The 57,671-nt window shown below is 33.2% G+C and carries 45 protein-coding genes and 1 pseudogene (2 of these 46 running past the window's edge); 28 read left to right on the top strand and 18 right to left on the bottom strand.

What is annotated here, in order from left to right; genetic code table 11:
* Positions 1 to 596: the 5' portion of an alkene reductase gene (locus tag ACVBED_RS05720; protein ID WP_447119266.1), read on the bottom strand. Its footprint begins 490 nt before the window's first position; only the first 596 of its 1,086 coding nucleotides appear in the window; the start codon lies at positions 594 to 596; its stop codon lies off the left edge, out of view.
* A gap of 161 nt (positions 597 to 757) precedes the next feature.
* Between ACVBED_RS05720 and ACVBED_RS05715 the strand changes: the two genes are divergently transcribed.
* From ACVBED_RS05715 to ACVBED_RS05695, 5 genes are all read left to right on the top strand, one after another.
* The gene (locus ACVBED_RS05715; protein ID WP_447119264.1) at positions 758 to 1,186 is read left to right on the top strand and encodes a 3-hydroxyacyl-ACP dehydratase FabZ family protein; all 429 of its coding nucleotides are present in this window, start codon (positions 758 to 760) and stop codon (positions 1,184 to 1,186) included.
* A 4-nt stretch (positions 1,187 to 1,190) separates the two neighbouring features.
* Positions 1,191 to 2,459, top strand: coding sequence for a beta-ketoacyl-[acyl-carrier-protein] synthase family protein (locus ACVBED_RS05710; RefSeq protein WP_473094657.1), 1,269 nt, complete (start codon positions 1,191 to 1,193; stop codon positions 2,457 to 2,459).
* 20 nt (positions 2,460 to 2,479) lie between these two features.
* The gene (locus tag ACVBED_RS05705; protein ID WP_447119263.1) at positions 2,480 to 2,734 is read left to right on the top strand and encodes an acyl carrier protein; all 255 of its coding nucleotides are present in this window, start codon (positions 2,480 to 2,482) and stop codon (positions 2,732 to 2,734) included.
* A gap of 186 nt (positions 2,735 to 2,920) precedes the next feature.
* Complete coding sequence (locus tag ACVBED_RS05700; protein WP_447119262.1) at positions 2,921 to 3,352, top strand: hypothetical protein; 432 nt, start codon at positions 2,921 to 2,923, stop codon at positions 3,350 to 3,352.
* A gap of 135 nt (positions 3,353 to 3,487) precedes the next feature.
* Positions 3,488 to 4,015: a GNAT family N-acetyltransferase gene (locus ACVBED_RS05695; RefSeq protein WP_447119260.1), complete on the top strand. Its 528-nt coding sequence runs from the start codon at positions 3,488 to 3,490 to the stop codon at positions 4,013 to 4,015.
* 32 nt (positions 4,016 to 4,047) lie between these two features.
* Here ACVBED_RS05695 and ACVBED_RS05690 read toward each other — a convergent pair whose 3' ends face one another.
* The gene (locus ACVBED_RS05690) at positions 4,048 to 4,614 is read right to left on the bottom strand and encodes a hypothetical protein (protein ID WP_473094656.1); all 567 of its coding nucleotides are present in this window, start codon (positions 4,612 to 4,614) and stop codon (positions 4,048 to 4,050) included.
* Between the two features lie 261 nt (positions 4,615 to 4,875).
* On the opposite strand from ACVBED_RS05690, the gene katG reads away from it, so the two are divergent.
* Positions 4,876 to 7,158, top strand: coding sequence for a catalase/peroxidase HPI (katG, locus tag ACVBED_RS05685; protein ID WP_447119256.1), 2,283 nt, complete (start codon positions 4,876 to 4,878; stop codon positions 7,156 to 7,158).
* 1,568 nt (positions 7,159 to 8,726) lie between these two features.
* Here katG and ACVBED_RS05680 read toward each other — a convergent pair.
* Genes ACVBED_RS05680 through ACVBED_RS05670 form a run of 3 tightly spaced genes read right to left on the bottom strand, consistent with a single transcriptional unit; the run spans position 8,727 to position 10,542 of the window.
* Positions 8,727 to 9,527, bottom strand: a complete 801-nt coding sequence (locus ACVBED_RS05680) for a TPM domain-containing protein (RefSeq protein WP_447119254.1) — start codon at positions 9,525 to 9,527, stop codon at positions 8,727 to 8,729.
* The gene (locus tag ACVBED_RS05675; RefSeq protein ID WP_447119252.1) at positions 9,508 to 9,933 is read right to left on the bottom strand and encodes a TPM domain-containing protein; all 426 of its coding nucleotides are present in this window, start codon (positions 9,931 to 9,933) and stop codon (positions 9,508 to 9,510) included. Before ACVBED_RS05675 ends, ACVBED_RS05680 begins: the two co-directional genes overlap by 20 nt.
* Before the next feature lie 3 nt (positions 9,934 to 9,936).
* Positions 9,937 to 10,542, bottom strand: a complete 606-nt coding sequence (locus ACVBED_RS05670) for a LemA family protein (RefSeq protein ID WP_447119250.1) — start codon at positions 10,540 to 10,542, stop codon at positions 9,937 to 9,939.
* A gap of 78 nt (positions 10,543 to 10,620) precedes the next feature.
* On the opposite strand from ACVBED_RS05670, the gene ACVBED_RS05665 reads away from it, so the two are divergent.
* Complete coding sequence (locus ACVBED_RS05665; protein ID WP_447119248.1) at positions 10,621 to 11,112, top strand: dihydrofolate reductase; 492 nt, start codon at positions 10,621 to 10,623, stop codon at positions 11,110 to 11,112.
* A gap of 83 nt (positions 11,113 to 11,195) precedes the next feature.
* On the top strand, positions 11,196 to 11,759 hold the full coding sequence (locus ACVBED_RS05660; RefSeq protein WP_473094655.1) for a DUF2892 domain-containing protein: 564 nt from the start codon (positions 11,196 to 11,198) through the stop codon (positions 11,757 to 11,759).
* Positions 11,760 to 11,815: 56 nt separating this feature from the next.
* Here ACVBED_RS05660 and ACVBED_RS05655 read toward each other — a convergent pair whose 3' ends face one another.
* The 3 genes from ACVBED_RS05655 to ACVBED_RS05645 are packed head-to-tail and all read right to left on the bottom strand — an operon-like array spanning position 11,816 to position 13,962.
* Positions 11,816 to 12,451, bottom strand: a complete 636-nt coding sequence (locus tag ACVBED_RS05655) for a trimeric intracellular cation channel family protein (protein ID WP_447119246.1) — start codon at positions 12,449 to 12,451, stop codon at positions 11,816 to 11,818.
* Positions 12,452 to 12,492: 41 nt separating this feature from the next.
* Positions 12,493 to 12,954, bottom strand: a complete 462-nt coding sequence (gene coaD, locus ACVBED_RS05650; protein WP_447119244.1) for a pantetheine-phosphate adenylyltransferase — start codon at positions 12,952 to 12,954, stop codon at positions 12,493 to 12,495.
* 24 nt (positions 12,955 to 12,978) lie between these two features.
* Complete coding sequence (locus ACVBED_RS05645; RefSeq protein WP_473094654.1) at positions 12,979 to 13,962, bottom strand: D-alanine--D-alanine ligase; 984 nt, start codon at positions 13,960 to 13,962, stop codon at positions 12,979 to 12,981.
* A gap of 150 nt (positions 13,963 to 14,112) precedes the next feature.
* Here ACVBED_RS05645 and ACVBED_RS05640 point away from each other — a divergent pair, with 150 nt between their 5' ends.
* The 5 genes from ACVBED_RS05640 to murI all read left to right on the top strand — a co-directional run bounded on the left by ACVBED_RS05640 (position 14,113) and on the right by murI (position 19,524).
* On the top strand, positions 14,113 to 15,123 hold the full coding sequence (locus ACVBED_RS05640; protein WP_447119243.1) for a PASTA domain-containing protein: 1,011 nt from the start codon (positions 14,113 to 14,115) through the stop codon (positions 15,121 to 15,123).
* Positions 15,124 to 15,171: 48 nt separating this feature from the next.
* A complete protein-coding gene (locus ACVBED_RS05635; protein WP_473094653.1) occupies positions 15,172 to 16,233 on the top strand; it encodes an RluA family pseudouridine synthase in 1,062 nt (353 codons plus the stop codon).
* 47 nt (positions 16,234 to 16,280) lie between these two features.
* Positions 16,281 to 17,231 carry a PorP/SprF family type IX secretion system membrane protein gene (locus tag ACVBED_RS05630; protein ID WP_473094652.1) on the top strand — a complete coding sequence of 317 codons (951 nt, stop codon included), beginning with the start codon at positions 16,281 to 16,283 and terminating at the stop codon, positions 17,229 to 17,231.
* A gap of 211 nt (positions 17,232 to 17,442) precedes the next feature.
* Positions 17,443 to 18,552, top strand: a complete 1,110-nt coding sequence (gene hemW / locus ACVBED_RS05625; RefSeq protein ID WP_473094700.1) for a radical SAM family heme chaperone HemW — start codon at positions 17,443 to 17,445, stop codon at positions 18,550 to 18,552.
* A gap of 141 nt (positions 18,553 to 18,693) precedes the next feature.
* Complete coding sequence (murI, locus tag ACVBED_RS05620) at positions 18,694 to 19,524, top strand: glutamate racemase (RefSeq protein WP_447119239.1); 831 nt, start codon at positions 18,694 to 18,696, stop codon at positions 19,522 to 19,524.
* A gap of 111 nt (positions 19,525 to 19,635) precedes the next feature.
* On the opposite strand, the gene prmA is transcribed toward murI, so the two are convergent.
* Entirely contained in the window at positions 19,636 to 20,463 is an 828-nt protein-coding gene (prmA, locus tag ACVBED_RS05615) for a 50S ribosomal protein L11 methyltransferase (RefSeq protein WP_473094651.1), read from the bottom strand.
* Between the two features lie 93 nt (positions 20,464 to 20,556).
* On the opposite strand from prmA, the gene ACVBED_RS05610 reads away from it, so the two are divergent.
* The 3 genes from ACVBED_RS05610 to ACVBED_RS05600 all read left to right on the top strand — a co-directional run bounded on the left by ACVBED_RS05610 (position 20,557) and on the right by ACVBED_RS05600 (position 25,442).
* The gene (locus ACVBED_RS05610) at positions 20,557 to 20,868 is read left to right on the top strand and encodes a hypothetical protein (RefSeq protein WP_447119237.1); all 312 of its coding nucleotides are present in this window, start codon (positions 20,557 to 20,559) and stop codon (positions 20,866 to 20,868) included.
* Positions 20,869 to 20,973: 105 nt separating this feature from the next.
* Positions 20,974 to 23,841 (top strand): M16 family metallopeptidase, encoded by a 2,868-nt coding sequence (locus ACVBED_RS05605; protein WP_447119235.1) that lies wholly within the window; start codon positions 20,974 to 20,976, stop codon positions 23,839 to 23,841.
* Positions 23,842 to 23,996: 155 nt separating this feature from the next.
* Positions 23,997 to 25,442 (top strand): hypothetical protein, encoded by a 1,446-nt coding sequence (locus ACVBED_RS05600; protein WP_447119234.1) that lies wholly within the window; start codon positions 23,997 to 23,999, stop codon positions 25,440 to 25,442.
* Positions 25,443 to 25,514: 72 nt separating this feature from the next.
* On the opposite strand, the gene ACVBED_RS05595 is transcribed toward ACVBED_RS05600, so the two are convergent.
* From ACVBED_RS05595 to ligA, 4 genes are all read right to left on the bottom strand, one after another.
* A complete protein-coding gene (locus ACVBED_RS05595) occupies positions 25,515 to 27,650 on the bottom strand; it encodes a S46 family peptidase (protein WP_473094650.1) in 2,136 nt (711 codons plus the stop codon).
* 723 nt (positions 27,651 to 28,373) lie between these two features.
* A complete protein-coding gene (locus ACVBED_RS05590; protein ID WP_473094649.1) occupies positions 28,374 to 30,314 on the bottom strand; it encodes a heavy metal translocating P-type ATPase in 1,941 nt (646 codons plus the stop codon).
* A 42-nt stretch (positions 30,315 to 30,356) separates the two neighbouring features.
* The gene (locus tag ACVBED_RS05585; protein ID WP_447119232.1) at positions 30,357 to 30,782 is read right to left on the bottom strand and encodes a Fur family transcriptional regulator; all 426 of its coding nucleotides are present in this window, start codon (positions 30,780 to 30,782) and stop codon (positions 30,357 to 30,359) included.
* 148 nt (positions 30,783 to 30,930) lie between these two features.
* On the bottom strand, positions 30,931 to 32,934 hold the full coding sequence (gene ligA / locus ACVBED_RS05580) for an NAD-dependent DNA ligase LigA (RefSeq protein WP_473094648.1): 2,004 nt from the start codon (positions 32,932 to 32,934) through the stop codon (positions 30,931 to 30,933).
* A 241-nt stretch (positions 32,935 to 33,175) separates the two neighbouring features.
* On the opposite strand from ligA, the gene ACVBED_RS05575 reads away from it, so the two are divergent.
* Entirely contained in the window at positions 33,176 to 33,556 is a 381-nt protein-coding gene (locus tag ACVBED_RS05575; RefSeq protein WP_473094647.1) for a hypothetical protein, read from the top strand.
* A 113-nt stretch (positions 33,557 to 33,669) separates the two neighbouring features.
* A complete protein-coding gene (locus tag ACVBED_RS05570) occupies positions 33,670 to 33,882 on the top strand; it encodes a hypothetical protein (protein ID WP_473094646.1) in 213 nt (70 codons plus the stop codon).
* A 564-nt stretch (positions 33,883 to 34,446) separates the two neighbouring features.
* On the opposite strand, the gene ACVBED_RS05565 is transcribed toward ACVBED_RS05570, so the two are convergent.
* From ACVBED_RS05565 to ACVBED_RS05555, 3 genes are all read right to left on the bottom strand, one after another.
* Positions 34,447 to 34,848: a transketolase C-terminal domain-containing protein gene (locus ACVBED_RS05565; RefSeq protein ID WP_473094645.1), complete on the bottom strand. Its 402-nt coding sequence runs from the start codon at positions 34,846 to 34,848 to the stop codon at positions 34,447 to 34,449.
* A gap of 30 nt (positions 34,849 to 34,878) precedes the next feature.
* Complete coding sequence (locus tag ACVBED_RS05560; RefSeq protein ID WP_473094699.1) at positions 34,879 to 35,820, bottom strand: alpha-ketoacid dehydrogenase subunit beta; 942 nt, start codon at positions 35,818 to 35,820, stop codon at positions 34,879 to 34,881.
* A gap of 1,139 nt (positions 35,821 to 36,959) precedes the next feature.
* Positions 36,960 to 37,361 carry a hypothetical protein gene (locus ACVBED_RS05555; RefSeq protein ID WP_473094644.1) on the bottom strand — a complete coding sequence of 134 codons (402 nt, stop codon included), beginning with the start codon at positions 37,359 to 37,361 and terminating at the stop codon, positions 36,960 to 36,962.
* A gap of 248 nt (positions 37,362 to 37,609) precedes the next feature.
* On the opposite strand from ACVBED_RS05555, the pseudogene dnaE reads away from it, so the two are divergent.
* The 6 genes and pseudogenes from dnaE (at position 37,610) to ACVBED_RS05525 (ending at position 49,304) form a co-directional block, all read left to right on the top strand.
* Positions 37,610 to 42,208: pseudogene (dnaE, locus tag ACVBED_RS05550) on the top strand (DNA polymerase III subunit alpha).
* Positions 42,209 to 42,883: 675 nt separating this feature from the next.
* Positions 42,884 to 43,057, top strand: a complete 174-nt coding sequence (locus ACVBED_RS05545; RefSeq protein WP_473094698.1) for a TetR/AcrR family transcriptional regulator — start codon at positions 42,884 to 42,886, stop codon at positions 43,055 to 43,057.
* Positions 43,058 to 43,216: 159 nt separating this feature from the next.
* Entirely contained in the window at positions 43,217 to 43,408 is a 192-nt protein-coding gene (locus tag ACVBED_RS05540; protein WP_473094643.1) for a hypothetical protein, read from the top strand.
* Positions 43,409 to 43,530: 122 nt separating this feature from the next.
* Positions 43,531 to 44,877, top strand: a complete 1,347-nt coding sequence (locus ACVBED_RS05535; protein ID WP_473094642.1) for a TolC family protein — start codon at positions 43,531 to 43,533, stop codon at positions 44,875 to 44,877.
* 27 nt (positions 44,878 to 44,904) lie between these two features.
* Positions 44,905 to 45,981 (top strand): efflux RND transporter periplasmic adaptor subunit, encoded by a 1,077-nt coding sequence (locus ACVBED_RS05530; RefSeq protein WP_473094641.1) that lies wholly within the window; start codon positions 44,905 to 44,907, stop codon positions 45,979 to 45,981.
* 143 nt (positions 45,982 to 46,124) lie between these two features.
* Positions 46,125 to 49,304, top strand: a complete 3,180-nt coding sequence (locus tag ACVBED_RS05525) for an efflux RND transporter permease subunit (protein ID WP_473094640.1) — start codon at positions 46,125 to 46,127, stop codon at positions 49,302 to 49,304.
* A 472-nt stretch (positions 49,305 to 49,776) separates the two neighbouring features.
* Here the strand turns inward: ACVBED_RS05525 and ACVBED_RS05520 are convergent, their stop codons facing one another.
* Together ACVBED_RS05520 and aroB are read right to left on the bottom strand one after the other, a co-directional pair.
* The gene (locus tag ACVBED_RS05520) at positions 49,777 to 50,412 is read right to left on the bottom strand and encodes a porin family protein (RefSeq protein WP_473094639.1); all 636 of its coding nucleotides are present in this window, start codon (positions 50,410 to 50,412) and stop codon (positions 49,777 to 49,779) included.
* 236 nt (positions 50,413 to 50,648) lie between these two features.
* Complete coding sequence (gene aroB / locus ACVBED_RS05515) at positions 50,649 to 51,692, bottom strand: 3-dehydroquinate synthase (RefSeq protein ID WP_447119198.1); 1,044 nt, start codon at positions 51,690 to 51,692, stop codon at positions 50,649 to 50,651.
* 111 nt (positions 51,693 to 51,803) lie between these two features.
* Here aroB and ACVBED_RS05510 point away from each other — a divergent pair, with 111 nt between their 5' ends.
* The 4 genes from ACVBED_RS05510 to ACVBED_RS05495 all read left to right on the top strand — a co-directional run.
* Positions 51,804 to 52,976 (top strand): proline dehydrogenase family protein, encoded by a 1,173-nt coding sequence (locus tag ACVBED_RS05510; protein ID WP_473094638.1) that lies wholly within the window; start codon positions 51,804 to 51,806, stop codon positions 52,974 to 52,976.
* Between the two features lie 39 nt (positions 52,977 to 53,015).
* The gene (gene priA, locus ACVBED_RS05505) at positions 53,016 to 55,463 is read left to right on the top strand and encodes a replication restart helicase PriA (protein WP_473094697.1); all 2,448 of its coding nucleotides are present in this window, start codon (positions 53,016 to 53,018) and stop codon (positions 55,461 to 55,463) included.
* Between the two features lie 150 nt (positions 55,464 to 55,613).
* The gene (gene dacB / locus ACVBED_RS05500; RefSeq protein ID WP_473094637.1) at positions 55,614 to 57,071 is read left to right on the top strand and encodes a D-alanyl-D-alanine carboxypeptidase/D-alanyl-D-alanine endopeptidase; all 1,458 of its coding nucleotides are present in this window, start codon (positions 55,614 to 55,616) and stop codon (positions 57,069 to 57,071) included.
* Between the two features lie 79 nt (positions 57,072 to 57,150).
* Positions 57,151 to 57,671, top strand: the 5' portion of a protein-coding gene (locus tag ACVBED_RS05495) for a M1 family metallopeptidase (protein ID WP_473094636.1). Its footprint extends 1,414 nt past the window's final position; 521 of the gene's 1,935 nt are visible here — the first part of the coding sequence; it begins with the start codon at positions 57,151 to 57,153; its stop codon lies beyond the right edge, outside the window.

Genomic DNA, 57,671 nt, shown 5'->3' with positions numbered 1-57,671 from the left:
ATAGAACCGCCATATTTGTCTTCTCTTTTATTAGAAGTTAGGGCGAAAAACTGGTGAAATAAGTAGCCGTTTGCTGCATGAATTTCAACACCGTCAAAACCGGCTTGGATCGCATTTTCCGCTGCTTTTACAAAATCTTCAGTTGTTCTTTTGATGTCTTCTAAAGTCATTGATTTTGGTGCAACTGTATCTTTAAAACCATTGTAAGTATAAGCCTGAGAATTAGGATTTACAGCGGACGGCGCCAAAGGAAGTTTTCCGTCATGGAAATCAGGATGAGAAATTCTTCCAACGTGCCACAATTGTGCAAAAATTTTCCCACCAAGTGCGTGAACCGAAGTGGTTACTTTTTTCCAAGATTCTGTTTGTTTTTCAGTGTATATTCCGGGAACATTGATGTATCCGACAGATTCTTTGCTCACATTTACGCCTTCAGTTATTATTAAACCTGCAGTTGCTCTTTGTGAATAATAAGTTTGCATCAAATCATTAGCAAGATGTTCGGAATTGTCTGCGCGACTTCTCGTCAATGGCGCCATTACAACTTTGTTTTCTAATTTTAAATTTTTGGAAGTGTATTTTTCTAAAAGTTTCATTTATTTAATATTTTATTAAGTGCGTGTTTAACAAATTCTATGCTATTGAAGATTTTTAGTTTTAGTAAATATCTATTACTTGTATAGAATTTTAATTTTAAATCAAAAAATCGTTGGACTGAGATATTTTTTTCGCATCTTCACTTGTAATAAATTTTTAAATGAAATCCGAAGAAATATTAAAGAAATTACCTTATTCTCAGCCATTTTTGTTTGTAGATGAAATTATTTCTATTAACGAAAATGGAGTAGAAGGCAATTTTACATTTAATGAAAATCTAGATTTTTACAAAGGTCATTTCAAAAATAATCCGATAACGCCCGGTGTAATTTTAACTGAATGTATGGCTCAAATAGGTTTAGTTTGTTTGGGCATTTATTTAATTGAAAATGTAACGGAAAAAAGTTTAGTGGCTTTAACTTCAACGCAAATTGAATTTTTAAAACCAGTTTACCCCAATGAAAAAGTTACTGTGAGGTCAGAAAAAATATATTTCAGGTTTAATAAATTGAAATGTAAGGTTTTAATGAAAAATCAAGAAGATGAAATTGTATGTCAAGGTGTGATTTCCGGCTTTGTAACAGAATAAAATTATGGAAAGAAGAGTTGTTATTACCGGATTAGGCGTTGTCGCACCAAATGCAATTACGATTGATACTTTTTTGGAGGCTATAAGGAAGGGGAAATCCGGAATTAAATTTGACCAAAAATTAGCAGAATTAAATTTTTCTTGTCAAGTTTCTGGTACGCCAGAAATCTCAGAAGAAAAAAAACTTGATTATTTCACAGCTTTAGAACTGCGAAATTTCAATTCTACCGGAATACTCTATGGCGTCGTTGCCGGTTTAGACGCCTGGAAGGATGCAGGTTTAGAACCTTCCGGAATCGAAAATCCGGATTGGGACAGCGGAACAATTTTTGGCACGGGAACTTCTGGAATTGAAAAGTTTCGCGAAAGTATCTATAAAATTGATGATCTGCAAACGAGAAAATTAGGGAGTACTGCTGTTTCACAAACTATGAATAGCGGAATTTCTGCTTATTTAGGTGGAAAATTGGGCTTGGGAAATCAAGTTTCGACCAATTCTTCGGCTTGTACCACGGGAACAGAAAGTGTTTTGATGGCATATGATAGAATAAAATCTGGTAAAGCAAAACGAATTTTAGCCGGAAGTACTAGCGATTCTGGTCCTTATATTTGGGCAGGATTTGATGCTATAAAAGTTTGTAATTTTAAATCAAATGAAAATCCGGAAGCGGCTTCAAGACCAATGAGCGAAACAGCTTCTGGCTTTGTGCCAGGAAGTGGTGCGGGTGCTTTTGTGGTGGAAGATCTAGAATCCGCATTGGAAAGAAATGCAAAAATATATTGTGAAATTCTCGGTGGAAACGTCAATTCTGGCGGACAAAGAGGTGACGGAAGTATGACAGCGCCAAATTCTAAGGCAGTTCAGAAATGTGTAAAAGATGCTATTTTTGATTCAGGAATTAACAGTAAAGAAATAGATTACATCAACGGACATTTAACAGCCACTTCAAAAGACGCGCTGGAAATAGAAAATTTAAGCAGAGCATTAGAGAGAAAAGGTGACGATTTTCCTTATATTAATTCTTTAAAAAGTCTTGTGGGCCACTGTCTTTCTGGTTCTGGAAGCGTAGAGGCTGTAGCAACTATTTTACAATTGTACCATCAATTTGTAGCTCCAAATATTAATTGTGAGGATTTAAATCCAGAAATTGAAAATTTAATTTCAAAAAAATCAATTCCAACAGCATTAGTTTCTGTTCCTTTAAGTATCGTTGCAAAAGTGAGTTTTGGTTTTGGAGATGTAAATGGATGTGTTATCTTTAAAAAATATTAAAATAAACTTTTATAAAAATTATGGACAGGCGAGAAGCAATCGAAAAGTTAAAACAAATTGTGAAACCTTATGTCAAAAATGAGGAAACACTCAATAATTTGACTGAAAATACCAATTTCATAAATGATTTAAATATTAATTCAGCAAATTTAGTTGACGTAATTCTTGATGTGGAGGAGGTTTTCGATATAGAAATTGATAATGAATCGATGGAGAAAATGCGTGACGTGAAATCTGCCATAGAAGTAATAGAAGAAAAATTGGCGTTGAAATAAACCTGCTTTGACCAAAATGATCGTTATAATCGTTTAAACGTTTGTTTGCTTTAACTTTGATTGAGAGATTAATAATATAATATCTGATTTTTATCACATATTTGTTAATTGTGTCTAAATTTTTATTGTATTTATAATATTTGGTATTAATTTTGCGGTATTAAAAGCGAATAAAATATTAAGAAAATGAATACAATTATTATAGGATTGTTTCCTACACAAAAAGACGCAAAAAATTTAGCAGCAGATTTAGAAAACCTTGGTTTCGCAAATGAAGATTATATCATTTATCTAAACAAAGAAACTGAGCATGAGAAAAATATCTGGGAAAGATTATTTGGAGGCAGAACGCCGAAATTTATTCCAAACGAAACCGATTCATTAATTACCAGCGTTGAAATTAAAAACGAAGAACAATTGCGAATCGCCAAAGAAATTTTTGCCAACCACGACGCAATTCATATATATGAGTTAAATGACGTAAATATTAATGAGGCTGCATCCTTAGATTACTTAAAAAAAATCGTTAGTACACGTGCAAAAGCCGAAGTTTATACAATGCCCTCCGTTGCATCTGCAAAATTGGTTTCACTAAACCAAGGTATTTTGTTGAACTAAGTTTTTAACAAATGTTAAATTAGAACTTTCAAAATCATTATAAGCTGGGATTTGTCCCAGTTTTTTTGTGCTTATTTTTAAAAAGTACTTTACTTTTTAGTAAATTCGTTATTAATTAATATTGTAATTTAATTTATGAATTTTTCCATTCAACAAGAATTAGGTAATGAAAATGTAATTTTAAAACCTTTAAAAGAGGGAGACTTCGAAGATTTATTTTCACAGGCTTCAGATAAAGAAGTTTGGAACCAACATCCTAATAAAAACCGCTACAAAAGAGAAGTTTTTGAAAACTTTTTTACTGGCGCATTAGAAAGTAAAGGTGCTTTTAAAATCATTGACGCAGTTTCTCACAAAATTATTGGAAGTACTCGTTTTTATGATTTTAAAGAAAACGAAAACAGTATTTTCGTCGGTTATACGTTTTATGGAAAAGCTTTTTGGGGTAAAAATTATAATTCTCAGGTTAAAAAATTAATGCTCGATTATATTTTTCAGTTAGTAGATTTCGTCAATTTTCATGTAGGCAATGAAAATTTTCGTTCTCAAAAAGCGATGGAAAAATTAGGTGCAAAAAGTCTGGGTGAAATTGAAGTTGCTTATTTTGGGGAAGAAACCAGAACTAATATTTTGTACAGAATTAGGAAAGAAGATTGGGTTTAATAAAATTCAACCATAAAACTTATTATTTTTTATTAATTTATGAATAATTTAAATAATAAAATTTGGTTTTGTTTGGGGATTTGGGCAGCTATTAAATAATAATTATTTTCTTTGCTGATAATATTATAAAAATATTTATCACCCTCTCTGCTAAAACCTTTTCTATTTATGTTGGTGCTTTCAATAAATTCTAGTTCAAATTTACTATTGTTTTTCCAACGGAAAATATTTTTAGAATAAGTATCGTCAGGAAAGTTATCTGTCCAAAATCCCTTTTCTAAAAGAACTTTTGTTTTATTATCATTTCCTTCAAAATAATAAAAATTTTTGATTTTCTGGAATTCTTTTCTTTCAGATTCTGTTAATGTGCTTTTAGGTATTTCGCTCAATTCTTTGTAGTTTTTAAGCGGATCTACTCGGTCTAAAAATTTTCGGAAACTCTCACATTCTCGTTGAAATCTAAAATAAATTGAGGTTCCAACTGAGTCGACTTTAGAAGTGACTATTTTTTTTAAATAGGGATAAAGATATTTTGAATATGTATTTTCAACCCTTGCAGAATCTGACAAACTTTCAGTATTACTAAATTCTGAACACATATCTGTTATCAATTTATTTTCGAGATTAGAATTCTGTGAAAATGTAAATATTGGTATTATTAAAAAAAGTAATTTTTTGATTATCATATTTTATGTATTCTTATAATTTCAAATGTACACCACTATTTTAAAGTAGTGAAATTAATTTTAAAAAAATATGATCCAAACCTAACTTATAGTTTTTATCTATTAAAACTTAAATTTTGATAGAATTATTTTAATAACTTCGCTTTTATAAATTTAAATAAAATCTAACCTATTATGCAACAAGAAAATAATTCCTCCCAAGGCAAATGTCCATTTAATCATGAAGCTATTAAGCAAACTGCGGGCGGAGGAACAACAAATAGAGATTGGTGGCCAAACCAATTAAAAGTAAATATCCTACGTCAAAATTCTGACCTAACTAATCCAATGGAAAAGGATTTTAATTATGCTGAAGAATTTTTAAGTCTTGATTTACAAGCCGTAAAAAATGATTTATTTACTTTGATGACAGATTCACAAGATTGGTGGCCTGCAGATTACGGACATTACGGTCCATTTTTTATAAGAATGGCGTGGCACAGCGCAGGAACTTATAGAACTGGTGATGGTAGAGGTGGATCAGGTTCAGGAATGCAGCGTTTTGCTCCTTTAAATAGTTGGCCAGATAATGGCAATTTAGATAAAGCCCGTTTGTTACTTTGGCCGATAAAACAAAAATATGGAAAAAAAATATCTTGGGCAGATTTAATTATTCTTACGGGAAACTGCGCTTTAGAATCTATGGGATTAAAACCATTCGGTTTTGGTGGCGGTCGCGAAGATGTTTGGGAACCAGATTTAGAAACTTATTGGGGTTCAGAAAAAGAATGGTTAGGTGGCGATGTTCGTTACAAAAACGGTTCTGAAGGTGTTGTAGAAAACCATGGCGTTTTAGTTTCTGATGATGATGCCGATGGAAAAATTCATTCTCGTGATTTAGAAAATCCTTTGGCGGCTGTTCAAATGGGTTTAATTTACGTTAATCCAGAAGGTCCAGACGGAAATCCTGACCCATTATTGTCGGCAAAAGATATTCGTGATACTTTTGGACGTATGGCAATGAATGATTATGAAACAGTTGCTTTAATTGCAGGTGGACATACTTTTGGTAAAACACATGGTGCGGCTTCAACCGAACATGTTGGTGAAGCACCAGAAGCGGCAAGTATTGAAATGCAAGGTTTAGGTTGGAAAAATTCTTTTGGAAAAGGTTTCGGTGAGGACACTATTTCTAGTGGATTGGAAGGTGCTTGGACAACGACACCGACAGAATGGAGTAATAATTATTTTGAAAATTTATTTGGTTTTGAATGGGAATTAACAAAAAGTCCAGCGGGTGCACACCAATGGAAACCGATAAATAATGGCGGTGCAGGAACTGTTCCAGATGCACATAATCCTGCAAAAAGTCATGCGCCATTTATGTTGACTACTGATATTGCATTGAGAGTTGATCCTGCTTATGAAAAAGTTTCAAGACATTTTTATGAAAACCCTGTGGAATTTGCAGATGCTTTTTCAAGAGCATGGTTTAAATTAACGCACCGTGATATGGGACCTATTGAACGTTATTTAGGTTCAGACGTACCAATGGAAGAATTAATATGGCAAGATCCAGTTCCAGCAGTTGATCACGAATTAATTACCAATGAAGACGAAGAAATTTTAAAACACAAAATTTTAGAAACTGGATTGAGCGTTTCTCAATTAGTTTCCACCGCTTGGGCATCGGCTTCTACTTTTAGGGGTTCGGACAAACGTGGTGGTGCAAATGGCGCCAGAATTAGACTTGAACCACAAAAGAATTGGGCAGTTAATAATCCAACACAATTGGCTGAAATTTTAATAAAATTAGAAACATTAAAAAATGATTTTAATAATTTGCAATCTGAAAATAGGAAAATTTCTATGGCTGATTTAATTATTCTTGCAGGAAATGCTGGCGTTGAAAAAGCTATTACAAATGCGGGATATCATATCAAAGTTCCGTTTACGCCAGGCAGAACTGACGCTTCACAGGAGCAAACGGATGTGGAATCTTTCGAGGTAATGGAACCGCTTGCAGATGGTTTCAGAAATTTTCTAAAAGCCAGATACACCGTTTCGGCAGAAGAATTATTAATTGATAAAGCTAATTTGTTAACTTTAACAGTGCCGGAAATGGCAGTTCTGTTGGGTGGAATGCGTGTTTTAAATACTAATTTTGATCACTCGCAGAATGGAGTTTTTACAAATAGTCCAGAAACTCTCAACAATGATTTTTTCTTAAATTTACTGGATATGAAAACAACATGGAAGGCAACATCTCATGATCAGACAGTATTTGAAGGAAAAAACAGAAAGAGTGGTGAATTTAAATGGAACGGAAGCAGGGTAGATTTAATTTTTGGTTCTAATTCAGAGTTGCGTGCAACTGCAGAAGTTTATGCTTGCAGCGATTCTGAAGAAAAATTTGTGAATGATTTTGTAGCAGCCTGGACTAAAGTAATGAATCTTGGACGTTTTGATTTAAATTAATTAAATTAGAATTTTGTAGTAAAAAGGTGGTTCATAATGAGCCACCTTTTTTATTCTATCTATATACTTTAGAAAATTATTTTATTTAAATAGTAATTAGTTAGTAACTCTTTTGTGCACCGGCTATTCAGACTAAAAAAAATTTCTGACCATCACATTGATTTTTAATTATAAATATTAATTTAAAATTTTTATTATAATAACAAATATTATTTTTTTTTAATATAATTTTAATTATTTTATTAAAAAGTTAATATATATAAAATAGTTTACCTTTGTTGAGTAATAAATGTTTTGTTTTTTGTGAATTATTCAAAAATCCGGTGATAATAAAATCTACTTAAACTACTTCCTCATTACTGATTATCTTCTTTGATAAAATCTCAAATAGTTATCATTTTTGATTTGAGAGTGTCAATAACTATTCATTTAATATTACGTTATTTATCCTGATTAACTGGGTTACTCAGTTATCAATTTTGTAATCTTCTTCATTAGAAAGAAACTAAAATAATAAAAACTATGAAAACAATTACAAATTATTTTTTTAATCGCTTCTACACTGCTTTTTGCAAGCAATTTTTACAGTCAAGCAGGAATCGGTACGGAAAATCCTGATTCTTCTTTTGGTTTCGTACTTAAATAAAATAGTTAAGAACTTTCAACGAAACAATTAACCGGCGCTCAAGGTAACAACGTTACGTGGTCTGCAGCTGGTTTAATGAGTGATAATACTACTGTGGATCGATGACAAATCAAACCGGTATGCCATCCGATACAATCTGGACTCGTACAATGACTAAAGCTGTACCTAATTTCTAGTAAAGGAATATTTAATTAAATTCATAACATTTTATTATTAATGATTAAATTTTATAAAAGTTAAATGAGAGTCTTATTAAAACGAAACATCAACTAAAAAATTTAAATATTTTAAGACGAGTTTTGCTTTTTATTTATTGGTTTTTAAAAAAAGGTGGTCCGCAATGAATCACCTTTTTGAATTTGAATTTTAAAAATTAGTTGACAGCATTACAGTAAATTTTTTTGTGTAGTTTTATCCATTCTTTTTTATTTATAAACTGCACTTCTCTGAAATCGCTGTAAGTATTATTCCCAAAAGTATAAGTGTGTTTAATAATACTCCGTTGGTTTTCATTACTATCCTTTACATTTTCTTCAATGGCTATTTGCTAAATTTCTTTTGGAAGTCTACTTCTAATTTTCACCATTTCTTTGTTAATATACTTTTCTTTTTTGGAATGGGGATAGTGTCAATCGAATTTGCGTTTCTTTCGCAGGATATATATTAAAAAGTAAATTTTTTTGGATTAATTTATTTATTTTATCTCAATATTGCTGGCATTGCTAATAGTTTTCCAGTTGAGCACTCAAAATTAATTAAAAGACGTAACTTTATTTCTGTCAACTTTTCAAAGTCTTTTGTTATGTTTTTAAAATCACATTTTTCGTAAAATCGTAATGCAAACAAGCGGGTAAAGGTAAGCGTGTGTTAAAATTTTATTTTTTTCATATTAAATTTTCATATTAAATTTTTAGATAAAGGTTTACCAGCCGCCACTTGCGCCACCGCCGCCAAAACTTCCTCCGCCACCGAAGCCACCAAATCCTCCGCCACTTTCGGAACCACCACCAAATCCGCCACCGAAACCTCCACCCCCAATTGGAAAAGGGAAAAATCCGCCAGAATAATTATTTCTTCCTTTTCGGGAAAGCCCAACGTCATCATCATCATTATTATTTCCGCCGCCTCGATTTTTAAAAAAATTAAATAAGAAAATAATAACAAAAACAATCAGCATTATTTGAAAATAACTCAGTCCTTTTTCTTTTTGCGGTTTTTTTATAGGTTTAAATTTTCCTTGAACTGCTTCCATTATGGCATTAGTTCCGCGGTCAATTCCTGTAAAATATTGTTGTTTTTTAAAAGCAGGTGTTACCAAATAATCCATGATTTGCCCTGCAACTGAAGCTGTAAGAAAAGTTTCTACAGCACGACCTTGCTGTATAGACATTGTGTGATCGTTAGTTGCAATTAAAAAAACAATACCATTATCAATTCCCTTCTGACCTATTTTCCATTGTTCACCGTACATGGTCGCCAGAAAATTCACATCCTGCCCGCCAGTTGTAGGAATGATTATGACTTCAATTTCCGTAGAAGTGGAATCAGAAAATTTTATTAATTTTTGGTTTAAAGTTTCCTTTTCCTGCGCAGTTAAAATACCCGTTTGGTCGTAAACAGGATATAAAATCGCTGGTTTTTTTGGGATGTTTTGAGCTGAAATTGAAAGGTTAAAACCTATCAGCAAAAAAGTTAAGAAACGTTTAAGAGAAGGTGATCTCATCAGATAATTCATTTTCATTTTTCCCAATTACAGGAAAATATTTTTTCAGTTCAATACCGGTTTTAAGAATGGCGCTTTTAAGACCTCCGGAAAAATTATTTTTAGAAAATTCTGTAGTAATATCATCATGAAGATGATCCCAAAAACTTTGCTTCACAACTCTGTGAATACCGGTATCCCCAATAATCGTAAGGTATTTTTGTTCAAAATTAACATGAAATAATACGGCGTTTCTGTGCACCGTATTTTCCATGTTTAATGATTTAAAAATTTCGTAGGCTACTTTGGCATTTTTACTCTCTGTCGTAGAATCAATATGTACACGGATTTCTCCCGTAGATTCGTGTTCTGCAGTTTTAATCGCTTCCACCAACGAAGTCATGTCTTTACTAGATAAAAATTCCATTTTTTATTTAAAAACTTCTGGAGCTTTTGAAGCGCCTGCATCAGCTTTAAAGTAAGGTTTCTCTTTAAAGTTGGTGAAATTAGCCAGAATGTTATTTGGGAAAGTTTTAATTGATGTGTTATAATCTTGAGCTGCATCGTTAAAATAGACCGTTTCGGTTCTGACACTGTTCTCAATAGCTGTATATTCTCTTTGGAAATTTAAATATTGTTGATCCGCTTTTAAATTTGGATAACTTTCTACAACAGCCATTAATCTGCTTAAAGATCCGGTTAATGCACCTTGCGCCGCCTGAAATTTTGCCATATCTGCTTCAGTCATATTTGACGGGTCGATGTTTACAGCCGTCGCTTTAGATCTTGCTTCAATTACTTGTGTCAAAGTTGTTTTTTCAAAATTAGCATATGATTTTACTGTATTTTCCAACGCTGGGATTAAATTGGCTCTTTTTTGATAAACGGTTTCTACATTCGACCATTTTGTATTTACGTTTTGCTCTTTAGTGACAAAATTATTGTAGCCACTTTTACCCCAAAAGAAGGCGATTGCCGCGATTACTAAAAGAACGATTCCGATAGTTCCGGCGCTCATACAACCTCTGTTTTTCATATATCAATTTTTTATAATGTTAAATTTGAGATTCAAATATACAAATTATGTATTAAATTTGTCAAAAAAAATAATTGAATGGTTACCTTAATTGTGGCGATGGGCGAGAATAATGAAATTGGCTATAAAAACCAATTGCTATGGCATCTTCCTAAAGATTTAAAACATTTTAAAGAACTCACAACAGATCACCCAATAATAATGGGTCGCAAAACTTTTGAAAGTATTGGTAAAGCGTTGCCAAACCGTACTAATATTGTAATTAGCAATAAAGAAGATTGGTTTGAAGAAGGTATTTTAATTGTTGGAAGTATTAAAGAAGCAATAAAATTTGCTAAAAAAATTGATGACGATATTTTCGTGATAGGTGGCGGAAGCATTTACGGACAAACTTTAGAATTTGCAGATGTTTTAAAAGTCACCTTAGTAAAAACAGCTTTAAAAGCAGACGTTTTTTTTCCTAAAATTAAAGGAAAAGAATTTTTGAAAACTGAAGAAATCTGCTACGAAGCGGATGAAAATAATGAATTTGATTTTTGTTTTCAAACTTGGGAAAGGAAAAAAAACTAATCAACGCAGAATAAAAAAACAAAGTTCTTGAAACTTTGAAATATAAATTTCGAATTCTATCTTTGCATCTCTAAAATAATTTAATGAACAAGTATATAAAGTTTTTAATTGCCGCCGTAATGATTGCCGCCGGAATTTTCCTAATGTTTAACAGAAACATTGGTTGGGGAATTGTCGTTGTTATTTTGTCTGGAATTCCAATATTTTTATTTTTTAAAAATGAATTTATTTTGCTGGCGTTTTATCAGCTAAGAAAGCAAAAAATGGACAAAGCAGCGGATTGGCTTGAAAGTATTAAAGATTATGATAAACAACTACATAAATCTCAATATGGATATTATCATTATTTACAGGGTTTGACTTTAGCGCAGGATCAACCACAAAAAGTAGAGCCTTTAATGAAAAAAGCGTTGGATTTTGGTTTAAATATGAAACATGACCGAGCTATGGCGACGTTAAATATTGCTGCCGGAGCTTTGCAAAAGGGCAGAAGACAGGAAGGAGCAAGACTTTTGGAAGAAGCAAAAAAACTAGATAGCGCTGGAATGATGACGGATCAAATAAAGATGTTGAAAGATCAAATGAAATTGCCAACGATGCAAAAACATATTCATAATCCGAATATGAGAAACAGGGGAAAATTTTAAAAGATTTTATTTTAGAATATTGAAATCTCAAAATTAATTTTTGGGATTTTTTTTATTTACATTTCAGAATTATTCCTATCAGACCAATAAAATTTTGGTATTTCCCATTGAAATTTTACAGCTAAAGTTCTGACGATCACAATTGTAAGGATAGTAAAAATTTGGACGAAAGCATAAGAAAATGACAAATATTTTACTGCAACTAGAAATACAGCGCCACCAACTATACAAGCTGTCGCGTAAATTTCTTTTCTAAAAATTAATGGAATTCTATTCAGTAAAATATCTCTGATGATCCCGCCAAAACAGCCGGTTATTGTTCCTAAAGTCAAACATATAATTGGATGTAAATGTGCTGAAAGTCCTTTTTGTACGCCAATAATCGTAAAAAGTCCTAATCCGATGCTATCAAACAAAAACAAAGTGACGCGAAATTTTTTTTCCAAAGATTTAATAAACATGGCGACCATACACGAAATGAAGATAACAGCGCAAATAAATATATCGTGCATCCAAAAAACAGGCACGCCAATTAAAATATCGCGGACAGTTCCACCACCAACCGAGGTTACAAACGAAATAATGAGTACGCCAAAAGGATCAAATCGTTTCTGCATAGCAGCAAAAGCACCCGACATTGCAAAGGAAATAGTTCCCAAAATCTCAATGATAAAATTTAGCTGTTCGTGCATCTGTTAATAAGTAATACGAAATAATAAAATTTAAAAGCAAATTATACCCGAACTGAAATCGGGACTAAAAGTTCATAATTTCCTTTAAATGAAATTATTTCCCGTACAATACTGCTGCTGATAAAGGATTTACCGGCGGAAGTTAAAAGAAATATAGTTTCAATTTTATTGTCCTGCGTTAAAGTTCTGTTGGTTTGAGCAATTGCTTTTTCAAATTCAAAATCTGCCGGATTTCTCAGTCCACGAAGAATAAAATTAACATCTTTACTTCTACAATAATCAATGGTCAAACCTTCAAAATGATCAACTTCTACGTTTGCAAAATCTTTGAACGTCTTCTTAATAAAATCCATTCTTTGCTCGAGAGAAAACATATATTTTTTCTGTGAATTTTGACCAATTGCGATGATAATTTTGTCAAAAAGTGGCACTGCTCTTTCTACAATGTCGAAATGACCGAGAGTGATAGGATCAAATGAACCCGGAAAAACTGCAATTTTCATCAGTTATAATTTTAAATTAATTTTTTATTTTGCTAAAGCTTTTTCAACTTCATGTCCACATAGATCTTCCAAGGAAATTCCGTAAATTTTTGCCTGTTGCGGCAAAATACTTGCTGGTGAAAATCCGGGATTAGTATTCATTTCCAACATATAAGGAATTCCGTTCATGATAATAAATTCTGAGCGCGAAAAGCCGCTCATTCCTAAAGAATTATAGGCTTTGATGGCGATGTTTTCCACTTTTATTCGAGTGGCTTCGTTAATTCTTGCGGGAGTAATTTCCTGAGAAGCTCCTTCATATTTGGCTTCGTAGTCAAAAAATTCATTCTCTGAGACAATTTCTGTAATTCCTAAAACGATTGTTTCACCTTTATAATTGAGAACTCCAACGGAAACTTCCATACCGTCTAAAAAACTTTCTATCAAAATTTCATCATCTTCAGAAAAGGCAAAATCGATTGCTTTTTGCAAATTTTTAATGTCTTTTACTTTTGAAATTCCTAATGAAGAACCAGATTGATTGGGTTTCACAAAAACTGGTAAACCTAATTTTTCAACTACTTCATCTTCAGTTACAGTTTCTCCTTTTCTAAGATATATACTTTTAGCGGAAGGAATGTTATACTTTGAAAGAACCGCAAGGGTATCTTTTTTATTAAAAGTTAATGCACTTTGGTAAAATTCACAACCAGTATATTTTTGATTGACTGCGTCCCAGTAAGCTTGAAGAATACCGTTTTCACCAGGAGTTCCATGGATAATATTAAAACAAACGTCAAATTTTACTTGATAGCCACTTAGTAAATCTACACTAAAATCATTTTTATTAATTTTTAATCTATCACCATGGTCATCAATAAAAAACCAGCCTTCCTTTAAAATCTGAACATTGTAAACATTGTAAAGATCTTTATTAAGGGAGTCGTAAATGAGTTGACCGCTTTTCAGGGAAACTACATATTCATCAGAATAACCGCCCATAACTACGGCAATATTTTTCTTTATCATAGGAGAAAATTTCAAAAGGCAAATTTAGAGAAATGTTTTTTGGCAATTTAAGTATTTTCAAATCTATTTTCAGAATTAAAATTCTACACGTTCATTAATGCGAAAAAGAATTTTTATATATTTGCGTTATTATTTTAACAAATAAAAACTATGCTGAAATCACTTTTCCACTGGAAGGTATTGGTAAATTTACTTCTTGCTTTGGGTATCTTTACCGGACTTGTTTGGCTTACATTTCGGTGGTTAGAATTTCACACCAATCACGGTAAAGAAATTATTATACCTACACTTGTTAATAGATCTGTACAGGACGCTATCAAAATTTTAGATGAAACTGGTTTAGAATACGAGGTAGACAGTTTGGAATACAACCCAAAATACCGACCATTTCAAGTTTTAAAAATATATCCTTCTTCAGGTTCTCACGTGAAAGATGGCAGGATTGTAAGATTAGCGATAAATCCGCGCTTTTGGGCTGCAGTTTCAGTTCCAGACGTTTTAGATCGTTATAAAGGTTTGGCTTTTAGACAATTAGAACAAGTGGGCCTGAAGATTGGTGATACTATATACGAACCGAGCATACAAAGAGATGCTGTGATTAGAATGCAATTTAATGGTGCACTATTAAAGCCTGGAACGCTAATTCCTAAATTTTCAACAATAGATTTAATAATTGGTGCAGGACCGAAGAGAAATATTAGTATTCCAAATTTAGTAGGGCTAACTGTTCAACAGGCAAAAATTTTAGTTGCTCAAAATCTATTTGAGATCGGGTTAATAGAACATGAAGATGGCGGAAAAGATGAATCTGATATTATTTATTACCAAGATCCGGAAAGTAATTCGATCCGCGATCAGGGAATGCAGATTGATTTATGGTCCAGTAAGAAGACGCCGGCTGAAATGGTCGGAAAAATTAATCAACTTAACTCAATGTATAGGGTAAAGATTGATACTGCAAGACCAACTATCAGAGATTTTCAGCCACCAATTTATAAGGAACCTCTAAAAATTCCAGAAGAACCGCAGCAGCAAGTAAAACCCAAAACACAAGTTACTGCCAAACCAAAACCTGAAAAAACGATTGTTCCAGCAAATCCAAAAGACGTTCAAAAACAAATACCCGTAAAGCCGAAAGCGAAAAAAGTAGTAGTTGAATAAATAATTTGAAAGCTTTAATTTTTGTTAAAGCTTTTTATTTTGATAAATATGATGAATCAGGACCAATATACCGCCGAAGATTTTCAGGACAATAATGAAAATGACGAAGAAAATAGCGGTCTTTATGAGCATTTTAATATAAAAGTAGACGGAAACCAATCGCTATTAAGAATTGATAAATATCTTTTAATTTTCCGTCAAAATTCCACTCGGAATAAAGTATCGCAAGCTTGCCGTGCTGGAAATGTTTTAGTGAATGGCACCGTTGTTAAACAAAATTATCGCGTAAAACCCGGTGATGAAATTTCCGTTCTTTTGGCGCATCCACCTCGGGAAAATGTCATTATTCCGCAAGACATTCCTTTAGATATTATCTTTGAAGATAATGATGTTTTAGTTGTTAATAAAGCTGCAGGAATGGTTGTGCATCCGGGACACGGTAATTGGGACAATACCTTAATCAATGCTTTAGCCTTCCATTTTCAAAAAGATAAAAATTTTAAATCAGATTTAGATCGAGTGGGATTAGTGCATCGAATTGACAAAGATACTTCTGGTTTGCTCGTAATTGCTAAAAATGAATACGCCCTAAGTTATCTCGCCAAACAATTTTATGACCGGAAAACGAAACGACTTTATTGGGCTTTTGTCTGGGGAAATTTAGCGGAAGAAGAAGGTACAATCACAGGGAATATTGGCAGACATCCAAAAAATCGTATGCAAATGTACACTTACATAGATGGAAGCCAGGGAAAACATGCCGTAACACATTACAAAGTTTTAGAACGTTTTAAATATATGACTTGGGTAGAATGCAAACTTGAAACTGGTAGAACGCACCAGATTAGAGCACATTTTAAACATTTAGGACATACTTTATTTAATGACGAAAGATATGAAGGACATCATATTTTGAAAGGTGTCAATTTACCGAAATATAAAAAGTTTGTTCAAAATGTCTTTGAAATTCTACCAAGACATGCTTTGCACGCGCACAGTTTAGGGTTTGTACACCCTGTAACTAAAGAAGAAATGTACTTTGAAAGCCCGATGCCGCAGGATATGAAGGAAGCTATAGAAAAATGGCGAAATTATTTAGAAAACAATTAGTTTTTATATTTTTTACTTAAATTTGACGTTATAGATTTTAAAAAGTAGTGAAAAAATTTTATATATTTTTTGTAATTCAGGTTTTTGGTTTTTCTTTGGCGCAAGAAACTTTGCCTATTTACCAGCAATATTTGCTGGATGGTCAGTTTTTGATCAATCCTGCACATTATGGAGAAACGGACGATGTGGTAATTAATGGAAATTATCAAAAACAATTTTCTAAACTTTCAGAATCACCCAATGTGCAGTCAATAGGTATTCACGCTAATGTTTTTGACAGAGTTGGGGCTGGAATGTCTTTTTTCCGGGATCAAAATGGTCCAATTTCTTCCAATGGAATTTCCGTTGGCGCTTCCTATTTTATTCCATTGAGCGATGATGGTGACAGAAAAGACCAATTTTCTTTTGGCACAAACGTTAATCTTTACAATATGAGTTTTGATTATGGCGCACTGAATCCACAAGATCCAAACGATCCTTTACTTTATGGAGGCAACAACAATATCTTTATTGCGTACGCAAACTTAGGTATGCAAGCCACATATAAGAACTTTTTTGGTGGGGCTTCTGTTTTGGATATTCCTTTGTCGAACGATATTCCTGTCATAAACGGTATTGAACCTTCGCCTACAAAATATATTTTAAATCTTGGTTACGATTACGTTTTAACGGAAGGTATTTCTTTAGAACCTTCTATTTTAATGAATTTAAATACCAATTCTTCTAAATTAATTGATTACAATATTTTAGCAAAAGTTTACAACGATACCAATATGTTTGCCGCAGGCGTGAGTTTTCGAACAGCAAGTGACAATGTCGGAAGTCAGCAATTGAGTTTATCGCCAATCGTTAAAGCAAAAGTTAATAAATTTACATTTGGCGCGTCTTACAATATGGGTTTATCAGACATTCAAACTTATGGTGGAAGCAGCTTCATGTTGAGCATTGGTTACAATTTTGATAATTTTATCAATCCAAGAGGTTATCGATATAGATAATTTTTTGGGCAGCTTTATCCGCCTTCCGTTCCCAATCTTTTGTTCGTCGTTCCTCCTCACAAAAGGATTTCCACTCAAGTCGGGCTGCGTAATATTTTGTAAGAACACAATAATTTTATATTTTTTTTACTTGACTTTTGATATAGGCAAAATTCAGTTACTTTTGCTGACAACCGACAACCGAAATCGTAAACCATTGATCTACATCCACATTCCTTTCTGCAAACAAAAATGCAGTTATTGCAATTTCTATTTTTCCACGTCTTTAAATTTAAAAGACGAGATGATTTCTGCCATGGCAAAAGAAATAGACTTGCGCCAAAATGAACTCGAAAATAAAACCTTAAAATCTCTTTATTTTGGTGGCGGAACGCCGTCTTTATTAAAAGTAGATGATTTAAAATTTCTAATAGATGAGGTTTTAAAACACCATACTTTTGATGAAAATATCGAAATTACCTTAGAAGCAAATCCGGATGATCTAAGTCCAAGTTTTTTAAAAGAACTTTCAAAAACGGAGTTTAACCGACTTTCAATTGGGACGCAATCTTTCTATGAACCAGATTTAAAAATGATGAACCGCGCGCACAATTCTGTGGAAGCAGAAAGTTCCATAAAACGCGCCCAGGATTTTGGTTTTGAAAATTTAAGCATTGATTTAATTTATGGTTCACCGACTTCCAATATGGAAATCTGGAAACAAAATTTGCAAAAAACTATTGATCTGCAAGTGCCACATATTTCCTCTTATGCTTTAACGGTTGAACCGAAAACTGCACTTCATCAATGGGTTTTAAGCAATAAAATTTCCAAACCAAATGAGTCCGAGCAAAATGAAGAATTTTATTTTATGTCTGGGTTTTTAAAAGAAAATGGATTTGAACATTACGAAATTTCAAACTTTGCAAAACCGGGTTTTCATTCTAAACACAATTCCGCTTATTGGCAATATCGGGAATATCTCGGTATTGGTCCATCTGCACATTCTTATGACGGAAGAACGAAAAGAAGTTGGAATGTGGCAAATAATACAAAATACACGCAGGAAATTTCAGCAAATAAATTACCACTTGAAGTGGAAATTTTAAGTGAAAAAGAACAGTATAATGAAATGGTGATGATAGGTTTACGAACAATTTGGGGCGTAAATTATCCGAAATTAAGACAAAAAATATCGGAAGAATCATTTCAAAAAGCAGAAATTTCTATCAATCAAAAACTCGAGGACGGCTTTCTTGTTTTAGATAAAGACTTTTTAAAAATCCCAGAAAAACATTGGTTTCTCTCCGACGGAATCGCGAGTGATTTATTTATTGTTTAGATTCAAGATTTAAGAACCAACATTTCAGATTAATGTCATTTGTGTTTTTGAATTTAAAAATATTTGTGCTATTTGTGTTAAAAAATATCCACAAAAAAGTTTCCAAAAAATCATTAAATTTGTCTTAAGAATATCAAACTTTTGAAAACAACAAAACCCGATTTCACTCATCTTTCCGCCTCGCAACCCATCGGTATTTTTGATTCCGGCGTCGGCGGTTTAACCGTTGCCAAAGAGATAAAACGTTTAATGCCGCACGAAAATCTCATTTATTTCGGCGATACGAAACATTTGCCCTACGGCGATAAATCCAAAGATGCGATCATTGGCTATTCTGTCAAAATCGCTCAATTTTTACTAAATAAAAACTGCAAAGCAATCGTGATTGCGTGTAATTCTGCCACGGCAAATGCGCTGAAAGAAGTTTTAGAAATCGTTCAAAGTCAGGCTTTGGTATTTGATGTGATCAATCCCGTGGCAGAAAAAGTGGCTTTTGAAATTCACACAAATGTTGGCGTAATTGCGACTAAAGCAACCATCAATTCGGGCCTTTATCACAAAAGTATTCGTAAACACAATAAATTTATTAAGGTAGATGAACTGGCAACGCCGCTTCTCGTTCCCGCGATAGAAGAGGGTTTGAAGAATAACGCCATCACACATTCCATTATTTACCATTATCTGAGCAATCAGAAATTAAAAAATATTGAGACCCTCATTTTGGGTTGCACGCATTATCCGTTATTGATTGATGAAATTCGGCAATATTACGGAAACCGAGTGAGAGTGATAGATTCACCAAATATCGTGGCCAATCAAGTGCGTCATTTATTAGAAAAAAAACATCTTTTAAATGAGAAAAATCCAGAGCCTACCTATGATTTTTACCTTTCAGACATTACCAAAAACTTCGAAAAAATTTCGAAAAAATTCTTTGGCAAAAGTATAGAATTGAAGCTGCAGATTTTGTAGAATTTGGGCGCCTGTTTCCGCCTTCCGTTCCCACTTTTTTCTACCTTCGCTTTGCTGCTGTAGAAAAAGAGTTCCACTCAAGTCGGGGCGCAACTTATTGCAAATCAGAAATTATTTTTCCAATAACAAACTTACCCATTCTTCCCGCTGAATTTTCTTAGTTAACTTTAAATTTTCAGCATTACAAACTTCCAAAATATCATCAACATCAAAGAAACACAAACCGGAAAGCAACAATTGTCCGTTTTCATTTAGATTTTTAACGTAAACCGGAATATCAGAAATTAAAATATTGCGGTTAATATTTGCCAAAATAACATCAAATTTTTCTTTTCCTAAATTATCTGCAGTTCCTAATTCGATTTTAAATTCGACCTTATTTCGCGCCGCATTTTCGCCAGAATTTTCCACTGACCATTCATCAATATCGATTGCCAAAGTATCTGCCGCGCCACGCATTTTTGCAAAAATTGCTAAAACAGAAGTTCCGCAACCCATATCCAAAACTTTTTTTCCTGAAAGATCCATATCTAGCATTTGCTGGATCATTAAATAAGTCGTCGCATGATGTCCGGTTCCAAAAGACATTTTCGGCTGAATGATAATTTCAATCGGTAAATTTTGATTCTCGTGAAATTCTGCTCTTATCGACACTTTATCTTCAATATTGATCGGAGAAAAATTCTTTTCCCATTCTTCATTCCAATTGATATTTGGCATTTCTGAGGAAGTGTAATTAATTTCAATTTCGGGATTATTTAATAAATTGAGACTTTTTAATTCGTTCTCATTAAATAAATCTTTCTGAACATAAGCCAAAATTCCGTCGTATTCTTCGGTAAAACTATCAAAACCAATTTCGATCAATTCCGCCATCAGAATTTCGTTCCAAGGCTGAAGTGGTTTAATTTTAAAAGTGAATTCTAGATAATTTTGCATGGTGAATATTTTTGCAAAAATAAGGTTTTGAATTTGAAAGTTGTAAGTATATTAATTATCAGATTTTTTTTAACTTTATTAAAAATTATTTCAATGTTTAAAATTAGAATCTTTGTAGTTTATTTATTTGTTTCCTTGATCTCATTTGCTCAAATAAGTAAAATTGAAAAAAGTCCAGTAATTAAAATTGATTCAGTTGGAACGAAACTTAATTTTCCTCTTTCGAAGGATTTTACAATTACTAAATTATTAGATAATAACAAATCGACGAATCAATTTCTAATGCCAAATGCTAAACCGAAAAAAGATTCTCTTTACGCTGCATTAAAAGGAAAAAAAAGAGATGATTCCATTTATAATATGCCAAATGAATTTCAGAAAAAAATTGAGATAGCGAAAAAGTAATTCCTGTTTTCTTTTTTTAAAGTAAATTTTAAGTCCTACTAAATTCCGTATTTTTGCAATGCGGAATTTACTTTTAAAATTCCCTTATATTTTTAATTTACTTTAATGACAACTGACCAATTTCCAGAAATTTCTCTTACAGATAAAAATAATTTTACTTATAAAACTTTTGAAAACGATCCAAATAAAATAAGAATTTATACTTTAAAAAATGGCCTTCAAGTTTTTCTCGCACAAAATTTTGATGCTCCAAAAATTCAAACTTATATTCCTGTAAAAACGGGAAGTAATAACGATCCGAAAGATAATACCGGTTTGGCGCATTATCTTGAACACATGATGTTTAAAGGAACTTCAAAACTTGGAACCTTAAATTGGGCAGAAGAAAAAAAATATTTAGATCAACTTTCTGATTTATTCGAAGCACACAAAGCAGAAAATAATCCGGAAAAAAAGAAGGAACTTTATAAAAAAATAGATGAAGTTTCCCAAAAAGCAAGTGAATTAGCCATCGCAAATGAATATGATAAAGCGATTTCTTCCCTTGGCGCAACAGGAACAAATGCACACACTTGGCTTGACGAAACGGTTTATAAAAATAATATTCCAAATAACGAACTTGAAAAATGGCTTGAAATTGAAAAAGAGCGTTTTTCTGAACTGACTTTAAGATTGTTTCATACGGAACTGGAATCTGTTTACGAAGAATTTAATCGTGCGCAAGATAATGACGGCAGAATTTCAAATTATGCGTTGATGGAATTACTTTTCCCCACGCATCCCAATGGCCAGCAAACGACTTTGGGAAAAGCGGAACATTTGAAAAATCCTTCAATGAAAGTCATTCATCAATATTTTGACGATTTTTATGTGCCGAATAATTACGCCATGGTTTTGGTTGGGGATTTTGAATTTTATGAAACCATTAAATTAGTTGACCAATATTTTGGGACTTTAAAATCAAAGAAATTACCTTTAAAGGAAAAAATTATCGAAAAACCTTTAACCAAAATTTCCAAAAAAATCGTAAAATCACCAACAATTGCCCGTGCGCAAATTGCATGGCGAACGGAAAGCTACGGAACGCGGGAATCTCAGTTAGCAGATATTTGTGCTAATATTTTGAGTAACAGTGGTGAAGCCGGACTTTTAGATTTAAATATCAACCAAGCGCAAAAAGCACTTTACGCGCAGGCTTTTTCTACAGGTTTCAAAAACTACGGTTATTTTTCCGCGGTGATAGTGCCGAAGGAAGAGCAAAGTTTGGACGACGGAATTGCGATGCTTTTGGAACAAATTGATTTAATTAAAAAAGGAAATTTTCCCGATTGGTTGTTGGAAGCCGTTTTTAATGATTTTAAATTACAACGCTTGAAAGCATTAGAAACTGCAGATGGTTTAGCGAGCAATCTTTATGATACTTACATTAAAGGCAGAACTTGGCAGCAGGAGTTAGAGGAAATGTCCGAGTACGAAAGCATTACAAAAAAAGAAATTGTGACTTTTGCGAATGATTTTTTCAAAGAAAATTACGTTGTCGTTTACAAAGAAAAAGGTGAGAATGAAGATTTAATTCGCGTTGATAATCCAGGAATTACACCGATAAAAATTAACCGCGATGTGAAATCTGATTTTTTACAACAAATTTTAGAGCAAGAACCAGTTTCAATAAAACCACATTTCATTGATTATAAAAAAGAAATTGAGAGCACTTTTCTACGTGAAAAGAAAATCAGTTTTGTGAAAAACAAAGAAAATGATTTGGCACAAGTTCATTATATTTTTCCTTTTGGAAGTGATAATGATAAAGAATTAGGTTTAGCAACGCAGGTTTTACAATATCTTGGGACGCCAAAATTTACGGCTGATGAACTGAATCAGGAATTTTACAAACTGGGCATTTCTAATGATTTTAAAACTTCGCAAAATGAATTAAGAATTTCATTGGTTGGTTTAGAAGAAAATATTTCGAAAGGAATGGCGCTTTTACACCATTGGATGAGTACCGCAACACCCGAACAAGATGTCTATCTGAAATTTGTAAACACTATTTTAGAGAGCAGAGAAGCCTCTAAAAAAGATAAAACCAGGATTTTTTCTGCCTTAGTAAATTACTCCAAATTTGGAAAAACTTCCAGAACACGGGATTTAATTTCAGAAGAACGCCTGAAAAATATTGAGGTAAATGAATTAACCGATAAAATTAAAAAAATCTTCAGTTTTCCGTATCAAATCTTCTTTTATGGCAAAGATTTTTACACTTTTAAAAGTGTTGCTGAACCTTTTATAAAACCAGAATTATTTCCAATTCCAGTTGCCAAATTATTTCCAGAACCGGAAACTTCGGGCAAAGTTTATTTTGCTTCTTATGAAATGGTACAACTTGAAATGAGTAAAGTCGCAAAAGGAAATTCCGTAAATATCGAGAATTTTGGTAAAATAAATGTTTTTAATGAATATTTTGGCAGCGGGTTATCGTCCATTATTTTTCAGGAATTACGGGAAAGTAAAAGTCTCGCTTATTCTGCTTACGTTTCTTACGCCGCAAATGCAGAAGTTTCTCATCCAGATTATATTTCAACTTACATCGGAACGCAGCCGGATAAACTTAAAACCGCGGTGGATGCGATGGATGAATTAATGAAAGAATTACCGCAAGTTGATTTTCAGTTTATTAATTCTAAAAATTCTGCATTGAAAAAAATTGAAGCTGGAAGATTGACACGCACTACTATTTTCTTTAATGCTTTACGTTTACAGAAATTAGGCGTTGATTATGATTTACGTGAAAAAGTGTACCACGAAACAGAAAATTTAAGCCTGAAAGATCTGACCGATTTTTATAATTTTAATATAAAACCTTTGCAATTTAATACAGCAATTATCGGTAAAAAAGAAAATCTGGATATGGAAGCGGTGAAAAATTTAGGTGAATTTAAGGAATTAAGTTTGGAACAGATTTTTGGTTATTAAAAGAATTAAATTTTCAATTTCTGTCTTTTGTAATAGGTGACACTTATAGAATTTACAGCCTTCTTGTTATCTGAAAAAGTCAAATATTAATTTTAATTATTTTTTCAAAATCAAATATTTTTCTGCTATTTTTGTTATGATTAAAACAGTAAACTTTGTCATTAAAAAATAGTTGTCTTTTCATTTCGCTTTTTCTCTCAACTTTGGCTTTCGGACAGGAAAATCCAGCATTTAGCAATGATAAATTTAGTGGGATAAATTCGGCAGCTTTTTCACCGACACAGCCTTTTTTAAATTCTAATCCGTGGGATGTTAATCTATTTTCAGAAAGTATAAATTTTGAAAATGATTACGCTTATATTTCCGACGAAAGTTTTTTAAGTTTAAGAAATTCTAATATCCAAACTGCAAATATTAAGCAAAATATTACGGGCGGAAATACATCTGGCGTTTTAGATTTTTACAACAAAGATTTTGGGAATTTTTACTTTAATTCAGAACTGCTTGGGCCTTCATTCAGTTTGAAAACAAATATTAAAGGAAAACAATTTCAACTGGGAATTTATTCACGTCAAAGAACACAAGGATCAGCATTTCATTTTGATAATTATTTCAGATTTGGAAATCAAGGCTTTCAGGATCCGGATCTTTATAATTTTAAATCTTTTGACGTTATTGTGATGAATTGGGGTGAAATTGGATTTAATGCCTCGACGGAAATCTTTCCATATGCTGAACAAAAGTGGATTTTTGGTGCTAATCTTAAGTATGAAATGGGTTATGATGCAGCAAATGTTAAAAGCTCTGACAAAATAATTCTAAAAAAAAAAATTGAAAATGACAACGAATTTCAAAAACAAACAATCACTGCTGATAATTTTAATGTTGAAACAAATTTTGTTACAAACTACAATTTTGATTCAAAAAAATACGAATTAAAACAGAATGGAAAAGGTTTTGGGTTGGATCTTGGCATTTCAATGGTAGATGAAAATGATAATCTGGACGATTATAATCTGAAAGCCAGTTTCTCTGTCTTGGATTTGGGCAAAATTAATTTCCAGGGACGAAAAGATATTTTTAAAGGTAATAATTTTACAGTTTTTAATAACCCTGAACTTGATAATGTAACATTTGTCAGTCCGCAGCAATACCTTGGATTGTTAAGCAAACAAGTTTACGGCGACGAAAAAGCTTCTTTTCAGGGAACGGATTTTTCAATCGGTTTGCCTACAAGTATTCACTTTAATTTAAGTAAAAATATCAGAGAAAATCAATATCTAAATTTAGACTTGATTCAAAGAACACCTATATTTGAAAATTCTTTAAAAAGAAGCAACATTGTCAATGTTTCCTATACGGTTCAAAAAAATTATTTAGGTTATGGCGGTTCCGTTTCTTTATATGAGTATCAAAAATTACAGTTTGGCGGCTATCTAAGAATTGGACCTTTAATTTTAGGAAGTTCAAACTTTTTTCCTTTAATTTTTAAGCATAAAAAACTAAATTCTGGTGATTTTTTTATTGGTTTAAAAATTTATCCCTTCTGGGATAGCGAGTTTAAACGACATAGAAGAGCAGATTGTAATTGCGATCATTAGTGAGAAGTAGTGATAAAAAAACCATGTCAAGGTTTTAGATCTGGTCACGGTTTAATATATTTTATTTACATTTTATTTTACCAGTTTCATCTCATTTATCAGCCATTTTGCATCTGCATATTTGTCGATAATAAATAAAATATATTTGGTGTCTACCATAATGTTTCGGCTAAAACGCGGGTCGTAATTAATGTCGCTCATGGTTCCTTCCCATTGTCTGTCGAAGTTTAAACCAATAAGATTTCCATTTGCATCTAAAGTCGGACTACCGGAATTTCCACCAGTTGTGTGATTTGTTGCAGTAAAATTAACCGGAACATCACCGGTTGCATCTTTATAAATACCGTAATCTTTAGAATCAAAAAGACCGATCAGTTTTTTTGGTATATCAAACTCATAATCACCAGGAACATATTTTTCTATCACGCCCGTAAGATGCGTTTGATAGCCGTAGTGAACTGCATCTCGCGGATTTGAACCTTTCACCTGACCGTAAGTTACACGAAGAGTAGAATTGGCATCCGGGAAAAATTTTCGATCTTTATCCGTTGCCATCAATTGTGCCATATAAGTTTTTTGAAGCAAATTTATTTCGGTTTGATATTCATTAAATTTACCATCAACTTTCGTCATATAAGCGTCTTTTATCTCTTTTGCCAAATTATAAAAAGGGTCATTTTTAATGGTTTCAATAAATTTTGGATTTGCAATTAAAGCGGAAATATCTTTATCCGCAGTTTTTCCATTTAAATTTCCACGGCCAGAAATAAGTGAGTTTTTAGACCAGTTTTCTACAGTTGAATAGTTTTTATTAACATCAGAATACTGATTAAAGGTCGCGGGTAAAAATTCTTTGGGTGTTTTTTGTTGGTACAAAGCCAATAATTCTGCCGTCACTTTCGCATCTAAAGCGCCTTCATAATCTTTGTAAAAGTTGGTCATTGTTTCTGCAAAACGCGCTTCACTTTCTGGTGTTATTTTACCATTTTCTTTGCTATCGACATAATTAATATAATAATTGGCTAGCCTTAAAGTCTCCGCATTTCTTACAACTTCACCGTAATAGGCGTTGTTTAAAGCGTATAGCGCTTGTAAATTATACAAAGTATTAAACTTCGATATCGTCGTTTTAATTTCTGGATTTTTCTGTGCTAAGAGCGTTTCATAATCTTGCTTTTTCTGAACTGCATTTGATTTTTTTAAACCTTCAACTTCGCCAATCCATTTTTTCCAATAATTAGCAACAGAAGCGTATTTTGCGGCGTATTTTAATCTCGTCGCATCATCGGTGCGCATTTTATCATTTAAAGTTTTAAGCGCAATTTCTCTTACCTTAATTTTTGCCGGATCAATGTCTGTAATTAATTTTTCAATCGCGATTGAAGGTAAATATTCTGTTGTTCTCCCTGGAAATCCAAACACAAAAGTGAAATCATTTTCTTTCTTATCTTTTAAAGAAATAGGTAAAAAATATTTTGGTTTATATGGCACATTATCTGCGGAATATTCTGCTGGATTATTATTTTTATCCGCGTAAATCCTGAACATAGAAAAATCTCCAGTGTGTCTTGGCCAAACCCAATTGTCTGTATCAGAACCAAATTTACCGATGCTTTGCGGCGGTGCGCCAACTAATCTAATGTCTTTAAAAGTTTCAGTAACGAAAGCATAATATTTATTACCGTCATACATTGGTTTCACGATGACTTTTTGGTAGGAATTGATTTTAAAACCGGCAGTCGTTGCCGCAATGTTGGCTTTAATCATTGTCGCAGTTTCTTTCTCCCCTAAATTTTGAGTGTTTGCTAAAACCTGATTGGTCACTTCTTTAATGTCGGTGATAAAATCAACAGTCACGCCTGGATTAGACAATTCACCTTTCATGTTTTTTGCCCAGAAACCGTTTGTAAGTAGATCATTTTCTACCGTAGAATGTTCCTGAATTTGTCCAAAACCACAATGATGGTTAGTCAAAAGTAAACCTTGCCCGGAAATAATTTCAGCGGTGCAGCCTCCGTTAAACTGAACTACGGCATCTTTAATACTCGGTTTTTGGGTACTCCAGATATCTTTTGCTGTAATTTTCATACCCAAAGATTTCATTTCCTTTTCATTCACTTCGGTCGGAATCCACATTCCACCGTATTGTTGCGCGAATGTAAATGCGGAGTTTAGAAAAACCGCTGCTAAAATTATCTGTTTCTTCATATCAATTTTAAAAGTCCTAAAATAAGAAATTTAAAATGATTGTTAAAAAGTAAAAAATATTCTCGTTTCTAAAATGACATATAAAAATTTTGGGCGCCTTTTTCCGCCTTCCGTTCCCAATCTTTTTGTTCCGCTTTGCTACATAAAAAGGATTTCCACTCAAGTCGGGGCGCGATTTTCGCAAATATCACTTTAGTAGCATTTAATAAGGTACAGCGCTAAAATTTTAAATATAATTAGATACGAAAATCTGTAAATCTTATTATAATTTCCGAATGTCTTATTTTTCTAACACATAAATGTCTTATTAACTTACCAAATGAATTAAATGAGATAAAATCATGTAAAATTTATTGTATCTTTGATAGTAAGGCATTACGTTTTTAGTAATAAAGGCGAAATAAATTGTTAAGAGTAATGTATTGGATAAAAAATAAAAAAATGATAAAAAAATTAACGGTTAGAGTTTTAAGTTTTTTAGTTTATTTATTTATTTTTTCCATTGTTTATTTTATCTTTTACTCTATTTTTAAAGATTTGAAGAATCCCTACAGAGGTTTGATTAGCGTAATAATTGCCGCGATTTTTGCGCCAAAAGTGTCTGGATTTAAAACATTATCTGGAAAGAAAATGCAGTTAACGTGGATTTTTTTTAGGAAAGTAATCACACTTTAAATTATTTAAAAAATAGTATTAAGAGTGAAAAGAGATTTTTTAATAATTTTAAAACTTCATTTTCTGAATCCTCACCGCATTTAAAATCGCTAAAAGCGCAACACCTACATCAGCGAAAACCGCCTCCCACATCGTTGCCAAACCGCCTGCACCAAGTATTAAAACCATCGCTTTCACGCCAAAAGCCAATGTAATGTTTTGCCAAACGATTTTCTTTGTGGCTTTTCCGATCTTAATTGCCATCACAATTTTCGCAGGATTATCATCTTGAATCACCACATCTGCCGTTTCAATAGTTGCGTCACTTCCCAAACCGCCCATCGCGATTCCGACGTCAGAAAGCGCAACAACGGGCGCGTCATTTAAGCCATCACCCACAAAAGCAACGGTTTCATTCAGTGCTTTAATTTTATTTAATTCTACCACTTTATCTTCGGGCAAAAGACTTCCAAAATAATTTTGAATTCCTAATGTTTTCGCCACTTTTTCTACAACTGCGGTTTTATCGCCGCTTAACATGGTCACTTTTATGCCTAATTTTTTAAGAGCGTCAACGGCAGATTTTGCTTCTTTTTTAATTTCATCAGCAATCGTAATATAACCAACAAACTGATTATCAAAAGCCATTGCAACTAAGCTTTCTGGAATATTTTCTAGCGTTTTATCGTATTTAATATTGAATTTTTCTAATAATTTAAAATTCCCTGCTAAAAATTCTTTGCCATCAAAATTGGCTTTCAAACCAAAACCTGCAATTTCTTCAATATCAGAAATATTTTGAGAGTGATTTATTTCGGCTACATACTCGTGAATTGCCTTCGCAATCGGATGTGTGGATTTACTTTCTACTAAATTTAATTTTTGTAAAATATCTTTTTCATTAAAATCCCTTTCAATTTTTATATCCTGAACTTTGAAAACACCTTCCGTCATCGTTCCGGTTTTATCTATCACCACATTTTTAATTTTGGCTAAAGCATCTAAAAAATTTCCCCCTTTAAATAAGATCCCGTTTCTACTCGCTGCGCCAATTCCCCCAAAATAACCTAGCGGAATACTAATAACCAAAGCGCACGGACAGGAAATAACGAGAAAAACCAACGCGCGATAAAGCCAATCTCTAAATTCATAATTATCAACAAAAAAGTAGGGCAGGAAAGTAATTGCGATCGCAAGATAGACCACGATTGGCGTATAAATTTTTGCAAATTTCTTAATAAAAAGTTCCGTTGGTGCTTTTTGCGCAGACGCATTTTGAACCAATTCTAAAATCCTCGAAAGTTTACTATCATTGTATTTTTTAGTAATGACAACATCTGAAACAGAATTTAAATTGATCATCCCGGCAAAAACAGCATCGCCTTTTTTCTTAGAATTGGGTTTACTTTCGCCGGTTAAAGCCGCGGTGTTGAAACTTGCTCTTTCTGAAATTAATTCGCCATCTAAAGCTAGTTTTTCACCGGGTTTTAGCTGAACGAAATGACCGATTTCTACTTTTTCCGCTTTAATGGTTTTAGGAACATTATTTTCCAAAACCGTGACTTCATCTGGTCTTTGATCTAGTAAAGATTTGATATTTCCTTTTGCTCTGCGAACGGCGAGGATTTGGAAATTTTCACCCACACTGTAAAACAGCATTACCGCAACGCCTTCCGGATATTGCCCGATTGCAAAAGCGCCGATCGCAGCAATTGACATCAGGAAAAATTCTGAAAAAAACTGTCCTTTTTTAATACTTTCAAAGGCTTCTTTTAAAACTGGAAACCCAACAGGTAAATAGGTAAAAGTGTAAAGTGCAACTCTTATCCAACCTTGAAACCAATTAGGTTTGATGAAATAATCTAAACTCAAACCAATTGCTAAAAGTGCAAATGAAATAATCGCGGGTAGAAATAATTCGAAATAACTCTCGCTTACATTTCCGTGGGAATGATCGTGATCGTCGTGGTTATGTGAAGTTTCTTCCGTGCTACAGCAAGATTGTGACATTTAGTAATTTTTCACAAAACTAATGCAAAACCAAGTGCAACACTATTGCATTTTTGGCGTGCATTCTTTGCAAATGCCGTTTGCCACAAATTTCAGATCCTGAATTTTATAACCTTTTGGAAATTTTAACTGATCGAAATTAACATCTTCCAAGCATGTGGTTTTTTCACAATTTTTACAGTAAAAATGCAGGTGAAAATCGTAGTGATTTTCTGCGTCACAAGCATCATTGCAAAGTAAATATTGTGTTGTATTATTTTCCTGGATCCCATGAATAAGTCCTTTTTTTTCAAAAGTTTTTAAAGTGCGGTACAAAGTACTTCGGTCAGAATTGTTTAAAATTTCTTCTAAATCAGCCAAAGAAACCGCTTTTTTTTGATGCAGAAAAACATCCAAAACAAGTTTGCGCATCGCGGTTATAGCGATATTTTTTAGTTCTAATTTTTTTTCTACTAACTTGGAATTCATTGTTTTTGCATTCTGTTATTTAATCTAAAATTTATTTTTAATTTAATGGTCTTCGACAGGCTCAGACTGACAAATCTAACACTAAACGCGTCAATTGTTAAGTGTCAGTCTGAGCCTGTCGAAGACTTTTGTCTATTACAGTTTCAAATTAATTTATTAAATCCAAAAATTCCTGTTCATCCAAAATCGTAATAGTTCCCAGATCCTGCGCTTTTTTTAATTTGCTTCCGGCTTTTTCGCCAACCACCAGATAATCCAAATTTTTTGAAACCGCAGAAATATTTTTTCCCGCATTTTTCTCTACCATTTCTTCCGCCGCTTCTCTTGTGAAAAGTGATAATTTACCCGTAAAAAGAAAAGTTTTTCCTTCTAAAACATCGGATATAGTTTGGTTAAAATTCTCATCTTTTTCTAGTTTTACACCGTATTCTTTTAAACGTTCAACCATCAAAATATTTTCAGGATTTTGAAAGAATTCATGAATACTTTCGGCAATTTTAATTCCAATATCTTCAACTTGCACCAATTCCTCTAAACTCGCATTCCTCAATTCTTTAATCGTTGAAAAATTCTTCACCAATTTCTTTGCCACCGTTTCGCCGACGTGTTTTATGCCGATTCCAAAAAGCACTTTTTCGAACGGAATTTCTTTCGATTTCTCAATACTGTCAATAATATTTTGCGCCGATTTTTCTGCCATTCTTTCCAAAGGAAGTAATTGTTCTTTTGTTAAAACATAAAAATCAGCAGGATTTTCTACTAATTTTCCCCGGTATAATTGCTCAATCGTTTCACTCCCCAAATTTTCAATGTCAAGGGCTTTTCTGGAAACATAATGAATCATTCTTCCCACAACTTGCGGCGGACAATGCAATTCATTCGGGCAAAAATGATTCGCTTGATCTTCTAATCTCACGAGTTCTGTTCCACACTCCGGGCAATTTGTGATATATTCAATTGCTTTAGAATTTGGCAGTCTTTTTTCCAAATTAATACCCACAATTTTCGGAATAATTTCACCGCCTTTTTCCACAAAAACAAAATCATCTTCATGCAAATCGAGTTTTTTTATTTGATCTTCATTGTGTAAAGTCGCTCTTTTAACAGTTGTTCCAGCCAAAAGAATAGGTTTTAAATTAGCAACCGGTGTAATGGCGCCGGTTCTTCCAACCTGATAAACCACGCTTTCCAATTTTGTTTCAACTTTTTCTGCTTTAAATTTATAGGCCATCGCCCAACGCGGTGATTTTGCGGTATAACCTAAAGTTTGCTGTTGTTTAATGTTATTTATTTTCAAAACAATTCCGTCAATTTCGAAAGGTAAATCGTGTCGGTTTTTGTCCCAATAATTTATAAAATCTTTGACTTCTTCTAAATTTTTGCAGATTTTTGCCTGACTGGAAATATTAAATCCCCAAGTTTTTGCTTTTTGTAATAATTCCCAATGCGTTTCTGCCGGAATTTCGTCGGAAATAAACTGATACAAAACTGCAGATAATTTACGTTTTCTTACTTCCGCTGAATCCTGCATTTTTAAACTTCCACTTGCGGTATTTCGCGGATTCATAAAAAGATCTAAACCTTCTTCTTCGCGTTTTTTATTAATGTTGTCAAAGTTTTTTCGGGTTAAATAAATTTCACCACGCATAAAGAATCGTTTGGGGAAATCGCCATTTAAAGTCAAAGGAATATTTGAAATGGTTCGTACATTATTGCTGATTTCATCGCCTTGAAAACCGTCACCACGCGTAATTCCTTGAATTAATTTTCCATTTTCATAAAGAATTGAAATTGAAGCTCCGTCATATTTTAACTCAGCCACAAATTCTACCTCATCTTTTCCGAAGGTTTTTTCAATACGTTTTTCCCAATCTTCAAGATCCTCAAAATCATACGAATTGTCCAAAGAATACATTCTAAATTGATGCGGAATGGTGGGAAAATTTTTGGTAATTCCGCCACCAACGCGCAAAGAAGGGGAATTTGCATCAAAAAATTCAGGATTTTCAGCTTCTAATGTTATTAATTCCTGTAATTTTAAATCAAAATCAAAATCAGAAATTAAAGATTCATCATTTTGATAATAGGCATCGTTATACTGGTGAAGTTCTTTCCGTAAAATTTCTATTTTTTCTTTTATTTCTTGAGACATTTTTTCTTTCGCAGTTTGATACAAAAATAAGGATTTGCACTTTTTAAAACCAATTTTTATGTTATATTTTTCTTAAGTCTAAATAACGGCGAATCTTTTGCAGCCCGGCTTGAGTGAAGCTCTTTTTGTGAGGCGGAACGGCGAACAAAAAAGCGGGAACGGAAGACGGATATAGCTGCCCAAAAAACATGCTTTAATAATTATTTTATAAAAAATCTTAAATTTGAAACAGAGTAAAACTATGAATAAAAAAGATATTTTCTTGATTGCTGGTGCAATTGCAGTTGCCGCGATGACAGGATTTGCGACGTATTTTAAAATAAATTCAGTAGTACTTTTTGCACTTTCTGCAGTGGCTTTGGTTTTAGTAGCGATGATTGTAGGGAAAGCAACAGAACAATTAGGAAGTAGAATGGGGCCTGCCGCAACAGGCGTTTTGCAATCTGCGTTAGGAAATTTACCAGAACTTTTTGTGTGTATTTTTGCTTTAAGAGCAGGTTTAGATACGGTCGTAAAATCGGCGTTAATTGGTTCAATTTTAGGAAATTCTGTTTTGGTTTTTGGTATGGCAATTTTATTTGGTGGCCTAAATACACGGTCGCCAGTATTTTCGCATTCGTGAGTTGCGGAAAAATGATTTCCGTGTTGATGTGTTTGGCTTTGGAGTGATTATGATTGGTTTTCGACGTTAAAATATTAATAGCTGACTGACAGCGCCGGCAAAGTTACATCAATATGCTCGATATTTTGGTGGCAGTTGTTTTAATAATTTTGTTCGGTTGTAGTTTGATATTTTCAATAAAAGGCGACAAATCAATCGCTCCGGATGAGCCGGAAGAAGAAAGGGCAAATCATTCTGGTTGGTCATTAACATTGACTTTGATAGTTTTAGCAGGTTCTGGACTTGGAGCTGCTTTTGTCTTGAATTGGTTTGCTGGAATGCGCTAAAACCAGCGATGACTTCACTGGAGTTAACGATGTTTTTGCCGGATTTCATTGGGTGTGTGTGTGATTGCCGGAAATGTGTATTGAAAAGTTTGAGTGGGAATCAGTTGGCTTTGAAAAATAAAGCGGATTTATGCGGTAATGGATGACTCATGAATTCTTATCTACAAATAGGCTTTTCCTTCTATCCTTTGTTAATAATTTTATCTTTCTTTTGGGCGTGCGCGATCTGGATCCTGTCGATTTTGAACGACTGCTCCTCTTTCTGTCGGCTTTTGCACTCGCTGTTATTGTGAGCGATTTATTGTTTTTGATGGCGAAGAGTATTTGGCTGAAGGTGTCGGGCTGATTGGAGCTTTACAATTACAAATTGTGATGGCTGGTTTTCGGTGGGGATAGATTTTTTTTAGATATTATTGAAAAAATTTCCTTGTAGATTTTGCCGATTGAGTAGATTTTTGAACCAGAAGCAAAATAATGTGGAAAGATAATGAGATATAGAATTAAACTGAAATGGAGATCGATATGATAAAAAGAGTCTTTGATTTTAGAATTAAATCTCGTCGGTCATCCTTGAAACTCTGCAAGAAAAAAACAGTTAGTAAGAACATTGTATCGCGGAAAACCTCTTGAGACACTCTCTTCAGAGCATCTGGGAAGCATTTCATTTTCTAAAATTAAATTAATCGGAACTGCTGGTAAATTTAAGGAACCTAAAGTCTCAACGGGACCATCCAAATATTTAAAACATTCTTTAGAAATTCTTGATGCAAAGGCTTCTGCGAAAGAATTTTGAAGCGGTTCTTCTGTTAAAACCAAACATTTTCCATGCTTTTTTACACTTTCAAAAACCAGATTTTCATCCAAAGGAATTAACGTTCTTAAATCTATAAATTTCCAGGAGTTTTCTTGAGCATTGCTGCTGTGATTTTTAGCCGCCTGCTTCTTGCACCAAAAATAAACGCGCATCCCAGTAGAGTAATTATCACCATACTTTGTTTAGCTTTGAATTTCAGAATTTTCTGCTTCTAAAATTTTATTTGCTTTTCCAAAGGGTAGAATGTAATCTTCAGCAGGTTCGATGGTTTTTGCCTCTTCAGTTCCAGGAACTTTTGACCAGTACAAACCTTTATGTTCAAGCATGATTACAGGATTTGGATCGTAATAAGCCGCTTTTAAAAGTCCTTTAAAATCTGCTGCATTTGAGGGAAAAGCAATTTTAATTCCTTTAATACTACACAAAATACTTTCAACACATCCGCTGTGGTAAGGTCCGCCGCCGCCGTAAGCGCCCGTTGGAACCCGAATAATATTACTCACCGGAAATTTACCTTGACTTAAATAACAGGATTTTGAAATCTCGGTAACAAGTTGATTAAGTCCGGGATAAAGATAATCGGCAAACTGAACTTCAACAATTGGCTTTAAACCAACGGCGCTCATTCCGACCGTAGAACCGATAATATAAGCTTCCTGAATCGCAGTATTGAAAACGCGTTTATTTCCAAATTTCTTCCCTAAAGTTACGGTTTCACGGAAAACCCCGCCAATCCTTTCGCCCACATCTTGTCCGTAAAGCAAGGCTTCGGGATGTTTGTACATAATTTCCTGAATGGCGTGAATGGCCGCATCAACCATTACAATTTTCTCTTTTGTATCGGTGGGAACTCTCTTTCCAGTTTCTTCCGTTATTGGTGTAGGAACAAACACGAAATCTTCAACTGATTCTGCTTTTGGATCTTCCGCAGCAACTGCTTTTTCGAAATCTTTTTCTACTGTTTTTCTCGCTTCTGCTTCAATTTTCTGTAATTGATTTTCGTCAAAACCTTCATTAAGTAAATAATTTTTTAAGATCATTCCCGGATCTTCGCTTCGGTGTTTTTCAAGATCGGCTTCATCACGGTAAAATTCCCGACGAACACCGGATGTGTGATGGCCTATTAAAACAGTTCTGGCACAAACCGACAGGAAGGTTTTTGTCTAGGAATGTACGAAATCGATAGCCTGTTTTATTTGGGTAGAATTTCCACAAAATCAGTTCCGTTAAATTTCATTCTGTTGTAAACCTACAAAACCTGCGGCAAAATCGTACGTCATCAGAGTTTTCTGGCTTCTTCTTTTTTCGACGGAAATTCCCTATTCATTATCCTGAACTGAAGACATGATCGGAGTTGATGTAAAGCCTGCAAACTGAAAGGTGCTTCACGAAATCTTCACCTTTCGTCACAGAATCATCATCCTCAAACTTGCAAGTTGACGGGCTGGAGTTTTCATTCAAGCTGTTGTAAATTGAATCCTTTGTGTCAATATTTTAAACCTGTGACAACGCCGTCGTAGGAATTGCCTGCATTCCTGTGGTAGAGACTTTGGTGAATTATTTTAGGTAAATTTTCTTCTCGGAAACTTGACGGGTGGGAATAGTAAGAACGCCCACCAGAAAATTGGCTCTCTCGGCTCCAGCCGATAATAGCTGAAGTATTTTAATTGATAAGGTGTGAATCGCATTCGGAAAAAGTATCGCTTCATCGCGGTAATATGGACTTACCCAATCGTCTTTTTTTAACTGATAGGCAGTTGCTGGAATTGGAATGGCTTCATGGCCAAATTGTGTGGAATGTAGAATGCAACATATTTTGTGATTCGGTTTGTTTTCCGCGATAAATATCTGCAGTGGCTTTTGCGATCATCAATGTGATCTGAAAGGTTTTTGAGACAAAAACCCTGTCTTTAGAAATTAGTTTTCTTTCGTGAAATTTGATAGCGAAAAGAAAAGAAGATAAAAATTTTAAAGGAATTCAAAAACATTTGTAATACTTAAAACTTTATTTTAAAAATTTAACGAGAAATAAAATTAAGAAGAATTTTTTTAAATTAATGACTATGGCTTTGCATCCCATATCAATGAGAGGGAGCTGAGACCCTTCTTATATACACTCACTAGATACTGTGACTATTTAGATTATGATCAAATGTCATAACTTCCTGAGTTGAACACAATGTAGAAGAATATTTTGATCATCCATAGTAGGGTCAAAACAAAGTTGATGTCTAGACCATAACTTGTGAGATGTAAATGTGTTTCAACAACATCGGACAGTGTTTTGGGCAATACTAAATTTTAGAATGTTTCCATTTGGAACATTCCAAGTCATCGAGTCACATTTAAATTGCTTTTTATATTTGTTCCACATTTTATTAATTTTTTCTTTCGCTATATCTTCAGTATCTTTTGTAGGAGATGCACAAGACATCTGCCAAAGTCTTCTCTCGTAGTTATATTCATAAAACTCTGCTTCACTTGCTGGAGTTTTTGCCTTCGTTCCAATATCAGCACACAACGCTTTATATTCAATTGCCTTCGGCGCCGGACAAGTTCCTTCCTCAGATTTTTCTGTTTTAGAATTGTCACTTTTATTTTGAGAAAAAATGGAATTATTAAATAGTGATGATCCGAAGACTAGAAGAAAAATTATTTTTTTCATGGTTTGTATTTTAATACTAAATTAAATCTTTTTTCTCAAAAAATTATTTTTTTGTAATCTATCAAACTAGAAATAAAAAATTGAATTTAATCGTTTGACGCTTTTTAAACCTGCAAAATCTATTAAATATGCGATAATTATTATTTTAAAATTATAAGAGATAATTTGTTTTTCCCCGAAATTCAAATTAAATTCCAACTTTTTTTTCTGCTAATTTTAACCTAATTTTACAAAAATTCTTTCTAGAAATGTATTTAATTTTTGATACCGAAACCACCGGTTTACCTAAAAATTTCAACGCACCGCTCACAGATTCAGACAATTGGCCGCGAATGGTGCAGATTGCGTGGCAACTGCACGATGATGATGGAACCTTGCTAGAAAACCAAGATTATCTTATTAAACCTGAAGACTTTGACATTCCTTTTAACGCCAGTAGAATCCATGGGATTTCTACAAAAATGGCACAGGAAGAAGGAAGAGATTTGATTGAGGTCTTGGTCGAATTTTCGGAAGTTTTAAAAAAATCAAAAATTGGCATTGGACATAATATTATATTCGATTACAATATTGTTGGTGCAGAATTTCTACGAAAAAATTTAGAAAATCCTTTAGAAAAAGTGGCGTCTGTGGATACCATGATTTTAGGAACAGATTATTGCAAATTAGGAAGTGGTAGAAACGGTAAATGGAAGTCGCCGAAACTGACGGAATTGTTTCAGATCTTATTTAAAGAAAAGTTTGATGAAGCGCACAATGCCGCGGCAGACGTGAACGCAACAGCGCAGATCTTCTTTGAAATGATGCGTTTAAATATTATTTCTGCAGATGATTTAAAAGTAAGCGATGAAGTTTTTAAAAAATTTCACAACAAACATTCTTCGCCGATTAAGCCTTTTGATATTGTTATTCGCCGACAGGTTTCTGCTAATAAAAATCGTAAAAATAAAGTTGATTTTGGAGATACAGATGAAATTGAAATTGGCGATTATTTTAATTTCCATAATCACAGCATTTATTCGTCTTTGCAATCTTTTCAGTATTTCAGGATTCAATATCTGAAAAGCAACAAAAAATAGTTTTCGCTGTTGGTTTGGTTCATCTGGCGAATTCGATGCTGTCAAATTTGTTGCGGAAGTTCGTAGAAATAGCAAATAAAAGTTTAGAAGATAAATTAAACGAAGAAAATGCAGAAAATTCTGCTAAAAAATTAATTCCGATTTTAGGTTGTGAATTTTATATTTCAGACCGACCAGAACAAAAGCAATTTACCAAAGATGATCCCGATCGGCGGACAAATGTGGTGCTTTTAGCGAAGAACTTTAACGGTTATAAAAACTTAACAAAACTTTCAAGTATGGGTTTTGTGAATGGATTTTATTTTGGCGTGCCTAGAATTAGCCGTCAAATGATCTCTGAATACAAAGAAGATTTGATCGCGGTGACTTCCAGTTTAAATGGAGATATTCCTGATACGATTTTAAATTTTGGGGAACAAAAAGGCGAAGAACTTTTTAAATGGTGGAAAAATGAATTTGGTGAGGATTTTTATATTCAACTTCAAAACCACCATTTGCCGGAAGAAGATTATTTAAATCAAATTTTGCTGCAATTTGCGGATGATCATCAGGTTAAAATTTTAGCCCAAAATGAAACTTTTTATACTGAAAAAGAAGATTCTAAAATTCAGGATATTTTATACTGTATCAAAGATGGCGAAAAACTGACGACTGAAGTTGGCAATGGTTTTGGTAAAAGACGTGGTTTAAAAAGTGACAATTATTACATTAAAGATTCAGAGGATTTAAAAAAAGATTTTCAGGATTTCCCGGATGCATTCGAAGCCTATTCAGAATTATTAGAAAAATTTACGCCTTACACTTTAAAGCGCGATGTTTTATTGCCAAAGTTTGAAATTCCGGAACAGTTTTTAGATAAAGAAGATTTAGCAGACGCAGGAAAACGTGGTGAAATGGCGTATTTAACGCATCTCACTTATGAAGGTGCGAAAAAAAGATATGGCGAAATTACTGAAAAAATAAAAGAAAGAATCGATTTTGAATTGTCGGTTGTGGCAAATACTGGTTATCCTGGTTATTTTTTAATTGTACAGGATTTCTGTGAAGTGGCTCGTCAAATGGGCGTTTGGGTTGGTCCGGGTCGTGGTTCTGCCGCAGGTTCTGTTGTTGCTTATTGCACGGGAATTACCAATGTTGATCCCATAAAATACGATTTACTTTTTGAGCGTTTTTTGAATCCGGAAAGGATCTCAATGCCCGATATTGATATTGATTTTGACGATGAAGGTCGGGATAAAATTATAAAATGGGTGGTTGAAAAATATGGAAAAAATCAAGTCGCACAAATTATTACCTACTCGGTTTTAGGTGGAAAATCGGCCATAAAAGATGCGGGAAGAGTGATGGATGTTTCAATTTCTGAAACCAATAATATTGCAAAATTAATTCCGTCAACGCCCGGAATGAACATCGCAAAAGCCTTAGCAAAACCCGAAAAATTACGACCCGAAGACCGCGTTTTAGCCGCGGAAATGAAAACTATTTTAGAAAATTCTTCTGACAGCAGATTTGCCGTTTTAGATGCCGCCAGAAAAATGGAAGGTTGTATCCGAAATACTGGAATTCACGCATGTGGCGTCATTATTACGCCAGAAGATATTTCAAATTTAGTTCCGATCACGATTGCGTCAAAAGATGCGGATATTTTAGTTTCTCAGTTTGACAATTCTGTGGCGGAAGAAGCAGGTTTACTTAAAATGGACTTTTTAGGATTGCGAACCTTGACGATTTTAAAATACGCCATTGCTTTAATTAAACAAAAACACAATATCGAAATTGATTTAGATACTTTGTCATTAGAAGATCCAAAGACTTTTCAATTATTTAAAGAAGGAAAAACGGTTGGTATTTTTCAATACGAAAGTTTGGGAATGCAGAAGTATATGCGGGAATTAAAGCCCGATAAATTTGCCGATTTAATCGCAATGAACGCACTTTATAGACCGGGACCAATTAAATATATTCCAAATTTTATTAATAGAAAAAATGGTTTAGAAAAAGTAGAATATGACTTGCCAGAAACGGAAGAATATTTAGAGGAAACTTACGGTATCACCGTTTATCAGGAACAAGTAATGTTATTGTCTCAAAAATTGGCCAATTTTACCAAAGGTGAAGCAGATACGTTGCGGAAAGCGATGGGTAAAAAGCTGAAGTCGGTTTTAGATAAAATGTACCCAAAATTCATTGAAGGTGGCGAAAAAAATAATCTGGATCGTGTAAAATTAGATAAAATCTGGAAAGACTGGGAAGCCTTTGCAGAATATGCTTTCAACAAATCTCACTCGACTTGTTACGCTTTAATTGCGTATCACACGGCCTATTTAAAAGCTAATTTTCCGGCAGAATATATGGCAAGTGTTATGAGTAATAATATCAATAACACCAAGCAAATTACACTTTTCATGGAAGATTGTAAAAATATTGGGGTTGATGTTTTGGGTCCCGATGTGAATGAATCTTCTTACCATTTTGCAGTAAATGAAAAAGGGCAAATTCGCTTTGGTTTAGGCGCTATCAAAGGGATTGGGGAAGGGCCGAGTGAAGCTATTGTCAAGGAAAGAAAGAATGGCGAATTTAAAAATATTTATGATTTTTTTGAAAGAATTCCTTCCGCTCAAATGAATAAAAGAGTGGCGGAAAGTTTAGTTTTTGGGGGTGGTTTTGATGAAGTTGATAATTATCACCGTGCGCAATATTTTGATACCGATAATTCTGGAAGAACCAATGTAGAAATTTTACTGAAATACGGTCAAAGTTTTCAAGATGGTAAAAATGAAATAGAACATTCACTTTTTGCTGATTTTGCAGATGAAGTAAAAATTGAAAAACCCAAAATAAATCCTGCACCAGAATGGCAAAATATGCACAAACTGAATAAAGAAAAGGAAATTATCGGGTTTTATCTTTCTGCGCATCCGCTGGATGAATTTCAATATCAGTTTAAATTTATTCAAGGTGCACTTTCACGAAAAGAAATTTTAGAAACAAAAAAAGAAGAAATTGAACTTGAAAGCGTGATTTTACCAACCGATATTTCAGATGAAAATGATGAGACGGAAGTTGTGGATTTAATTGAAACTCCGGAAAGCGAAGACGAAATTATTGAAGAAATTTTGAAAAAAGTAGAGCCAAAAGGTGCCTTTAATTTCCTGAATTTAGATGAAGTTGAAGTTTATAAAAATCAGGTTTTTGCTGATTTAAATCCTAGTTTATTTGTGGACAATAAAATAGAATGGAATGAGCGTAAAAAAATAAACGATCGCTCACAAGAGTTTACTGTAGCAGGTCTAATTACAGAATATGAAGTAAAAGACAGCCCTAGAAGTGGTGAGAAAATTGCATTTTTAAATGTGGAAGACTATACTGGAAGTCAAAGTTTTCGTTTGGGCGACCGCGAATGATTTACATCTTCGGAAAGTAGATGTGAGTGTTTTGAATTTATTAAATTTAAATATTCTTTATTGGCTCGATGGTTGCGTTTTTGTTAAAGATCACCGACGTGTGAAGTATTTGAGAGATGCGCTTCAACGATTTGCGAAAAGTATGAGCGTCGTGCTAAATGTGGAAGATTTAAGAGAAAAAGATGTTGATTTCTTTAAATCTTTGATCAATAAAAAGGGCGAACAAAAACTGAATTTTTATATTAAAAATTCAATTGAAGAATCACATTTAGAGATCCATTCGATGCAGACTCGGATCGCTATAAATGAAGAAACTTTGTCTTTATTTAGTACGTTTAATAAGTTCGAATTTTTCCTGAATTAGATTTTTAAATTTTTTTCCAATATTAAAAAACCGAAAATAACTATTTTGTTTTTTACTTTTTTTACCAAATAAACAATAGAATAGCCTTTATAATCAAATCTGTAATATTTTCATTTTCAAAAAATTGTTAAATTTTATTTTTATGTGGCATTTCGTTTAATTTTTTAATTTTAGAATAAATTAATTTCTTCAGATTTTTCGCAGCAATTAATTTATCATAAGCAACATATAAAATTTGTCAATTTAATTTTGGACGAAACTCTAAAATCGGGTCTATTTTAAGTTATTTTTTAATAATTCATTAAGTTCATTTTCGGATTTTTCCCGAGACATAAGTTTAGTGTTTCAAGTTACGTAATTGTTCAGAATCCTTCTGCATTTCAGATTTTACATCTTGAAATCTCTTAATTTTTGCTACAATTTCGAACTCTTTTTTAAAAAATGAACTAAGAACTTTGAAAAGTTTTTCTTTTATATTTTGGTTAAAGTGAAGCGTGAAAAATTGCATACAAGTAAATTATTAACCGAAGCTAAACAGTATTTTTAAACTTCAAAAACCTTACTAAATTTTTGAAAATATGAATTTTATTATGTTTATAAAAACCTGAAAACTATTTTTGTTTTTAGAGTCTTTTTAACTGTGCAAATTTCAATCTACATTATAGTGAAAAAACAATTTTTTTAGAAAAAGTTTCAAATTTATTTTTTGAAAATGGTGCAAAAGCTGTTACAATGGATGATGTGGCGAAGCATGTTTCGATTTCAAAAAGAACATTGTACGAAGAATATGTGAATAAGGAAACGCTTTTAACAGCAATATTAGATTTCAAATTGGAAGAAGATGTATGAGACGATGAAAAATATTGCTGCAGGAAAACATCGAATTTATATTGAAAAATTCTAATTCGAGAGAAAGACTTTGAGAAATTTTCCAGTACCAATCAGAGTGTTTTTGTGCGTCAATTATTAAAATATTATCCCGCACTATTCGATCAGCACATTCTTAATATGAATGAGAAAATTTCAGATATTTTATTTAAAAATATTGTGAAAGGCCGAACAGAAGGACTTTACAGAGAAAATTTTAACGAGAGTTTGTACATCCGCTTTTTCTTACAAATTATGTTGTCTTTTGAGAATTCAGTTTTATTTGAAAATGAGCAATGTCAAAGAAGTCCAATATCTGTGTTTGACAGGTGATGACTTGATACTCTTTATTCAATCACCACCGAAAAAGGTAGAAAAATTTTAGAGAAAATTAATACCCAACGAGAGTCGGGGAATGAAAATTAAATTATAAAAGAAAATTAAAACGATAGAGAATGACCAGATGGATGAAAATAATGATTTGCGCAGTAATTTTAGCCTCAACTTTTTCAAAAGTTGCTGCACAGCAAAGCATTACATTAAAAGAGGCGATAGAATTTGCCCTGCAAAATAAATCAGATGCAAAAAAAGCAGCATTAAGTGTTAAGAATTCAGATTATCAAATCATGGCAGCTAAAGCAGGCGCACTTCCAACAATTACAGGGCAAGCAAATTTAACTTATAATCCTATTTTGCAGAAAAGTGCTCTGCCCGGAGAAATTTTTGGTGCACCAGGAACCACTATTTTGGTACCTTTTGGACAGAAATGGATTGCAGTTGGAGGTGCAAATTTAACACAAGCTTTGTTTAATCAACAGGTTTTCGTAGGATTAAAAGCGGCAAAATCAACCAAAGAATTTTACCAACTTAATGCGGCTTTGACAGATGAACAAATTATTGAGCGTGTTTCGAATGCTTATTTTCAGGTTTTTACTGTGAAGGAAAAACTTGCAACATTAGAAAGTAGTTATCAAAGCACTGAAAAAGCTAGAAATATAATTAAAAGTTTATTTGATACTGGATTAGCTAAAAAAATTGATTTAGATCGTACGAATGTCAATTTAACGAATATAAGTACGGTAATTAGTCAAAGTAAGAATGCAGTTAATCAGGCCGAAAATGCTTTAAAATTCTATATGGGAATGGCGATTAATACTCCTATTTCTGTGGTTCCTGCTGATATGGATGTGACGCCACATCTTTTGGATGACACTGTTTCTATAGATAACAGGACTGAAATCAAAATTTTAAATAAAACGAAAGAATTATTAGAATTTCAAAAGAAAGCTGATGAAGCAGAATATTATCCGACGGCATCTATAAACGCGGGTTATAACTGGCAAGGACAGGGAAATAAATTTCCGCTAACTAACGGAAAGTCAAATGGCGTGAATTGGTCAGATTATTCTACGATAAGTTTAGGTGTAAAAATTCCGATTTTTAATGGCTTTGCAACAAAAGCAAAAGTAGGGCAAGCACAAATTGACATTGAAAAAAATGACGCCGATATCGCTGATAGAAAATTGGCTTTAGATCTCGATTATCAAAATGCAAAATCTCAGATTAATAATAGTTTATCAGCAATTGACAATCAAAAAGCGAATGTGACTTTAGCTGAATCAGTTTTAAGTAATTCTAAAAGTAATTATCAATACGGATTGGCGACATTGACTGATTTATTGGATGCAGAAAACGCCTTGGTACAGGCAAAAAATAATTACACGAATGCTATTTTAGATTATAAAATAGCGGAAATACAGTATTATAAATCCCAAGGTGATTTGAAACATTATATTAAATAAAAAAATTAAATAGAAATATTTTTAAAAATGAAAAAAGCAAGACCAATTATTTACAGCGTTATCGCGATTCTACTCATCATTGCTGGCGCTTATACTTTAAAGAAAAACAAGGATAAAAATAAAGAGCAAACTGCGATTGTTGCAGAAAAAAACACTGATATTGTAGTAAATGCGGCTCTCGTAAAATTTGAAAATATAGGGACAGATTATTCTTCAAACGGAACTTTTGCACCTTTCCAAGAGTTGACTTTCCCCTCTGAAATTAGCGGCAGAATAGTACGTGTTTTGGTAGATGAAGGAAGTAATGTGCGAATTGGGCAAATTTTGGCAACCATTAAAAAAGACCAATTGGAAGTGGATAATTCTACCGCACGAGCGACTTATCAGAATGCGATTGTTGATAATCAACGTTATGAAAATGCCTTTAAAACTGGCGGTGTTACGAAACAACAAGTGGACAATTCTCGTCTTCAACTAAAAAATTCAAAAGCCCAATTGGAACAATCTAACATCCGAGTTGGCGACACCAATGTAAAAGCAACGATAAACGGCGTGGTTAATAAACGTTTTATTGAACCAGGAAGCGTTGTTTCCCCAGGAACCAAAATGTTTGATATCGTAAATGTGTCAAGTTTAAAATTAAAAGTGACTGTTAATGAATCGCAAGTTGCCAATTTAAAATTAGGTGAAACTATTGATGTAAAAGCCAGTGTTTTTCCGGAAGAAACTTTTCAAGGAAAAATTTCCTTTATTGCGCCTTTGGCAGATGCATCCTTAAGTTTTCCGGTGGAAATTCAGATTGCTAACAATTCCCAAAATAAACTGCGCGCGGGAATGTACGGAACTGCTATTTTTTCTTCTAAAGATAAAGGTGTTTCTCATGCGATGTTAGTTGCACCAAAAGAGGCGTTTGTTGATGGTGTGAGTAGCGGACAGGTTTTTGTGATTAATAGAGATAACTCAGTTACCTTAACTAAAGTAACAACTGGAAGAATCTTTGGTAACCAAATTGAAATTATAGAAGGTTTAAAACCAGACCAAAAAGTAGTGACAACAGGACAAATTAATCTTGTGAACGGCGCTAAAATTAAAATTGTCAACTAAAATAAGTTTAAAATCTAGAATTTATTTAATTCTGGAAACAATTCCAATATTTAAATAGATTTGAAATCGCCGTAGCAAAATTGGTACATAAATACTGATCAAAAGACGATAACATTTGATCTCAAAAAAATTATCATATACATATGAAATTAGCAGAACTATCCATAAAAAGGCCAACTTTAATTATTGTGCTTTTCACAATTCTGACAATTGGTGGAATCTTCAGTTATAAGAGTTTAGGGTATGAATTGATCCCAAAATTTGATATAAACACGGTAACTATTTCTACGGTTTACCCGGGTGCTTCGCCAAGTGAAGTTGAAAATTCAGTGACAAAAAAAATTGAAGATGCTATTTCTTCTTTGGAAAACGTAAAAAAAGTAGAGTCGAAATCCTTTGAAAGTCTTTCTCTTGTTACGGTGACGCTTAACGCAGGTGCAGATACAAATTATGCCATTAATGATGCACAACGGAAAATAAATGCGATTGCTGCAGATTTACCAAAAGATGCAAAACCACCTTCTTTATTAAAATTCTCCTTAAGCGATTTGCCAATTATTACGGCTGGTGCAACTTCTACACTCAACCAAAAAGATTTTTATAATCTTTTAGACAAAAAAATTGAGCCCGTTTTATCTCGAATAAAAGGTGTCGCGCAGGTAAAATTAATTGGTGGACAGGAACGCGAAATTAAAGTTAATCTGGATCCTGCAAAAATAGAAGGTTACGGATTATCTATACCAGAAGTTCAGCAAGCGATTTTAAGTTCAAATCTCGATTTTCCAACTGGAAATGTAAAAACCAGAGATAATTCTACGATAATCAGACTTTCTGGGAAGTACAGGAATATTGAGGAATTAAATAATTTGGTTTTGCAGACAAAAGATGGCGCTCAAGTTCGTTTGGACGATATTGCATTTGTAGAAGATGGACAAAAAGAGGTAGAAAAAATTGCAAGAGTCGACCAAAAAGCAGCGATCATTTTGCAAGTCGTTAAGCAAACCGATGCCAATGCAGTTGCGGTGAGTGAATTGACCCGCGCCGCAATTAAAAAAATTGAAGCAGACTATAAGAAGGAAAATGTAAAAATTGATATTGTAAATGATTCAACGCAGTTTACATTGACTGCTGCAGATAATGTGACGCACGATTTATTAATTGCAGTTGCTTTAGTAGCATTCGTGATGTTGTTATTTTTACACAGTATTCGGAATGCATTTATTGTAATGGTTTCCATTCCAGCATCTTTAATTGCCACATTTATTGGGATTTATCTTTTGGGATATACTTTAAATTTAATGAGTTTATTGGGACTTTCCCTGGTTGTAGGTATTTTGGTAGATGATGCAATTGTAGTTTTAGAAAATATTTACCGGCATATGGAAATGGGTAAAAATAAAGTCCGCGCAGCGTATGATGGAACTTCTGAAATTGGATTTACGGTAATGGCGATTACGCTTGTAATTGTGGTGGTGTTTTTACCAATTGCTTTAAGCACAGGTTTAGTTTCTAATATTATTTCACAGTTTTGTGTCACGGTTGTTATCGCCACTTTATTGTCACTTTTATCATCATTTACAATTGTTCCGTGGTTGTCTTCCAGATTTGGAAAGTTAGAAGTCTTAACTGGAAAAAATGTTTTTCAGCGTTTTATTTTAGCCTTTGAAAAGAGATTGGATGCTTTCACGAATTGGGTTTCAGGTTTATTGAAATGGTGTTTAAAAAGCAGGAAAAATAAAATAACAGCAATGTTATTGGTGGTTGTTTTATTTTTTGGTTCAATTTTCGGCTTATTCGGCGGCGGCTTTATTGGTGGCGAATTTTTTGCAAAAATTGATAAAGGCGAATTTTTAGTTCAAATAGAATTGCCAAAAGATGCGTCTATTGAGCAATCTAATTTTATGACTCAAAAAGCGGAAAAATATTTAACTTCTCAAAGAGAGGTAAGACGGGTAATTACAACAGTTGGACAAACCAGTGATGGTTTTGGCGGTGCGCAAGCCACTTCTTATAAATCTGAAATAGATGTGATTTTGGTCGATAAATCTGAGCGTTCAGATAATTCATTTATCGCGGCAGCAAAATTAAAAAGACAATTAGAAAATGTTTTGATTGGTGCAAAAGTAAAAACCGTGCCTATTGGTCTTTTAGGCGCAGAACGTGCACCTTTGGCTCTAGTCATTACTGGTGCAGATCTAAAAAGTGCTTTAGAATATGCCAAACAAGCGGAAGCACAATTGCGAACAATTCCAGGTGCAGCCGAAGTAAAATTGAGCATCGAAGGCGGAAGTCCGGAAATTAATGTGCAGGTTGATCGCGATAAAATGTCCTTGTTAGGTCTAAATTTACAAACCGTAGGATTAACCATGCAAACTGCCTTTAGCGGAAATACAGATGGAAAGTACCGCGCGGGAGATAATGAATATGATATTAATATTCAGTACAACCAAAAAGGGCGTTCCACAATTAATGATGTTAAAAATTTAATATTTGTTAATAAGACAGGTCAGCAAATTCGTCTAGAGCAGTTTGCGACCGTGACGGAAGGTTCCGGACCAAGTTTCTTAGAAAGAAGAGATAAATCACCGTCTGTAACAATCGAAGGACAATCGATTGGTAGAGCAGCAGGAACTGTGGCAGATGAATGGGCTGTAAAATTTGAAACATTAAAAAAACCTGCCGGCGTAAACTGGATTTGGTCTGGCGATAAAGAAAATCAAACTGAAGGTTTTGGCACTTTGGGACTTGCTTTAGGCGCTGCTATTCTTTTAGTTTACTTAGTAATGGTAGCACTTTACAACAGTTTTGTGTATCCGTTTGTGGTTTTGTTTTCCATTCCTCTGGCTTTAATAGGCGTTTTGATTGCTTTGGCTTTAACCAATAATTCAATTAATGTTTTTACTATTTTAGGGATGATCATGCTGATTGGTCTGGTCGCAAAAAATGCCATTATGATCGTAGATTTTACCAACCACCGGAAAGAAGAAGGTGAATCTACTTATAACGCATTGATACAGGCAAATCACGCGAGACTGCGTCCAATTTTAATGACTACAATTGCGATGGTTTTTGGGATGTTTCCAATCGCTCTAGCGAGTGGCGCAGCTGCGGAACTGAATAGTGGTTTAGCCTGGGTAATTATTGGTGGTTTAATTTCCTCTCTGTTCTTAACTTTAGTTATTGTTCCAGTCGTTTATTCCATTTTTGATGGTTTGATCCGAAGAGCGACTAAAGGTAAAAAAGTTGATTACGAACAAGAAATGCACGCAGAATACACACCACACGAATTAGAAGATGACGGTTTCTCTGTGAAACATCAATAGTTTTTTTTAATTGTTATTGAAAAGCCCTGTGAATTTACTTTCATTGGGCTTTTTTTCTTTTTATGAGCAAGACGTTTATTTTATATTTTGAAGATTGTTCCCGCTTTTCGTTACAATCTTTTATTTTTTTTGAAAAAAAATAAAAGGATTTCCATTGCAATCGGGGCTAAAAAGACGGATTTTTTTTCTTTTAAAAGAATCCACTCGCTGGTGCGAGCGTCATGCTCTTGCATTTTTTTAAATCACAAACAAATGTAAAAATAAATGAGTCTATTAGTATTTCTAGAAAAATTTAAGAAATAATAATTTAAAAATTTTGCTTTTTCTTTTACGAGCGAGACGCTCGCGCAAGCGAAGATTAAAAATTATTTATATTATTGACACTGTAAAATAAAATTTTTAAACGAAAAAAGCCGAGCAAAAAATGCCCGGCTTAATAATGATTTTAATTTGTTGAATTAATTAACTCAGATTATTTTCCGAATTTGTAAGCCAATCCAACTTGAAATACATTGTTTCTAACAGAACTTGACCCACTTGGTCTATTTTTCGCAATGTCGGTTACACCTGCAACATATCTTGCAGTTAAACCGAACATCGGTGTAAAATAATATCCTGCGCCTAAACCAATTCCTAAATTAAATTTATTGATATTATCGCTATAATTATTAGATTCTCCCACTGTATTATTAGTAGTTTCATTTTTCACTTTATCTTTCGCGCTTACATTTAAACCAAATTCTGGTCCTGCTTCTAGATAGAAATTTGGTGTTGCATTATACTGAAACATAACTGGCAATGCAATATAATCTAAATGTGTAGCTGAAGAAAATCTCTGACTTTCGACACCATTTGTTGTTAATACATTTTGATTGTAATTTGATTTGGAACCATATTGTGTGTAAATCAATTCCGGCTGAATGCTAAATTGCGATCCAAGGGGAGCATTCACAAAAACGCCTGCATTGAAACCAATTTTAGAACTTTGATCACTTAGTGATGAATCCTTTGATAAAGACGACACATTCATTCCACCTTTGATACCGAATTGTTGAGCAAACGTCAACGAACTTACAGCAACTGCTGCTGCTAAAACTAACTTTTTCATAATCTTGAATTTTTAATTTTTCTAATCTTATTTAACCTCATTTTCTAATTTTGAGGCGTGATTCCTGATTACTTTCAAATACTTTGCCATAAATATTTAGTAAAATAAGCCACAAATTAAAACAAACGTTTAATTAACTTATTCGAAAATATAAATGATTGTAAATCAATTTTTTAAGATAAAAAAAATAATGGTATTTAGAGATATTCTAAATTATTAAAATTAAATGGGAATAATTATTTATCAAGATTACGATAGAATTGTAGTGATTTTAAGATATTACTTTCAGACATAATCACGTCAAAATTACCTTTCCCTAGTTCTTCTAATAGCGAGAATTTTATTTCACCTGCATTATTTTTTTTGTCATTCTGCATGAGTGAAAAAATTTGCATATCAGAAAATTTACTGATATTTTGATAAGGAAAATAGAATTGCAGCGCAGTAACGATTTTATTTAAAACATTTTCTGATATAAAATTTCCCAAATAAGAAAGATAAGTTTCGCAGATCATTCCCATTACAACTGCTTCGCCGTGAGGAATTGCTTTTTCATTTTGTAAAAATAAACTCTCAAAAGCATGCCCGAAAGTATGTCCGAAATTTAACGTCTTCCGAATATTTTGTTCTTTAAAATCTTCTTCTACTACCTGCTCTTTTATTTTCATCGACTTTTTTATGTACGCTGCTACATTTTCTGCAGAAATATCTTTGACTGAAATCAGATCTTGCCAATGGTTTTCATCCGCAATTAAACCGTGTTTCAGCATTTCTGCCAAACCGCTTCTTAATTGCTCAAAGGGTAAGGTTTTTAAAAAATCGGGATAAACGAAGATTTCTTCAGGATGGGAAAAAGTGCCAATAATATTTTTCAGGAAAGCATGATCAATTCCAGTTTTTCCACCAATTGAAGCATCGCACATACCTAAAAGCGTCGTTGGAATATTGATAAATTTTATTCCTCTTTTAAAAGTAGAAGATACAAAACCTCCCAAGTCTGTGATAACGCCGCCACCCAAATTTAACATTAGGGCATTTCTATCTGTTTTAAATTCTGCGAGAATTTCCCATAAATGTATTGCAGTTTCAATAGTTTTTAAATCTTCCCCAGCTTCAATTTCAATAATTTCAAAGGGAATTTCCGTTTCTAAATTGGCTAGAAGTCTCGGAAGGCAAAATTCGTGGGTATTTTCATCTACTAAAATTAAAAGTTGACTCGGATTGAGATCAGATAAGTAAAGATTTAAACTTGAAAAATCATCATCTAGAAAAGAAATCATAAATAGTTTTTTGCAAATTTAAGCATATTAAAGAAAGTCTTTATTTTTCTGAAAAGATTATTTAGAAAAGTAATAATAGTAGTAAATTTGAGACATAAAAAATTCTTCTTTATGTCTGTTTTTAACGATACAAAAATTGCTTTTGCCGATAAATCTGATGCTGAATTAAAAAAAGCATATTGGATGTTTAAGTTAATTGAGCAACCAGCCTTAACAAAAATTGGAACATCAATTTTAAATTTTTCTGTCCACAATAATGTCCCATTTGCTGGTGATGTCGTAAAATATACTTTATTCGCACAGTTTTGCGGCGGTGAAACTCGTGAAGAAAGCACGAAGGTTGTCAACAAAATGTTTAAACATGGAGTTGGAAGTATTTTTGACTATTCTATCGAAGGTAAAGAAGAAGAATCAGCGTTTGAAACAGCGTTTGCAGAAATTAAAGAGAATATAAAATTTGCCGAAGGAAATCCTGCTATTCCATTTGTAGTTTTTAAACCAACCGCTTTTGGTAGAATTGATCTTTATGCGGAAATAGGCAGCGGAAAAGAGTTAACGAGCAGTGAAAAGGATGAATGGCAAAAAGTAATTCATCGTTTTGATACGGTTTGCAAAATGGCTTTTGAGAAAAATGTTCTGCTAATGGCAGATGCGGAAGAAACCTGGATGCAGCATGCGGCAGATGAACTTCTTTTTGAGATGATGAAAAAGTATAATCAGCAAAAAGCAATTATCTGGAATACGATTCAAATGTACCGCACAAAAAGATTGGAATATTTAGAAAAAGATCTTAAAAGAGCTGAAGAAAATAATTTCTATTTGGGATATAAATTTGTTCGCGGTGCTTATATGGAAAAGGAAAGAGCGCACGCTGCAGAAAATAATTATGAAGATCCAATCCAGCCGAGCAAAGAAGCCACGGATATTAATTACAATGCCGCCATAGGTTTTGTGCTAAATCATTTAGACAGAGTTTCTGCTTTTTTCGGCACCCACAACGAGAAATCAACAGAATTGGTGATGGATAAAATGAAAGAGAAAGATTTAGAAAATAATAATCCGCATTTATATTTCGGTCAGTTGTATGGCATGAGTGATAATATTACTTATGTTTTAGGTGAGAAAAATTATAACGTTTCAAAATATTTGCCTTACGGTCCAGTGAAAGATGTAGTTCCTTATTTAACGAGACGAGCGCAGGAAAATACTTCCGTTGCCGGACAAACTGGTCGTGAATTAGGCTTGATTTCTAAAGAATTAAAACGTCGAAGAAATTCTAAATAGGATCAAGATTCGAGAAACAAAAAAAAGCCAACAAACAAAATCTATTTCGCCCAAATCATATTGCCCTTAAATTTAAAAGGAACTTTTACTTATAAAATTCCGGAAAATTTTGTGGATGAGATACATTTGGGAATGCGCGTTTTAGTGCCTTTTGGTGGAAAAAAAATCTACACCGGAATTGTTTTTGAGCTTCACGATAATGAACCAGAAAATTTTATTGCCAAAGAAATTATTAATCTTCTCGATGAAAAATCGATTCTACCGAAAGAGCAATTAGAATTTTGGCAGTGGCTTTCCGATTATTATCTCTCAAATATTGGTGAAATTTACCGCTTTGCCTTTCCTTCTTCGTTAAAGCTAGAAAGTGAAACTTATTTAAAATTAAAACCTAATGCAGAAATTAATTTTGAAGATCTTGATGTGAATGAAATTTATCTGATTCAATCTTTAGAAGTTCGTCAGATAATAAATTTAGCTGAAATAGAAGCCTTTATTCCTAAGAAACTAATTGTAAAAACCATCAATTCGCTCATTGATCTACAATATATTGAAGTTGATGAGAAAATTTCTGAAACTTACAGAGCAAAAGAGGTTTCTTATTTAAAAATTAAAGACGATGTTTTAAAGGATAATTCGTTGCCTGCGGTTTTACAAAGTTTAAATAAGGCACCAAAACAGCGCGATCTTTTTCTTTTAATTTTAGACAAACAACAGGAAAATGAAAAACTTCCGGTAAAAAAATCATTTGTTTTTGAGAACGGAAATTTTGGATATTCGCAATTAAAAGCCCTAACAGATAAAGGAATAATTGAAGAATATTTACTTCAAAAAGACAGATTGAAATCTTACGAAGGCAAAACTGAAGAATTAGAGGAATTGACGGATCTGCAAAAAATTGCAAAATCTGAGATTGATGTTGCTTTTGAAAATGATAAAAATGTTTTGCTTCATGGCGTAACTGGGTCAGGTAAAACACATTTGTATTTAGATAAAATTGAAGATTGTATTCAGACTGGAAAAAATGTACTTTTTCTCTTACCGGAAATTTCTTTGACCAAACAGATTATCCAAAGATTAGAAAAAAAATATGGTAAAAGTTTAGGTTTTTATTATACCAAATTAACGGATTTTGAAAGGGTAGAAGTATGGCGAAAAATTCGCAATAATGAGATTAAAGTATTGATCGGAACGCGAAATGCACTTTTTTTACCTTTCCAAAATTTAGGTTTAATTATCGTTGATGAAGAACATGATTTTGCGTACAGACCGCGCGAAGTTTCCCCTTATTTTAATGCAAAAGATGCCGCGCAAATTTTAGCTAAATTTTATAGTGCAAATGTAATTCTTGGTTCTGCAACGCCCTCGGTGGAAAGTTATTATGCTGCAAAAAAAGAAAAACTGGCTTATGTTTTTTTAGCTGAACGGTTTGGAAATGTCGCTTTACCAAAGGTTGAATTGATAAATTTTGAAGAAGCCCAAAAACTTCAACAAACAAAAGGTCATTTTTCTTTTAAACTAATTGAAGAAATTTCAGAAAATTTAAAAGAAAAAAAACAAAATATTATCCTTCACAACCGTCGTGGTTATGCACATGTGGTAGAATGTGAGACTTGCGGCTATGTTCATTATTGCAGCAATTGTGATGTGGTGATGACGTATCATAAATATTCTAAGGAAATGAAATGCCATTATTGCGGGCAAAAAGCCACAAAACCAATCGTTTGTCCGAAATGCAATTCGGAAAACATCAATGAGCGTGGCGTCGGAATTGAACAAATTGAGGAAGAACTGAAAAAATTATTTCCAGAAAATGAAGTGGATAGGATGGATGTGGATTCTATGCGCAAGAAATTTGCTTACGAAAAACTCTACGAAAAAATTGATTCGGGCGACGCAGAAATAATTCTTGGGACGCAAATGATCTCTAAAGGTTTAGATTTTGACAATATTGAATTGGTCGCGATTCCAAAAGCAGATGCTCTACTTTACGTTCAGGATTTCCGAGCTGAAGAACGTGCCTATCAATTAATTACTCAGGTTTCAGGCAGAGCTGGAAGAGTTTCCGGCCAAGGAAAAATTTTAATACAAACTTATAATCCGGCGCATCCGGTTTTTAAATTAATTCAGGAAAACAGCACAACGGAAAATTATAAATATTTTTTAGAGGAAAGAAAAAAATTTCTTTATCCGCCTTTTGTGAAATTATTGATGATAGAATTGAAACACAGACGAGAAGATAAAACGGATCGTGCATCACAATTTTTAGGTTCAGTTCTGCGAAAATATTTGCCACCAGAATGTGTTCTTGGTCCGGAAAAATCACCAATTTCAAAAATCAAAAATCTTTACCAATATCAAATTTTATTGAAACTTCCTAAAGGCAAAAATTATGAGAAATTCAAATCTCTGGTTTTGAAATCTGTTGAAGAATTTGATGAAATCACTGGCTATCATTCCATTAAAAAAGCAATTTTTGTGGATTTTTAACAGAATTTAACACTTATTACCTTGAATTTATAAGTTTAGGAGATGCTTACTCCAGCAATATTATTTAATTTTACTCGTTTCTAAAATTAGATTCTAACTACTTAAGATACTTTAATTCCTTTTTACAAAGGTTTAAAAATAAAAAATTATATGTTTAGATTAAAAAAATCTCTACTAATTTCTGCTTTTTCTTTATCTGTTTTTGCTTTCTCACAAGGAACTTTTGCTTCTAATAAGTATTCTCAATCTTATGATAATTCTTCAGATGCTAAAGATATTAATGTAGCAAAAGCTTTTTCAGCCAAGGAAGAAGTAGATAGTGAAATCACGAAAATGATATCTGATCCTGTGCTAAGAAATGCCAATTGGGGTTTTGTAGTTTACGATCCTGTCACGCAGAAAATAGTCACTTCTTATAATGAAACTTCCGCTTTAGTCCCAGCTTCTACCACGAAATTATTGACGACTGATACCGCTTTTGAATTGATTGGTGAAAAATTCAAATGGAAAACACAACTTGAATATAAAGGGAATATTGATGCAGATGGAACATTCACGGGAAATCTTTATATTATTGGGAGTGGTGACCCCTCATTAGGAACTAGAAAAGCGGGAGCAGCATCTTTCACAGACATTGTTTCAGATTACGTTCGTGCAATTGCAGGTGTAGGTATTAAGAAAATAAAAGGTGATATTATCATTCAAACAGCGATCTTTAAAGAAAATAAAAGCCCTGTTTTACCGGAAAATATTGTTTGGGTGGAAGATGGTAATTATTATTTACCTGTTGGAACAACTGCAGACATTAATCCAGCAGATGAAAAGTTAATCGTTCCTGCAAAAAGTCCTTTTTCCACTACTGAAAGATATTTTTATGTGTCGCCGTACGCACACAAAATGGTTTTTGCAAATATTTTTGACGGCAAAAATTATTTAAAAACTGCTTTGCCTGAAGCACCTTCCTATTTAGCGACGCTTTTAAAAACTACATTAATTAAAAATAGAGTTCAGGTTTCTGGCGCAGTTATAAATATAAAAACGCAGGCTAAATCAGAAAATAGAAAAGTTCTTTATACTTATGAATCTCCGACTTTAGAAGAAATAATTCATTATACCAATCAACATAGTGATAATGGTTTGGCGGAAGCAATAATGAGAATGGTAGGTTTCCAAAAATATGGTGATCAAACCGTCACCGCTGGAAAAGAAGCTGTAATTGATCATTTAAAAGCAATTGGATTTGATTTAAATGGGTTTAATTATATTGACGGAAGTGGCTTATCTCACAGTAATACAGTGATGCCAATTGCACAGGCAAAATTTTTGGCGAGCCGTATGAAAGAAGATTATTTTAAAGATTATTTTGATTCTTTACCTATAGCGGGTCAATCTGGAACCTTGCGACATATGTTTTTAAACAGTGATGCCAACGGACAGATCTTTGCAAAAACAGGAACATTAAATAAAGTAAAAGCATTGGCTGGGTTTATAAAAACTAAAAGCGGCAGAACGTTGACTTTTTCCCTTTTAGTTAATAACTATGCGGGTTCGGTAGCGCAAGTGAAGCAGAAAATGGAGCAGCTTCTTACTCCAACTTTAGATTTGTAAATAACTTAAAATATTATCACTAAACCTTTTGATTGAATAATCAGAAGGTTTTTTTATCTTTAAACTTTAATTTTAACAGGTGAAAAATATATATATAATTATCGTTTTAGTTTTCGGATTTCAAGTGAAAGCGCAATCTAAAAGTGATGAATCTGAAAGAAAATCTATGTTAGATTCAGAGAGATCTAATTTTTCTAAAATGCTGTCTTTCAACATTAATCCCAATACTTTAAACTATGATCTAAAATCACAAAAATTAGAATTACAGGTTGATCCCGCCGTTCAGAAAGTCTCAGGAACGGTAACTTCACAATTTATTCCCAATCAAAATTTGTCTTCTATTTATTTTGACTTAGCAAATACTTTAACGGTTTCTGAAGTTAAGTTTCACGGAAATAATCTTACTTTCAGCCAACTCCCCACAAAAGAATTAAAAATTGATTTTGCATCTGCGCTTCCGGCAAGCGTTTTAGATTCTCTTTCAATTACTTATTCTGGCGTTCCAGATTTATCAACAGAGGCTTTTACAACTTCTACACAGTCTGGCGTTCCTGTCTTGTATACACTTTCCGAGCCTTACGGCGCGCAAGAATGGTTTCC

It is taken from the genome of Halpernia sp. GG3 (assembly GCF_052976925.2).
Note: the sequence above shows the minus strand (reverse complement) of the source record. Positions and strands in the feature narration are given on the sequence as shown.

What these genes read in the sequence shown, in the direction of transcription:
- ACVBED_RS05715 (WP_447119264.1), top strand. Translation starts at nt 758, where the DNA reads ATGAAATCCGAAGAAATATTAAAGAAATTACCTTATTCTCAGCCATTT.
- ACVBED_RS05710 (WP_473094657.1), top strand. Translation starts at nt 1,191, where the DNA reads ATGGAAAGAAGAGTTGTTATTACCGGATTAGGCGTTGTCGCACCAAAT.
- ACVBED_RS05705 (WP_447119263.1), top strand. Translation starts at nt 2,480, where the DNA reads ATGGACAGGCGAGAAGCAATCGAAAAGTTAAAACAAATTGTGAAACCT.
- ACVBED_RS05700 (WP_447119262.1), top strand. Translation starts at nt 2,921, where the DNA reads ATGAATACAATTATTATAGGATTGTTTCCTACACAAAAAGACGCAAAA.
- ACVBED_RS05695 (WP_447119260.1), top strand. Translation starts at nt 3,488, where the DNA reads ATGAATTTTTCCATTCAACAAGAATTAGGTAATGAAAATGTAATTTTA.
- ACVBED_RS05690 (WP_473094656.1), bottom strand. Translation starts at nt 4,614, where the DNA reads ATGTGTTCAGAATTTAGTAATACTGAAAGTTTGTCAGATTCTGCAAGG.
- katG (WP_447119256.1), top strand. Translation starts at nt 4,876, where the DNA reads ATGCAACAAGAAAATAATTCCTCCCAAGGCAAATGTCCATTTAATCAT.
- ACVBED_RS05680 (WP_447119254.1), bottom strand. Translation starts at nt 9,527, where the DNA reads ATGAGATCACCTTCTCTTAAACGTTTCTTAACTTTTTTGCTGATAGGT.
- ACVBED_RS05675 (WP_447119252.1), bottom strand. Translation starts at nt 9,933, where the DNA reads ATGGAATTTTTATCTAGTAAAGACATGACTTCGTTGGTGGAAGCGATT.
- ACVBED_RS05670 (WP_447119250.1), bottom strand. Translation starts at nt 10,542, where the DNA reads ATGAAAAACAGAGGTTGTATGAGCGCCGGAACTATCGGAATCGTTCTT.
- ACVBED_RS05665 (WP_447119248.1), top strand. Translation starts at nt 10,621, where the DNA reads ATGGTTACCTTAATTGTGGCGATGGGCGAGAATAATGAAATTGGCTAT.
- ACVBED_RS05660 (WP_473094655.1), top strand. Translation starts at nt 11,196, where the DNA reads ATGAACAAGTATATAAAGTTTTTAATTGCCGCCGTAATGATTGCCGCC.
- ACVBED_RS05655 (WP_447119246.1), bottom strand. Translation starts at nt 12,451, where the DNA reads ATGCACGAACAGCTAAATTTTATCATTGAGATTTTGGGAACTATTTCC.
- coaD (WP_447119244.1), bottom strand. Translation starts at nt 12,954, where the DNA reads ATGAAAATTGCAGTTTTTCCGGGTTCATTTGATCCTATCACTCTCGGT.
- ACVBED_RS05645 (WP_473094654.1), bottom strand. Translation starts at nt 13,962, where the DNA reads ATGATAAAGAAAAATATTGCCGTAGTTATGGGCGGTTATTCTGATGAA.
- ACVBED_RS05640 (WP_447119243.1), top strand. Translation starts at nt 14,113, where the DNA reads ATGCTGAAATCACTTTTCCACTGGAAGGTATTGGTAAATTTACTTCTT.
- ACVBED_RS05635 (WP_473094653.1), top strand. Translation starts at nt 15,172, where the DNA reads ATGATGAATCAGGACCAATATACCGCCGAAGATTTTCAGGACAATAAT.
- prmA (WP_473094651.1), bottom strand. Translation starts at nt 20,463, where the DNA reads ATGCAAAATTATCTAGAATTCACTTTTAAAATTAAACCACTTCAGCCT.
- ACVBED_RS05610 (WP_447119237.1), top strand. Translation starts at nt 20,557, where the DNA reads ATGTTTAAAATTAGAATCTTTGTAGTTTATTTATTTGTTTCCTTGATC.
- ACVBED_RS05605 (WP_447119235.1), top strand. Translation starts at nt 20,974, where the DNA reads ATGACAACTGACCAATTTCCAGAAATTTCTCTTACAGATAAAAATAAT.
- ACVBED_RS05595 (WP_473094650.1), bottom strand. Translation starts at nt 27,650, where the DNA reads ATGAAGAAACAGATAATTTTAGCAGCGGTTTTTCTAAACTCCGCATTT.
- ACVBED_RS05590 (WP_473094649.1), bottom strand. Translation starts at nt 30,314, where the DNA reads ATGTCACAATCTTGCTGTAGCACGGAAGAAACTTCACATAACCACGAC.
- ACVBED_RS05585 (WP_447119232.1), bottom strand. Translation starts at nt 30,782, where the DNA reads ATGAATTCCAAGTTAGTAGAAAAAAAATTAGAACTAAAAAATATCGCT.
- ligA (WP_473094648.1), bottom strand. Translation starts at nt 32,934, where the DNA reads ATGTCTCAAGAAATAAAAGAAAAAATAGAAATTTTACGGAAAGAACTT.
- ACVBED_RS05575 (WP_473094647.1), top strand. Translation starts at nt 33,176, where the DNA reads ATGAATAAAAAAGATATTTTCTTGATTGCTGGTGCAATTGCAGTTGCC.
- ACVBED_RS05570 (WP_473094646.1), top strand. Translation starts at nt 33,670, where the DNA reads ATGCTCGATATTTTGGTGGCAGTTGTTTTAATAATTTTGTTCGGTTGT.
- ACVBED_RS05565 (WP_473094645.1), bottom strand. Translation starts at nt 34,848, where the DNA reads ATGCGCGTTTATTTTTGGTGCAAGAAGCAGGCGGCTAAAAATCACAGC.
- ACVBED_RS05555 (WP_473094644.1), bottom strand. Translation starts at nt 37,361, where the DNA reads ATGAAAAAAATAATTTTTCTTCTAGTCTTCGGATCATCACTATTTAAT.
- ACVBED_RS05540 (WP_473094643.1), top strand. Translation starts at nt 43,217, where the DNA reads ATGAATGAGAAAATTTCAGATATTTTATTTAAAAATATTGTGAAAGGC.
- ACVBED_RS05535 (WP_473094642.1), top strand. Translation starts at nt 43,531, where the DNA reads ATGACCAGATGGATGAAAATAATGATTTGCGCAGTAATTTTAGCCTCA.
- ACVBED_RS05530 (WP_473094641.1), top strand. Translation starts at nt 44,905, where the DNA reads ATGAAAAAAGCAAGACCAATTATTTACAGCGTTATCGCGATTCTACTC.
- ACVBED_RS05525 (WP_473094640.1), top strand. Translation starts at nt 46,125, where the DNA reads ATGAAATTAGCAGAACTATCCATAAAAAGGCCAACTTTAATTATTGTG.
- ACVBED_RS05520 (WP_473094639.1), bottom strand. Translation starts at nt 50,412, where the DNA reads ATGAAAAAGTTAGTTTTAGCAGCAGCAGTTGCTGTAAGTTCGTTGACG.
- aroB (WP_447119198.1), bottom strand. Translation starts at nt 51,692, where the DNA reads ATGATTTCTTTTCTAGATGATGATTTTTCAAGTTTAAATCTTTACTTA.
- ACVBED_RS05510 (WP_473094638.1), top strand. Translation starts at nt 51,804, where the DNA reads ATGTCTGTTTTTAACGATACAAAAATTGCTTTTGCCGATAAATCTGAT.
- dacB (WP_473094637.1), top strand. Translation starts at nt 55,614, where the DNA reads ATGTTTAGATTAAAAAAATCTCTACTAATTTCTGCTTTTTCTTTATCT.